Origin of the sequence: Streptomyces sp. 549 (genome assembly GCF_030124175.1) — a bacterium.
In the GTDB taxonomy this organism is placed as follows: Bacteria; Actinomycetota; Actinomycetes; order Streptomycetales; family Streptomycetaceae; genus Streptomyces.
In genome coordinates this window covers 105,017-161,191 of record NZ_JASKMT010000006.1, presented here as the reverse complement: position 1 = coordinate 161,191, position 56,175 = coordinate 105,017, and the positions used below count along the sequence as shown (strand labels likewise).

At 71.5% G+C, this 56,175-nt stretch carries 51 protein-coding genes, 3 tRNA genes, 1 pseudogene and 1 riboswitch (2 of these 56 only partly in view); of the genes and pseudogenes, 25 read left to right on the top strand and 30 right to left on the bottom strand.

Annotation, left to right across the window (positions count from 1 at the left end):
• Nucleotides 1-1,012, bottom strand: partial view of a transglycosylase domain-containing protein gene (locus QNO07_RS10110; protein WP_283991404.1) — the 5' portion only. 1,355 nt of this gene lie to the left of the window's left edge; only the first 1,012 of its 2,367 coding nucleotides appear in the window; it begins with the start codon at nucleotides 1,010-1,012; its stop codon lies off the left edge, out of view.
• A gap of 437 nt (nucleotides 1,013-1,449) precedes the next feature.
• Nucleotides 1,450-2,748 (bottom strand): SGNH/GDSL hydrolase family protein, encoded by a 1,299-nt coding sequence (locus tag QNO07_RS10105; protein WP_283991526.1) that lies wholly within the window; start codon nucleotides 2,746-2,748, stop codon nucleotides 1,450-1,452.
• Between the two features lie 229 nt (nucleotides 2,749-2,977).
• On the opposite strand from QNO07_RS10105, the gene QNO07_RS10100 reads away from it, so the two are divergent.
• Both QNO07_RS10100 and QNO07_RS10095 read left to right on the top strand, forming a co-directional pair.
• Entirely contained in the window at nucleotides 2,978-4,321 is a 1,344-nt protein-coding gene (locus QNO07_RS10100) for a DUF445 domain-containing protein (protein ID WP_283991402.1), read from the top strand.
• 126 nt (nucleotides 4,322-4,447) lie between these two features.
• Nucleotides 4,448-5,314, top strand: coding sequence for a fumarylacetoacetate hydrolase family protein (locus QNO07_RS10095; RefSeq protein ID WP_283991401.1), 867 nt, complete (start codon nucleotides 4,448-4,450; stop codon nucleotides 5,312-5,314).
• 56 nt (nucleotides 5,315-5,370) lie between these two features.
• Here the strand turns inward: QNO07_RS10095 and QNO07_RS10090 are convergent, their stop codons facing one another.
• The gene (locus QNO07_RS10090; protein ID WP_283991400.1) at nucleotides 5,371-6,495 is read right to left on the bottom strand and encodes a Gfo/Idh/MocA family protein; all 1,125 of its coding nucleotides are present in this window, start codon (nucleotides 6,493-6,495) and stop codon (nucleotides 5,371-5,373) included.
• A gap of 119 nt (nucleotides 6,496-6,614) precedes the next feature.
• On the opposite strand from QNO07_RS10090, the gene QNO07_RS10085 reads away from it, so the two are divergent.
• The 3 genes from QNO07_RS10085 to QNO07_RS10075 all read left to right on the top strand — a co-directional run bounded on the left by QNO07_RS10085 (nucleotide 6,615) and on the right by QNO07_RS10075 (nucleotide 9,355).
• On the top strand, nucleotides 6,615-7,376 hold the full coding sequence (locus QNO07_RS10085; protein ID WP_283991399.1) for a GntR family transcriptional regulator: 762 nt from the start codon (nucleotides 6,615-6,617) through the stop codon (nucleotides 7,374-7,376).
• Between the two features lie 139 nt (nucleotides 7,377-7,515).
• Nucleotides 7,516-8,634 (top strand): TIGR03364 family FAD-dependent oxidoreductase, encoded by a 1,119-nt coding sequence (locus QNO07_RS10080; protein ID WP_283991398.1) that lies wholly within the window; start codon nucleotides 7,516-7,518, stop codon nucleotides 8,632-8,634.
• Nucleotides 8,635-8,638: 4 nt separating this feature from the next.
• The gene (locus QNO07_RS10075) at nucleotides 8,639-9,355 is read left to right on the top strand and encodes a phosphonatase-like hydrolase (RefSeq protein ID WP_283991397.1); all 717 of its coding nucleotides are present in this window, start codon (nucleotides 8,639-8,641) and stop codon (nucleotides 9,353-9,355) included.
• Between the two features lie 83 nt (nucleotides 9,356-9,438).
• Here QNO07_RS10075 and QNO07_RS10070 read toward each other — a convergent pair whose 3' ends face one another.
• Nucleotides 9,439-10,218: an HAD-IIA family hydrolase gene (locus QNO07_RS10070; protein WP_283991396.1), complete on the bottom strand. Its 780-nt coding sequence runs from the start codon at nucleotides 10,216-10,218 to the stop codon at nucleotides 9,439-9,441.
• 186 nt (nucleotides 10,219-10,404) lie between these two features.
• Here QNO07_RS10070 and QNO07_RS10065 point away from each other — a divergent pair, with 186 nt between their 5' ends.
• Both QNO07_RS10065 and QNO07_RS10060 read left to right on the top strand, forming a co-directional pair.
• Entirely contained in the window at nucleotides 10,405-11,064 is a 660-nt protein-coding gene (locus tag QNO07_RS10065; protein WP_283991395.1) for a hypothetical protein, read from the top strand.
• 7 nt (nucleotides 11,065-11,071) lie between these two features.
• Nucleotides 11,072-11,767, top strand: coding sequence for a class F sortase (locus tag QNO07_RS10060; RefSeq protein WP_283991394.1), 696 nt, complete (start codon nucleotides 11,072-11,074; stop codon nucleotides 11,765-11,767).
• A gap of 128 nt (nucleotides 11,768-11,895) precedes the next feature.
• Here QNO07_RS10060 and QNO07_RS10055 read toward each other — a convergent pair whose 3' ends face one another.
• Nucleotides 11,896-12,711: a CbtA family protein gene (locus tag QNO07_RS10055; RefSeq protein WP_283991393.1), complete on the bottom strand. Its 816-nt coding sequence runs from the start codon at nucleotides 12,709-12,711 to the stop codon at nucleotides 11,896-11,898.
• 17 nt (nucleotides 12,712-12,728) lie between these two features.
• A complete protein-coding gene (locus QNO07_RS10050) occupies nucleotides 12,729-12,956 on the bottom strand; it encodes a CbtB-domain containing protein (protein WP_283991392.1) in 228 nt (75 codons plus the stop codon).
• Between the two features lie 6 nt (nucleotides 12,957-12,962).
• Nucleotides 12,963-13,109, bottom strand: a riboswitch (adenosylcobalamin (AdoCbl) riboswitch).
• A gap of 143 nt (nucleotides 13,110-13,252) precedes the next feature.
• Between QNO07_RS10050 and QNO07_RS10045 the strand changes: the two genes are divergently transcribed.
• Nucleotides 13,253-14,311 (top strand): glycoside hydrolase family 6 protein, encoded by a 1,059-nt coding sequence (locus QNO07_RS10045; RefSeq protein ID WP_283991391.1) that lies wholly within the window; start codon nucleotides 13,253-13,255, stop codon nucleotides 14,309-14,311.
• Between the two features lie 98 nt (nucleotides 14,312-14,409).
• Here the strand turns inward: QNO07_RS10045 and glxA are convergent, their stop codons facing one another.
• Nucleotides 14,410-16,365, bottom strand: a complete 1,956-nt coding sequence (gene glxA / locus QNO07_RS10040; protein WP_283991390.1) for a radical copper oxidase GlxA — start codon at nucleotides 16,363-16,365, stop codon at nucleotides 14,410-14,412.
• Between the two features lie 103 nt (nucleotides 16,366-16,468).
• Complete coding sequence (locus QNO07_RS10035; RefSeq protein WP_283991389.1) at nucleotides 16,469-18,466, bottom strand: glycosyltransferase family 2 protein; 1,998 nt, start codon at nucleotides 18,464-18,466, stop codon at nucleotides 16,469-16,471.
• A gap of 637 nt (nucleotides 18,467-19,103) precedes the next feature.
• Between QNO07_RS10035 and QNO07_RS10030 the strand changes: the two genes are divergently transcribed.
• On the top strand, nucleotides 19,104-19,409 hold the full coding sequence (locus QNO07_RS10030) for a nuclear transport factor 2 family protein (protein WP_283991388.1): 306 nt from the start codon (nucleotides 19,104-19,106) through the stop codon (nucleotides 19,407-19,409).
• Nucleotides 19,410-19,599: 190 nt separating this feature from the next.
• On the opposite strand, the gene QNO07_RS10025 is transcribed toward QNO07_RS10030, so the two are convergent.
• A complete protein-coding gene (locus QNO07_RS10025; RefSeq protein ID WP_283991387.1) occupies nucleotides 19,600-19,800 on the bottom strand; it encodes a hypothetical protein in 201 nt (66 codons plus the stop codon).
• A 3-nt stretch (nucleotides 19,801-19,803) separates the two neighbouring features.
• On the bottom strand, nucleotides 19,804-20,757 hold the full coding sequence (locus tag QNO07_RS10020) for an MBL fold metallo-hydrolase (RefSeq protein WP_349636821.1): 954 nt from the start codon (nucleotides 20,755-20,757) through the stop codon (nucleotides 19,804-19,806).
• A 605-nt stretch (nucleotides 20,758-21,362) separates the two neighbouring features.
• Here QNO07_RS10020 and QNO07_RS10015 point away from each other — a divergent pair.
• A pseudogene (locus QNO07_RS10015) lies at nucleotides 21,363-22,579 on the top strand (IS110 family RNA-guided transposase).
• A gap of 195 nt (nucleotides 22,580-22,774) precedes the next feature.
• On the opposite strand, the gene QNO07_RS10010 reads toward QNO07_RS10015, so the two are convergent.
• Entirely contained in the window at nucleotides 22,775-22,999 is a 225-nt protein-coding gene (locus QNO07_RS10010; RefSeq protein ID WP_283991386.1) for a hypothetical protein, read from the bottom strand.
• Nucleotides 22,996-23,190, bottom strand: coding sequence for a hypothetical protein (locus QNO07_RS10005; protein ID WP_283991385.1), 195 nt, complete (start codon nucleotides 23,188-23,190; stop codon nucleotides 22,996-22,998). The genes QNO07_RS10010 and QNO07_RS10005 overlap by 4 nt, the downstream gene beginning before the upstream one ends.
• Before the next feature lie 501 nt (nucleotides 23,191-23,691).
• Between QNO07_RS10005 and QNO07_RS10000 the strand changes: the two genes are divergently transcribed.
• Nucleotides 23,692-24,375: a helix-turn-helix domain-containing protein gene (locus tag QNO07_RS10000; protein WP_283991384.1), complete on the top strand. Its 684-nt coding sequence runs from the start codon at nucleotides 23,692-23,694 to the stop codon at nucleotides 24,373-24,375.
• Between the two features lie 416 nt (nucleotides 24,376-24,791).
• Here QNO07_RS10000 and QNO07_RS09995 read toward each other — a convergent pair whose 3' ends face one another.
• Both QNO07_RS09995 and QNO07_RS09990 read right to left on the bottom strand, forming a co-directional pair.
• Complete coding sequence (locus tag QNO07_RS09995) at nucleotides 24,792-25,049, bottom strand: hypothetical protein (RefSeq protein ID WP_283991383.1); 258 nt, start codon at nucleotides 25,047-25,049, stop codon at nucleotides 24,792-24,794.
• A gap of 333 nt (nucleotides 25,050-25,382) precedes the next feature.
• Nucleotides 25,383-25,811, bottom strand: coding sequence for a hypothetical protein (locus tag QNO07_RS09990; protein ID WP_283991382.1), 429 nt, complete (start codon nucleotides 25,809-25,811; stop codon nucleotides 25,383-25,385).
• Nucleotides 25,812-26,526: 715 nt separating this feature from the next.
• On the opposite strand from QNO07_RS09990, the gene QNO07_RS09985 reads away from it, so the two are divergent.
• From QNO07_RS09985 to QNO07_RS09975, 3 genes are read left to right on the top strand one after another with little or no spacing between them, the layout of a single operon-like run.
• Nucleotides 26,527-26,997 carry a hypothetical protein gene (locus tag QNO07_RS09985; protein ID WP_283991381.1) on the top strand — a complete coding sequence of 157 codons (471 nt, stop codon included), beginning with the start codon at nucleotides 26,527-26,529 and terminating at the stop codon, nucleotides 26,995-26,997.
• Complete coding sequence (locus tag QNO07_RS09980; protein WP_283991380.1) at nucleotides 26,994-27,524, top strand: hypothetical protein; 531 nt, start codon at nucleotides 26,994-26,996, stop codon at nucleotides 27,522-27,524. Before QNO07_RS09985 ends, QNO07_RS09980 begins: the two co-directional genes overlap by 4 nt.
• A complete protein-coding gene (locus QNO07_RS09975; RefSeq protein WP_283991379.1) occupies nucleotides 27,524-32,266 on the top strand; it encodes a putative T7SS-secreted protein in 4,743 nt (1,580 codons plus the stop codon). Before QNO07_RS09980 ends, QNO07_RS09975 begins: the two co-directional genes overlap by 1 nt.
• A 1,774-nt stretch (nucleotides 32,267-34,040) precedes the next feature.
• Here QNO07_RS09975 and QNO07_RS09970 read toward each other — a convergent pair.
• The 9 genes from QNO07_RS09970 to QNO07_RS09935 form a co-directional block, all read right to left on the bottom strand.
• Nucleotides 34,041-34,802: an SDR family NAD(P)-dependent oxidoreductase gene (locus QNO07_RS09970; protein ID WP_283991377.1), complete on the bottom strand. Its 762-nt coding sequence runs from the start codon at nucleotides 34,800-34,802 to the stop codon at nucleotides 34,041-34,043.
• Nucleotides 34,803-34,861: 59 nt separating this feature from the next.
• Entirely contained in the window at nucleotides 34,862-35,986 is a 1,125-nt protein-coding gene (locus tag QNO07_RS09965) for a winged helix DNA-binding domain-containing protein (RefSeq protein ID WP_283991375.1), read from the bottom strand.
• Nucleotides 35,987-35,988: 2 nt separating this feature from the next.
• Nucleotides 35,989-36,591, bottom strand: coding sequence for a cytochrome P450 (locus QNO07_RS09960; protein ID WP_283991372.1), 603 nt, complete (start codon nucleotides 36,589-36,591; stop codon nucleotides 35,989-35,991).
• A gap of 203 nt (nucleotides 36,592-36,794) precedes the next feature.
• Nucleotides 36,795-37,106 carry a hypothetical protein gene (locus tag QNO07_RS27545; RefSeq protein ID WP_349636820.1) on the bottom strand — a complete coding sequence of 104 codons (312 nt, stop codon included), beginning with the start codon at nucleotides 37,104-37,106 and terminating at the stop codon, nucleotides 36,795-36,797.
• Nucleotides 37,085-37,528, bottom strand: coding sequence for an epoxide hydrolase N-terminal domain-containing protein (locus QNO07_RS27540; protein WP_349636819.1), 444 nt, complete (start codon nucleotides 37,526-37,528; stop codon nucleotides 37,085-37,087). The genes QNO07_RS27545 and QNO07_RS27540 overlap by 22 nt, the downstream gene beginning before the upstream one ends.
• Before the next feature lie 372 nt (nucleotides 37,529-37,900).
• Nucleotides 37,901-37,974, bottom strand: a tRNA-Lys gene (locus QNO07_RS09950).
• Between the two features lie 29 nt (nucleotides 37,975-38,003).
• Entirely contained in the window at nucleotides 38,004-38,951 is a 948-nt protein-coding gene (locus tag QNO07_RS09945; protein WP_283991370.1) for a hypothetical protein, read from the bottom strand.
• A gap of 183 nt (nucleotides 38,952-39,134) precedes the next feature.
• Nucleotides 39,135-39,728, bottom strand: a complete 594-nt coding sequence (locus QNO07_RS09940; RefSeq protein WP_283991369.1) for a lytic polysaccharide monooxygenase auxiliary activity family 9 protein — start codon at nucleotides 39,726-39,728, stop codon at nucleotides 39,135-39,137.
• A 90-nt stretch (nucleotides 39,729-39,818) separates the two neighbouring features.
• Nucleotides 39,819-40,478, bottom strand: coding sequence for a nucleoside/nucleotide kinase family protein (locus QNO07_RS09935; RefSeq protein ID WP_283991368.1), 660 nt, complete (start codon nucleotides 40,476-40,478; stop codon nucleotides 39,819-39,821).
• A 118-nt stretch (nucleotides 40,479-40,596) separates the two neighbouring features.
• On the opposite strand from QNO07_RS09935, the gene ehuB reads away from it, so the two are divergent.
• The 7 genes from ehuB to QNO07_RS09900 all read left to right on the top strand — a co-directional run bounded on the left by ehuB (nucleotide 40,597) and on the right by QNO07_RS09900 (nucleotide 45,476).
• Entirely contained in the window at nucleotides 40,597-41,514 is a 918-nt protein-coding gene (ehuB, locus tag QNO07_RS09930) for an ectoine/hydroxyectoine ABC transporter substrate-binding protein EhuB (protein WP_283991367.1), read from the top strand.
• Nucleotides 41,511-42,254, top strand: a complete 744-nt coding sequence (gene ehuC, locus QNO07_RS09925; RefSeq protein WP_283991366.1) for an ectoine/hydroxyectoine ABC transporter permease subunit EhuC — start codon at nucleotides 41,511-41,513, stop codon at nucleotides 42,252-42,254. Before ehuB ends, ehuC begins: the two co-directional genes overlap by 4 nt.
• Nucleotides 42,251-42,898, top strand: coding sequence for an ectoine/hydroxyectoine ABC transporter permease subunit EhuD (gene ehuD, locus QNO07_RS09920; protein ID WP_283991364.1), 648 nt, complete (start codon nucleotides 42,251-42,253; stop codon nucleotides 42,896-42,898). The genes ehuC and ehuD overlap by 4 nt, the downstream gene beginning before the upstream one ends.
• Nucleotides 42,888-43,712, top strand: a complete 825-nt coding sequence (gene ehuA, locus QNO07_RS09915; protein ID WP_283991362.1) for an ectoine/hydroxyectoine ABC transporter ATP-binding protein EhuA — start codon at nucleotides 42,888-42,890, stop codon at nucleotides 43,710-43,712. Before ehuD ends, ehuA begins: the two co-directional genes overlap by 11 nt.
• Before the next feature lie 188 nt (nucleotides 43,713-43,900).
• On the top strand, nucleotides 43,901-44,659 hold the full coding sequence (locus QNO07_RS09910; RefSeq protein WP_283991361.1) for an IclR family transcriptional regulator: 759 nt from the start codon (nucleotides 43,901-43,903) through the stop codon (nucleotides 44,657-44,659).
• Between the two features lie 74 nt (nucleotides 44,660-44,733).
• A tRNA-Lys gene (locus tag QNO07_RS09905) sits at nucleotides 44,734-44,807 on the top strand.
• A 168-nt stretch (nucleotides 44,808-44,975) separates the two neighbouring features.
• Complete coding sequence (locus QNO07_RS09900) at nucleotides 44,976-45,476, top strand: DUF3830 family protein (RefSeq protein ID WP_283991359.1); 501 nt, start codon at nucleotides 44,976-44,978, stop codon at nucleotides 45,474-45,476.
• A gap of 102 nt (nucleotides 45,477-45,578) precedes the next feature.
• Here QNO07_RS09900 and QNO07_RS09895 read toward each other — a convergent pair whose 3' ends face one another.
• The gene (locus tag QNO07_RS09895) at nucleotides 45,579-47,000 is read right to left on the bottom strand and encodes an amidase (protein ID WP_283991358.1); all 1,422 of its coding nucleotides are present in this window, start codon (nucleotides 46,998-47,000) and stop codon (nucleotides 45,579-45,581) included.
• An 81-nt stretch (nucleotides 47,001-47,081) separates the two neighbouring features.
• The gene (locus QNO07_RS09890; RefSeq protein ID WP_283991357.1) at nucleotides 47,082-48,044 is read right to left on the bottom strand and encodes a D-2-hydroxyacid dehydrogenase; all 963 of its coding nucleotides are present in this window, start codon (nucleotides 48,042-48,044) and stop codon (nucleotides 47,082-47,084) included.
• Between the two features lie 205 nt (nucleotides 48,045-48,249).
• Here QNO07_RS09890 and QNO07_RS09885 point away from each other — a divergent pair, with 205 nt between their 5' ends.
• The 3 genes from QNO07_RS09885 (at nucleotide 48,250) to QNO07_RS09875 (ending at nucleotide 51,174) form a co-directional block, all read left to right on the top strand.
• Entirely contained in the window at nucleotides 48,250-49,152 is a 903-nt protein-coding gene (locus QNO07_RS09885; RefSeq protein ID WP_283991356.1) for a maleate cis-trans isomerase family protein, read from the top strand.
• A 47-nt stretch (nucleotides 49,153-49,199) separates the two neighbouring features.
• Entirely contained in the window at nucleotides 49,200-49,949 is a 750-nt protein-coding gene (locus QNO07_RS09880) for a maleate cis-trans isomerase family protein (RefSeq protein WP_283991355.1), read from the top strand.
• Nucleotides 49,950-50,076: 127 nt separating this feature from the next.
• Nucleotides 50,077-51,174 carry an LLM class flavin-dependent oxidoreductase gene (locus tag QNO07_RS09875; RefSeq protein ID WP_283991354.1) on the top strand — a complete coding sequence of 366 codons (1,098 nt, stop codon included), beginning with the start codon at nucleotides 50,077-50,079 and terminating at the stop codon, nucleotides 51,172-51,174.
• Nucleotides 51,175-51,202: 28 nt separating this feature from the next.
• On the opposite strand, the gene QNO07_RS09870 is transcribed toward QNO07_RS09875, so the two are convergent.
• The gene (locus tag QNO07_RS09870) at nucleotides 51,203-53,002 is read right to left on the bottom strand and encodes a putative bifunctional diguanylate cyclase/phosphodiesterase (protein WP_502961809.1); all 1,800 of its coding nucleotides are present in this window, start codon (nucleotides 53,000-53,002) and stop codon (nucleotides 51,203-51,205) included.
• A 307-nt stretch (nucleotides 53,003-53,309) separates the two neighbouring features.
• Here QNO07_RS09870 and QNO07_RS09865 point away from each other — a divergent pair, with 307 nt between their 5' ends.
• The gene (locus QNO07_RS09865; RefSeq protein WP_283991525.1) at nucleotides 53,310-54,503 is read left to right on the top strand and encodes a M6 family metalloprotease domain-containing protein; all 1,194 of its coding nucleotides are present in this window, start codon (nucleotides 53,310-53,312) and stop codon (nucleotides 54,501-54,503) included.
• Between the two features lie 116 nt (nucleotides 54,504-54,619).
• On the opposite strand, the gene QNO07_RS09860 is transcribed toward QNO07_RS09865, so the two are convergent.
• The 4 genes from QNO07_RS09860 to QNO07_RS09845 all read right to left on the bottom strand — a co-directional run.
• Nucleotides 54,620-54,693: transfer RNA gene (locus QNO07_RS09860), tRNA-Lys, on the bottom strand.
• Complete coding sequence (locus tag QNO07_RS09855; RefSeq protein ID WP_283991352.1) at nucleotides 54,684-55,271, bottom strand: hypothetical protein; 588 nt, start codon at nucleotides 55,269-55,271, stop codon at nucleotides 54,684-54,686. Before QNO07_RS09855 ends, QNO07_RS09860 begins: the two co-directional genes overlap by 10 nt.
• 154 nt (nucleotides 55,272-55,425) lie before the next feature.
• On the bottom strand, nucleotides 55,426-55,788 hold the full coding sequence (locus tag QNO07_RS09850) for a DUF8844 domain-containing protein (RefSeq protein ID WP_283991351.1): 363 nt from the start codon (nucleotides 55,786-55,788) through the stop codon (nucleotides 55,426-55,428).
• Nucleotides 55,789-55,869: 81 nt separating this feature from the next.
• A protein-coding gene (locus tag QNO07_RS09845; protein WP_283991524.1) for an AAA domain-containing protein crosses the window boundary here: on the bottom strand, nucleotides 55,870-56,175 show its 3' portion. It continues 1,053 nt past the right edge of the window; 306 of the gene's 1,359 nt are visible here — the last part of the coding sequence; its start codon lies off the right edge, out of view; the stop codon is at nucleotides 55,870-55,872.

Genomic DNA, 56,175 nt, shown 5'->3' with positions numbered 1-56,175 from the left:
GTTCGGACAGCAGTTGCTCCTGGACGGCCTTCTGCAGGGCCTTCTGCTTGTCGCGGTCGAGGGTGGTGGTGATGCGGAAGCCGCCGGCGGCGAGGCGCTGCTCGTTGACGATGTCCTGCGAGATGAGATGGTTGCGGACGGCTTCGACGAGGTAGCCGCGCTGGCCGGAGAGGCTGGTGGTGGGCTTGGCCTCGCCGGGTTCGGGGAACTCGGTGTCGCGGCGTTCGCCGCGGTCGAGCCAGCCCTCCTTGACCATGCCGTCGAGCACGTAGTTCCAGCGGCCGACGGCCTGGCCGCGGTTCTGCGGGTGGGCGGTGACGTCGTAGCTGCTGGGGGAGTTGACGAGGGCGGCCAGGTAGGCGCCCTCGGCGGTGGTGAGGTCCTCGGAGTTCTTGCCGTAGTAGGCCTGGGCGGCGGCCTGGATGCCGTAGGCGTTGCGGCCGAAGTAGCTGGTGTTGAGGTAGCCGGTGAGGATGTCGGCCTTGCTGACCTCGCGGTCCAGCTTGATCGCGATGAAGAACTCCTTGGCCTTGCGGGTGAGGGTCTGCTCCTGGCCGAGGTAGTAGTTCTTCACGTACTGCTGGGTGATGGTGGAGCCGGACTGCTTGCCCTCGCCGCGGAGCATGTTCCAGCCGGCGCGGGCCATGGCCTTGGGGTCGACGGCGGACTCGCTGTAGAAGTCGCGGTCCTCGGCGGCGAGCACGGCGCGCTGGACGGTCCTGGGGACCTGGCCGAGGGTGACGTTCTCGCGGTTGACGTCGCCGTCCTTGGCGAACTGCGTGCCGTCGGAGTAGAGGTAGACGTTGGTCTGGGCGGCGGCGGCCTTGTTGGGCTCGGGGATGTCGACGAGGAGGTAGCCGGCGACGAGGACGCCGGAGCCGGCGACGAGTGCCAGCAGCAGGCTGCCCAGCAGCATGCGCCAGGTCGGCAGCAGCCGGCGTGCGCCGGTGCGCTTGGGCCTGGCGGCGGGGTCGGGCGCCGGGCCGGCGCCGGTGTGCGGCTGGTCGCTCATCTCGTGCGGGACTCCTCGTCCATGGTCGGGCGATTCGTGGTGTACGCCCCTTAACGCATCAAACGTAAAGCACTGCCGTCGTGTGTCCCGCTCGCGGCGGGTCGTGCCGGGCCGCGCCGGAGCCGCGGGGGCCGGTGGGCGGGCCGACGGCAGGTACCCCTCCCACGGACGGGCTAACGCGGCCGGGCCGCTTGCGTTGCTGCTGTCCCTTGTGAGACGCGCGGGAGCGCGAAAAGGATGCGTCTGGCGGCGTACGGCGCGGTACGCCCGGTTCCGTAGGGCTTGGTGACGGTGCGACGGGCGGGTTCCGCGGTGCCCGCGCGGGGGCGTGGTGCCGCGGGCCGGGCCGCAGCTCGCATGGGGTGCGGGTGCGCTCGGCGGGTCCGTCGGCGGCTAGCGCGGTGGGCGCGGCGGCGGGGTGTGCGGCGTGCGGGAAGTCACAGCCGGCCGGCGGCCGGTCCGCGCAGCTCGTCGAGGTCGAGGGCTTCGGCCATGGCACGGAAGCCGTTGTCGCTGGGGTGCAGGTGGTCGCCGGAGTCGTAGGCGGCCCGCAGCCGGTCCGGGCGGGCGGGGTCGCGCAGCGCGGCGTCGAAGTCGACGACGCTGTCGAAGGCCCGGCTGCTGCGGATGCGGTCGTTGACCTCCTGGCGGACGGCTTCGCGCCGGGCGTTGTGCTTGGGGTAGCCGCCGAAGGGGGTGAGAGTGGAGCCGACGACGCGCAGGCCGCGGTGGTGGGCTTGCTGGGCGAGCTGCTCCAGGCCGCGCACGATCTGCTCGGGGTCCTCCTGGTGGGGGCGCTTGATGATGTCGTTGATGCCGAGCTGGATGACGACGGTGCGCACGCCGGTGCGGGAGAGCACGTCGCGGTCGAGGCGGGTGAGGCCGCTGGGCCCGTTGTTGGGGGAGTAGCGGCTGCCGTCGATGAGTACGCGGTTTCCGCTGATGCCCTGGTTGAGCACGCTGTAGCGGGGTGCGTCGCGTTCGGTGCGCAGGCGGGCGGCGAGGAAGTCCGTCCATCGGCGGTTGGCGCCGGTGCTGGAGGTGATGCCGTCGGTGATGGAGTCGCCGAGGGCGACGATCGCGCCCTCGGTCTCGTGGGACCACACGTCGACGCCGGTGAGGTAGCGCCAGTAGGGCGTCTGGCGGGTGTAGGCGGCGCCGTCGCTGTCGGCGGCGCGGTCGCCGGCGGCCAGGAAGCTGGTCTGCCGGGCGAAGGGGTGGTAGGTGACGGGCCCGGAGGCGGTGGGGGAGTAGGTGGTGACGAGCAGGTCGGCGGCGTGCGGCACGTTGAGGCGGACGGCGTCGCTGGTGACGGCCCCGCCGGGCGGGATGGTGACGCTGTTCTGGGTGCCGAAGGTGAGGCGGCGCATGGTGCCGGGTGTGGCGGTGGGGGTGCTGGGTGCCGCGGCCAGGGCGAGGGTGGCGTGCGAGACGGTCAGCGGGCGGGTGCCGTACAGGTTGGACAGCTGGATGCGGGCGGCGCTGCCGCCGACGGAGGTGTGCACGACGTTCCGCACGGACGTGTCGGGGTATCCGTCTGCGGTGTCCGGTTCGGCGGCGGCGGGGGAGGTGGCCCAGGTGCCGACCCAGTTGCCGGACGAGGCGGGGGCGGCGGAGGTCCGGCCGCCGGGGGTGGCGGTGGCGGCGGTGTCGCGGGCGCCGCCGAAGCCGACGAAGAGGGCGCCGGAGACGAGGACGACCAGGGATGCGAGTCCGGCCAGCAGGGCGAATCCCATGTTTCTGCTCACGGGCAGCTGCCAGTCGTCATGGTCGGGAGTCCCCCTCGGGCGGTCGTGCGGCGTCAGTCATGATCCCACGGTCGGTGCGGTGGGCTGTCTGCGGGCGGTCGGTGTGCGGGTGTTCCGGCGGTGAGGACGCGGGAATCGGCCGGGGCGTTCCGTTCCGGGCGCGGGGTGGTGGCGGGGGGACAATGCACGAGTTGACGGGCGACAACGGGCGGAGCGCATGCAACGTACGGAACAGGCTGGTCGGGCGGGTGGCGAGGGCGAGGGGCCGCTTGCCGCGGTGACGGATCTCACCCGCAATCTGGGGGCGTTCACCGCCGCTGACGAGGAGAAGCAGCGCGGTGTGCGGCAGATGAAGGCCATCGCCACCGGGGCACTGGTGCTCGCGGCGGTGGTGTACGTGCTGGCGGAGTGGGCGCAGAGCAGGGGCGCGGGCGCGTGGGCGGGTTACGTGGCGGCGGCCGCGGAGGCGGGCATGGTGGGCGCGCTGGCCGACTGGTTCGCGGTGACGGCGCTGTTCAAGCGGCCGATGGGCCTGCCGATCCCGCACACCGCGATCATCCGGACGAAGAAGGACCAGCTGGGGCGCAGCCTGGGGGACTTCGTCGGGGACAACTTCCTGTCCGAGGACGTGGTGCGGGGTCGGCTGCGCTCGGTGGGCATCGGTACCCGGCTGGGGGCGTGGCTGGCCCAGCCGGAGAACGCGGACCGGGTGACGGCGGAGCTGGCGACGGCGGTGCGCGGCGCGCTGGCGGTGCTGCGGGACTCCGACGTGCAGGCGGTGGTGGGGGAGGCCATCACCCGCCGGGCGGACGCGCAGGAGATCGCGCCGGGCCTGGGGTCGCTGCTGGAGCGGGTGGTGGACGACGGCGGTCACCGGCGGGTGGTGGACCTGGTGTGCGCGCAGGTGCACGACTGGCTGGTGGAGCACCGCGAGTCGGTGATGGAGGCGGTGGAGGGCGGCGCGCCGGGTTGGACGCCGCGGTTCGTCGACCACCGGATCGGGGACCGGGTGTACCGGGAGCTGCTGCGGTTCGTGACGGAGATGCGGGACATGCCGGCCCATCCGGCGCGGGGCGCGGTGGACCGCTTCCTGGGGGACTTCGCGAGCGACCTGCGTTCTGATCCGCAGACCCGGGAGCGGGTGGAGCGGCTGAAGTCGGAGGTGCTGGCGCGCGAGGAGGTGCAGGAGCTGATCGCCTCGGCGTGGGCGTCGGTGCGGGCGATGATCGTGTCGGCGGCCGAGGACGAGCAGAGCGAGCTGCGGATGCGGGTGCGGGCGTCGCTGCTGTCGCTGGGTGCGCGGCTGGCGTCGGACGGGCGGCTGCAGCACAAGGTGGACGACTGGATCGAGGGTGCGGCGACGCATGTGGTGACGACGTACCGGGCGGAGATCACCTCGCTGATCACAGAGACGGTGGCGAGCTGGGACGCGGATCAGACGTCGCGGAAGATCGAGGCGAACATCGGCCGCGACCTGCAGTTCATCCGGATCAACGGCACGGTGGTGGGGGCGCTGGCGGGTCTGGCCATCCACACCCTGACGCATGCGATCGGCGGTTGAGGCGCGTGGTGGGCGGGCCGTCCGAGGGGTGAACAGGGCCTTGTGCGCCCGCGCCCGCTCTTGGAGGATCGTCCGAAAGCGTCGGTGGCCGTCCCCATCGTGATCTTCGATGACGGGAGTGTGCCTGTGAAGCTGTTGCGAGTGGGACCTGCGGGGGCGGAGCGCCCGGCGGCGCTCGACGGGGCCGGTACGTATCGCGACCTGTCGGCCCTCGTGCCGGATGTCGACGGGCGGCTGCTCGGCGACGACGCGGCGCTGGCCCGTGTCCGCGACGCGCTGGAGGGCGGCCGGCTGCCGGTGCTGGACGCGGCGGACCTGCGGGTGGGGCCGCCGGTGGGCGGGATCGGCAAGGTGGTGTGCGTCGGCCTCAACTACCGCGACCACGCCGCCGAGTCGGGCGCCGAACTCCCCGTGGAGCCGCTGGTGTTCATGAAGGCCCCGGACACCGTGGTCGGGCCGTGCGACACCGTGCTGGTGCCGCGCGGCAGCCGGCGCACCGACTGGGAGGTGGAACTGGCGGTGGTCATCGGCCGGACCGCCCGCTACCTCGACGGCCACGACGCCGCGATGGCCTGCGTCGCCGGCTACACCGTCAGCCACGACGTCTCGGAGCGGGAGTTCATGTTCGAGCGCGGCGGCCAGTGGGACAAGGGCAAGAACTGCGAGACGTTCAACCCGCTCGGCCCGTGGCTGGTCACCGCCGACGAGGTGCCCGACCCGCAGGCGCTGGGCCTGCGGCTGTGGGTCAACGGCACGCTGCGGCAGGACGGCAGCACCGCCGACCAGATCTTCCCCGTGGCCGAGGTGGTCCGCTATCTCAGCCAGTTCATGGTGCTGCGCCCCGGCGACGTGATCAACACCGGCACCCCGGCCGGGGTCGCCAACGGGCGACCCGAGCCGAAGCCGTTCCTGCGCCCTGGGGACGTGGTGGAGCTGGCCGTGGACGGCCTGGGCCGGCAGCGGCAGCTGCTGGGCAGCGCCGCCGCCGGCTGACGGCCGGGCGCCGTCCGGGGGTCGGGTCCGTCAGGCGGTCGGGGTCCGGCTGGTGCTCAGGCCCCGGCCGCCGGGGTGTCCAGCCGCACGGTGCGCCCCTCGGCCGCCGACCGGCGGGCCGCCTCCAGCACCCGCAGCGCCGCGGCGGCCTCGCCGGCCGTCACCGGCGGGGCCGTGCCGTCGCGCAGCGCGGCGGCGACGCCCGCGTAGTAGGCGGGGTAGTCACCCGGCAGCGTGGGCACCGCACGCTCGGCGTCCGGGGTGCCGAGCGTGCCGGCCGCCGCCGCGGGCTCGGTACCCCACGCCGCGCCCGGCACCGGCCGCTCCCCGGCGCGCAGTGCGGCCTCCTGCGGGTCGAGGCCGTACTTCACGTAGGCGGCCTCGCTGCCCAGCACCCGGAAGCGCGGGCCCAGTTCGGCGGCGAGCGCGCTGACCCACAGGTGGGAGCGGACCCCGTCGGTGTGGGTGAGGGCGAGGAAGGTGTCGTCGTCTGCGGCGGCGCCCGCACGGCGCACGTCGGACTCGGCGTACACCGAGGTGACCGGCCCGAACAGGGTCAGGGCCTGGTCCACGACGTGGCTGCCGAGGTCGTAGAGCAGGCCGCCGATCTCCGCCGGGTCGCCCGACTCGCGCCAGCCGCCCTTCGGCTGGGGCCGCCAGCGCTCGAAGCGCGACTCGAACCGGTGCACCCGGCCCAGCGCGCCCTCGTCGAGCAGTCGGCGCAGGGTGAGGAAGTCGTTGTCCCAGCGGCGGTTCTGGAACACCGACAGCAGCAGTCCGCGGGCGTCGGCGAGCGCGGCGAGCTGGTCGGCCTCCGCGGCGGTACCGGCCAGCGGCTTGTCGACGACGACCGGCAGCCCGCTCTCCAACGCGCGCCGCGCCAGCGGCACGTGGGTGCGGTTGGGGGAGGCCAGGACCACCAGGTCGAGCTGGTCCGCGCGGGCGAACAGGCCGTCGGGCCCGTCGACGACGGTGAGCGGGTGGTCGCCGCCGCCGTGCTCGTCCACGGCCTGCTGCCGCCGGGCGGGGTCGGAGGTGACGACGGTGTCGAGCAGCAGGCCCTCGGTGGCGGCGATCAGCGGGGCGTGGAAGACCGACCCGGCCAGGCCGTAGCCGATCAGGCCCACCCGCAGGGGCCGGTCGGAGGTGGTGCTGTCGCCGTCGGGAACATGTGCGGTCACGGTGGGGCCGGCCTTCCGCCTGTTGCTGGTGGGGCGTGTGAGGGGTGCCCGCCATGCTACGTCCGGGGGCGGGCACGCCCCGGGGTCGGGCGCCGCGCCGCGGCTGGCAGGATGCGCGCATGGACGGCGACGGCATTCCGCAGGACAGCGGCGCACCCGTGCGTGCCGGGGTGCCCGAGCACGGCCGGGTGCCGAAGTACTACGCGGTCAAGGCGGAGATCGCCGGGCTGCTCGGCGAGTTGGGCGAGGGCGGGCCGCTGCCGACCGAACGTGACCTGGCGGCCCGGTTCGGCGCCGCCCGGGAGACCGTGCGGCAGGCGCTGCGCGAACTGCTGCTGGAGGGCCGTGTCCGCCGCCGCGGCCGGAGCACCGTGGTGGCCGGCCCCAAGCTGACGCAGCCGCTGTCCCTGGCCAGCTACACCGAGGGCGTGCGCAGCCGCGGCCACCGCCCCGGGCGCGCCATGGTCGGCCTGGACCGGCACCCCTGCCCGCCCGCGCTCGCCGCGGAGCTGGACGTCGCCACCGGGGAGCCGGTGTGGCACCTGGAACGTGTCCTGCTCGCGGACGACGAACGCGTCGGTCTGGAGAGCACCTACACGCCGGTGGCGCTGCTGCCCGGCCTGGCCGCCGACTTCGAGCCGTCCTCCTCGTTCTACCGCTACCTGGAGCAGCGGGCCGGCATCACGCTCGGCGGCGGCGAGGAACGCCTGGAGACGGTCCTCGCCACACCCCGGGAGGCGCTGCTCGTCGGCACGCCGCCCGCCCTGCCGATGCTGCTCATCCACCGCCTCTCCCGGGACGAGGGCGGGCGTCCGGTGGAGCGGGTGCGCTCGCTGTACCGGGGCGACCGGTTCAGTTTCACCGTGCAGCTGGGCACCTGAGAGCGAGCCCTGCCGGGAACGGTCCTCGGGCCGACGAGTCACGGTAGGGTAACGGGTCTGGTCCAAACGTGGCCGGGCGTTCACCGACCGGCTGCGCGGCAGGGCGGCAGCCGCCACCTGGGAAGGCGAGTCTCCCGACATGAGAGTCATCGTGGTAGGAGCCGGGGTGCTGGGCACCATGCACGCCTGGCAGGCAGTGGAACGCGGCCACCGGGTGGTCCACCTGGAACGTGAGGAACAGGCCCGCGGCGCGTCCGTCCGCAACTTCGGCCTGGTGTGGGTCGGCGGGCGGGCCGACGGCCCGGAACTGGAGACGGCGCTGCGGGCCCGGGAGCTGTGGGAGCAGATCGGCGCCCGCGTCCCGGAGGTGGGCTGGCGCCCGGCCGGCTCACTGACCGTGCTGCGCACGGAGGCCGAGCACGCCGTGGCGCGCGCCGCGGCGGCCCGACCGGACGCGGCCCGGCGCGGCTACGCGCTGCTCGACGCAGCCGCCACCCGCTCCCGCAACCCGGCGCTGCGCGGCGACCTGCTGGGTGCGCTGCACTGCGAACGGGACGCCGTACTCGAACCGCGCCCCGCGCAGCGGGCCCTCCAGGACGCCCTGCGCGCCAGCGGCCGCTACACCTTCCTCGGCGGCCGGGAGGCCCGCGAGGTGCACGGCACCGCGGTGCGCGACGACCACGGCGAGACGCACCGCGGCGACGCCGCCGTGCTGTGCACCGGCGCCTGGCTGGGCGGACTCGTCCGCGAACTCGCCCCCGAACTGCCTGTGCGCCGGGTGCGGTTGCAGATGATGCAGACGGCTCCGCTGGGCGAGCGGCTGCCCACCGCCGTCGCCGACGCCGACAGCTTCCGCTACTACCCCGCCTACCGCGGCCCCGCCCTGGACGCGCTGCGGGCAGGACAGCCGCAGCCCCCGGTCGCCGCCCGGCACCGCACCCAGCTCCTCATGGTCCAGCGCGCCGACGGCTCGCTGACCATCGGCGACACCCACGAGTACGACACCCCGTTCGGCTTCGACGTCACCGAGGACGCCTACGCCCACCTGGCCGCCACCGCCGCCGACCTGCTGGGCCGGCCGCTGCCCGGGGTGCGGCGCCGCTGGGCCGGTGTGTACGCGCAGTGCACCGAGCCGGACCGGGTCGTCGAACGCCGCCGCCTGGACGGCGGCGCGGTGCTCGTCACCGGACCCGGCGGGCGCGGCATGACCTGTGCCCCGGCGATCGCCGAGGCCACCGCGGACGAGATGGACTGGTGACGACATGAGCGGTACGCACACCCCGAACATCCGCCGGGACACCGGCGGCTCCGTACGCGGCACGGCCGTCCGGCTGGTGGTGCTCGACATGGCGGGCACCACCGTCACCGACGACGGCCTGGTGGAACGCGCCTTCGCCGCCGCCCTGCCCGGCCACGACGCGCAGCAACTCGACCTGGTCCGGCGGACCATGGGCGAGTCGAAGATCACCGTCTTCCGCCGGCTGCTGGACGGCGACGAGCAGGCTGCCCGGCAGGCCAACACCGCCTTCGAGCGGGCCTGCGCCGAACTTGTCGCGGACGGCGCCTGCACCGCCCTGCCCGGAGCGGAGGAGGCCGTCCGGCGGCTGCGCGGCCAGGGCCGGGCCGTGGTGCTCACCACCGGTTTCTCCCGCACCACGCAGGACGCCGTGCTCACCGCGCTGGGCTGGCACGACCTGGCGGACCTCACGTTGTGCCCGGCCGACGCCGGACGCGGCCGTCCCCACCCCGATCTGGTGCTCACCGCGCTGCTGCGCACCGCCGCCGCCGACGACGTGCGCCAGGTCGCGGTCAGCGGTGACACGGCCGCCGACATGCGCACCGGGGTGCGCGCGGGTGCCTCCGTGGTGGCCGGCGTGCTGACGGGCGCCCACCGCGCCCCCGCCCTGCGGGACGCCGGCGCCACCCACGTGCTCGGCTCCGTCGCCGAACTCCCCGACCTGCTCACCGCCCTGGACTGACCCCGCCCGTCCCCGCCCTTCCCGGTGTCTGCACGGCCCGAGCAGGGCGGGCGACCGAGCAGGGCGGGCGGACGGGTGACCGGTCAGATGAGGTCGACCAGGTCGGCGATGGAGTCGACCACCCGCGTCGGGCGGTACGGGTACCGGTCGATGTCCTCCTTGGCCGTCAGGCCGGTGAGGACGAGGAAGGTCTCCATGCCCGCCTCCAGGCCGGCCAGCACGTCGGTGTCCATCCGGTCGCCGATCATCGCGGAGGACTCCGAGTGCGCGCCGATCGTGTTGAGGCCGGTGCGCATCATCAGCGGGTTCGGCTTGCCCACGAAGTACGGCTCCTTGCCGGTGGCCTTGGTGATCAGGGCCGCGACGGAACCCGTCGCCGGCAGCGCCCCCTGCGGGGAGGGGCCGGTGTTGTCCGGGTTGGTGGCGATGAAGCGGGCCCCGTCGTTGATCAGCCGGATGGCCTTCGTCAGCGCCTCGAACGAGTAGGTGCGGGTCTCGCCCAGGATCACGAAGTCGGGGGCGTGGTCGGTCATCACGTAGCCGGCGTCGTGCAGCGCGGTGGTCAGCCCGGCCTCGCCGATGACGTAGGCGGTGCCGCCCGGGTGCTGGGTGTGCAGGAAGTTCGCCGTGGCCAGCGCCGAGGTCCAGATGTTCTCGGCCGGCACCTCCAGGCCGATCCGGTTCAGCCTGGCGTGCAGGTCCCGGGCGGTGTAGATCGAGTTGTTGGTGAGGACCAGGAAGGGGCGGCCGGACTCGCGCAGCTTCCGGATGAACGTGTCGGCTCCGGGCACGGGAACGCCCTCGTGCATCAGCACGCCGTCCATGTCGGTGAGCCAGGATGTGATGGGCTTACGTTCTGCCATGTTGCCGGTCTCCTGTACGCAAGTGCCTGCTCGGGCGCCGGGACGACTCCGTTCCGCGACGCCCCCAGCCTAAGGGCCGGTCACGGCCCGCCCGGCAGGGCCGCGGGTCGCCCGATCGGCCGTCCCCGCGATGCGGAGCCGCGGCGATGGGTGGATCTTCGGAAGGTACCGAGCCGGAGGTTCTTGATGACTACCGCACGCACCAACAGGGTCACGCTCAGCACGGCACTGGTCACGCTCGCCGTCTGCGCCGTCAGCGCCGTCCAGGCGGTGCCCGCCACGGCCGCCGTCCACGAACCGCGTTACGGGGAGGGGTCCGTGGTGGTCTACCCGTCCACCGTCCGGGCCGGCGGCGAGGTCAACCTGCGCGTCGACGCCTGCGACGGGGACAAGGGCATCGCCCGGTCCAAGGCGTTCGTCGCCTCGGTGGCGCTGAAGGCCGCAGCCGACCAGACGCTGACCGCCGATGCGAGCATCCTGCGGGCCATCGAACCCGGCTCGTACCAGATCACCGTCGACTGCTACGACAAGACGGGCAATCTGAAGCCCGCCATCGCCGAGGGCCGGGTCACCGTGGTCGGCCACCGCCCGACCCACAAGCCGACGTACCAGCCCACGCACCACCCGACGCACCACCCCACCCACCACCCCGTGCACCCGACCGCTCCCGTGCGGGCAGGCGGCGGCGGGACGGCCGTGAACACGGCCGCCGCGGACAGCTCGCGGGTGCCGCAGACCGCGCTGCTCGGGCTGGCCGGGGCCGCCGCGGCCGGGCTGGCCGGTGCGGCGCTGCTGAGGCGCCGCCGGGCGGCCGAGGCCGCCGCACGTCCCGGCGGCGACCGCTGATCCGGCCGTGTCCGAGGAGACCCGGTCGGCCGGCAGCGGGCGGCTGATGACCGGTGCGGCCTGGGCCGTACTGCTGCTGGCGCTGTGGCTGTGGGGCAAGGATCTCACCGACGGCGACTTCGGGGTGCCGGTCTTCGGCGACGTCTCTCGGTCGGCGCAGACGGCCGACGGCCGCCCGCTGCCGCCCGCGCACGCCCCGCTGCCGGACGCGGCGGGGCCGCGGGCCGCACCGGTCCTGATGGAGATCGAGCAACTGGGGGTGCGGGCGCAGGTCGTGCGGCGGGGCCTGGACGCCGACGGGGCGATCGACCCGCCGCCGCTGAGCCGGGCCGAGAACGTCGGCTGGTACGGCGCGGGCCCCGCGCCCGGCGCGGCCGGGGCGGCGCTGCTGGTGGGCCACGTCGACACCGAGAGCACCCGGGCGGTGTTCTACGGGCTCAGCACCGTCGAGCCCGGCACACAGGTCAGGGTCACCCGTGCCGACGGAACGACCGCGGAGTTCACGGTTGAGAGCGTCGACGTGCTGCAACGCCGGAACTTCGACGCCGCCAAGGCCTACCAGGCCCGCGACGACGGACGGGCCGAGCTGCGCATCATCACCTGCGGCGGCAGCTTCGACCGCGAGCAGCGGGCCTACACCGCCAACGTCGTCGTGTCCGCCTACCTCACCGGCACGGGCAGCGCGCCGGGCGGCGCCGCCTGAGCCGGCCGGAGGCGGCAGCTGGCAGCGACCGGCGCCGACAAGCAGCGACCGGCGGCAGGCAGCAGCGCGGGCCCGCTCGCCGCGGTCCTGGAGGACCGCGAGCAGCGGGCCCGCGCGTGCCGTGGCCGTCAGCCGGCGGGCGCGGGCCGGGGTTCCCGGTCCGAGGCGGGCCGTGCGGTGGCCGCCCGCATGCCGAGCACACCGAACACCGCGCCCAGCGTCGCCCACATCAGGCCGTGCGACAGCAGCGACAGCACTCGGAAGTCCCACAGCAGCTCCGGCGGCACCGGCACGGGGTCGGGATTGCCCGGCAGCAGGAACAGCACGGCGCCGGTGGCGGCCACCGCACCGGCCACGGCGAGGTGGCGGACCGGCTGCGCACGGTCGGCGAGCCGCAGGTGCAGCTGCCAGGCCAGCGCCATGCCCAGCACGCCGATCACCAGGGCGGCCAGCCACAGCAACTGCCGTTCGGCCACGGTGCCGCCGTCGCCGACGCCCGGCGGGGTGGCCGGGTAGCGCAGTGCGGGCAGCAGGGACAGCGCGAGGAAGGCGGCTCCGGCCAGCGTCATGGCGCGAGGCCACTCCCGGGCACCGGGCGCTTCGCCGGAGCGGGCACCGGCCCGCACCCCGCGGTGGACCAGGCTGTACACCAGGGCGAAGAACACCCCGACGGCCAGTCCGACCACCACCGCCGTCACCACGAGGCCGAAGTGCTGGGTGCCGCGGGAGAAGACCTCCTCGGCCTCCGCGGCATGGCCGGCTGCGTGGTCGTGCCCGGAGCCGGAAGCAGCCGAGCGCTCCTCCTCCAGGGCGATCGCCCGGTCCATGACCGGCTCGGCGAGCAGCAGCGCGAACAACCCCGTGACGAGGCCGGCCGCGCCGCCGGCGAGAAGACCGTGCCGCAACGCGGGCAGCACGGGGTAGGGACGTGTCGTGTCGTTCATGGCGGAAACGGCCCCGATCAGTGGCAGGGGGCGCCGAAGAGGTGCCGTCCGTCGTGGGAGAACTCGTGCAGGTACTCGCCTGTCGCGGCGATGACATGGCCGTTGTCCATGAAGACGGCGTAGAGCGCGATGAGGGAGATCACCACCGCCGCCGCCATGATCGCCCAGTCGCGGGCGCGGTGAGTGGCGTCGGCCGAGGGCAGTGCCGTGGTGCCGGAGTGAGTGGTGCCGGAGTGCAGGGACAACTCGTCAGCCTCCTTCTCGGGGTTTCCACGCCCCGATCAGCGCAAAGGCGACGCCCCAGTTCCTGACTCCCCCGCGAGGGCGGGGTCACAGTGGCGGGACCGTCCCGGGTTCGCACCGGGTTCCTGGGTGTCGTCGCCGCGATATGAACATGTGTGACGGCCTGTGCCCGGATAGGTGTCCGAAGCTGTCGCCGGGGGCCCGGAGGGCGTCGGAAGGAGGGTCCCAGCACCGCGCGGGGGCTGTCAATGTGCCACGATGGGGGCGACCGGTTAGCTCCGTATCCAAGGGGGAGTGGATGTACGGCACTGACGCCGGCCGCACGCACCGCACGCACCGCACCGTTCGACCCGGCGTCCTCGCCGGTGGGGCGGCAGCCGCCGCCATGGTGGTTCTCGCCGGCTGTTCGTCGTCCGAACCGGAGGGCGGCACGGGCGGCAACGGACCCAGCGACCGGCCCGAGCGGGCCGGGGCGCCGTTCTGGGTGAACCCCGAGAACAAGTCCGCCAAGGCCCTGGACGAGGTACGCGGGAACGGCAAGAAGCAGGAAGCGGCCCTCATCGAGAAGATCGCCGAGCAGCCCGTCGGCGAGTGGATCGGCACCGACGACCCGGAGGGCGACGCCCGCCGGGCGACCGAGGCCGCCGCGAAGCAGGGCGTGCCCGCCCTGATGGTGCTCTACAACATCCCGCACCGCGACTGCGGACAGTACTCGCAGGGCGGAGCGAAGGACGGCGCCGCCTACCGGGACTGGCTGGGCAAGGTGGTCAAGGGCATCGGGGACCGCGAGGCGTGGCTGGTGATCGAGCCGGACGCGCTGCCGCACATCCTGGAGCCGGGCTGCGTGCCGGAGGCCAAGCACGCCGAGCAGTACACGCTCATGAACGAGGCCGTCACGGAGCTGAAGAAGCTGCCCGCGACGAAGGTCTACCTCGACGCCGGCAACCCGCACTGGATCCGCGACGCCGGCCGCATGGTCGAGCCGCTCAAGCGCGCCGGGATCGACAAGGCCGATGGCTTCTCGCTCAACGTGTCCAACTACCAGACGACCGAGGAGAACGTCGAGTACGGCAACAGGCTGTCCTCGATGGTCGGCGGCAAGAACTACCTGGTCGACACCAGCCGCAACGGCAACGGCCCGATGGAGGGCGACGAGGACGCGGAGGCCTGGTGCAACCCGCCGGGGCGGGCGCTGGGCCAGGCACCGACGACGGACACCGGTGAGGAACGCGCCGACGCCTTCGCCTGGATCAAGCGCCCCGGTGAGTCCGACGGCACCTGCAAGAGCGGCCCGGAGGCCGGCGAGTGGTTCCACGACTACGCCCTGGAACTGGCCCGCAACGCCGAGGCGGGCTGAGCCCGCACGTCCGTCGCCGCTTCTCCCGTGAACGCCGGTGGGGGCCGGCAGCCCACCTCGGCTGCCGGCCCCCACCGGCGTTCTGTGCGTCCGCCAGGTCAGCCGAGGGACGCGTCCACGGGGACGTGGACCCACACCGCCTGTGACGGGGTGCCCTCGCCGTCGACGGCGTTCACCATGTAGTAGCCGGGCGGCACCAGCGTCGGGTCCTTCGGCAGGGTGACCTCGATGCCGTCGTCGGTGGTCTCGAACTCCAGCGCGACGGACCGCTGCTCGATGTTGGTGACGTGGGTGAAGGAGCTGGGCCGGATCAGCCGGACCTGCTTCACCTTCGCGGCGTCAGCGGTGCGGAACTCCGCGGTGCCGCCGAGCTCGACGACCTGCGGCTTCTCGCCGTCGTCGTGCAGTTCGGGGCGCTCGTCGCGGAACAGGTAGGGCGGCGACCAGATGTCGATCTGCTGCTCGAACTCACCCGGCTTGGTGTTGGCCTCGTCGTCGAACAGCGAGTCGGAGCCGAACGTCATCACCTTGCCGTCGGGCAGCAGCAGCGCGCCGGAGTGGTAGTTCCGGCCGATCAGGGGATCGGCGACCGGGCGCGAGGTGTTGCTGCGGGCGTCGTACAGCTCGGCCTTCAGTACGTTGCTGTCGCTCCAGCCGCGGTAGCCGCCGGAGCCGTTGGTGGTGAGCACCGAGTCGTCGGGCAGGATGACGCTGCTCGGGTAGCGGACCGGCGCGTACAGCTTCGGCCCGTCCTTGAAGCGCGGTGTGTTCTCGGTCAGGTCGACGATGCGGGTCTTGTCGGTCACCTTGCGGCTCTCGCCGATGCCGCCGCCTCCGAGCACCATGTAGCGCTGGTTCTGCGCGGGCGGCAGCAGCACGGCCATCGCCGTCTCCAGCGCGTCCGGGTCGCTGAGGCCCTTGATCTTCGTGAAGCGGTCCGTCTTCCAGTCCCACAGGCCGGGCGTGCGGCCCTCCTCGGCGGGGCCGTAGCCGGAGCTGGTCCCGGAGTAGAACAGCCGGTCCTTGCCGGCCAGGAACATCGCCGGGTAGGTGGGGAAGTAGCGCTGCTTGGGCAGCGTCTGCCACTTCTTGGTCTTCGGGTCGTAGATCTCGACCTTCTCGGACACCTCACCGATGTCGTCGAGTCCGGAGACGGTGAGGACCCGGCCGTCCTCCAGAGTGGTCAGCGTCGGGTACCAGCGGGCGTCCTCCATCGGGTCGACCGGCAGGTACTTCTCCGCCACGGGGTCGAACTCGTACGCCTCGTTGATGCCCTGGAAGTCCTTCTTGTCGAAGGACAGCTTGTTGGCGATGCCGTAGACGTTCTTGCTGTCCTGGCTGCTGAGCCCGACGACGCTGTACTGCTCGGTGTCGCCGGTGGCGTGCTTCTTGCCCTTGTGCTTCGCCTCGACGTAGATCCGGGACTGGCTGGCGGTGACCTCGGCCTCACCGGTCACCGGGTCGATGTCCTTCTTGGCACGCGGCAGCAGCAGCGACTTCTGGGTGACGAAGGACTTGCCGCTCTTGTTGCCCTTGAAGCGGGTCCCCTCGGGCAGGGTCATCGGCTTGTCGGGGTTCTCGTTGGAGACGATCATCAGGCCGCCGGCCTTCTCGACGTCGCCCTCCAGCGTCTCGTACCGCTGGGTGCCGCCGGCGATCAGCAGCTTGCCGTCGGGCAGCTGGGTGTGGCCGGAGCAGAACATGTCCTTGGGCGTCGGAATGTTCTTGTAGGTGTTCTTCTCCGGGTCCCACAGCACGCTGCGGAAGGTCTTCGCCTTGAACTGCTCGGCGTCGTTGCCCGACCCGGCGACCAGCAGCACCTTGCCGGTGTGCAGCAGCGCGGCGTGGATGGTGTTGACCCGGTACTTCGCCGGCACGTCCAGGACCTGCCACAGGCCGTTCTCGGCCTTGTAGCCGGCGCGGTTGATGTTGTACTGGTTGAACTGCTCGGTGCTGAAGCGGATCAGCCAGGGAGCGTTCATACCCGCCACCACGAGCAGCGCCGCGCTCGCGATGCCGATGCGTTTGGCGCGACGGCTGGGTCGGTAGTTCACCGGTTCACTCCTGTGCATCTCCCGGATGTCGTCCGGGGAGGTGGTTCTTCGACGGCCTGCGCACGCGGGGAGCGGCCGTCAGCGGCGCGCTCCCCGCGGCAGGTCACGGCTGGTGGGTGGGGCGCTGCCCGAGGTCCATGGGCATCGTCCGGTCCGGGGCGGTCGGCCAGCCGGTGTCCGCGGCTGCGGTGTGCGCCGGGGCGGACGGGTCCGGTTGCGGGGCGGGCTCGGCTGCGGGCTGCTCCGGCCTGGCCCGTGCGGACCGCCGCTGCTGCCTGCGGCGCTTCTTCTCGGCCCGCACGGTCACCTGCCAGCCGATGATCGGCGCCGCCGTGATCAGCAGGGCCAGCGAGGCCCAGGTGATCATCGCGGGGTGGTCGTGGCCGAGGAAGAACGAGCCGATCAGCGATCCGCCGAAGACGGCGATGAAGAACAGGTGGATGCGGAACGTGCCGAAGAGCGTGTCCGGGCTGGCCGAGTCGCCCTTGGGCGTGACCACGAACTTGCTCTTGCGGCGCAGCACGGCGTCCAGCAGCGACCGGGCGTAGATGGGCGCGGACAGCGCCGACATCAGCATGCCGGCGAGTCCGCCGGAGCCCTCCGGCTCGTGCGGCGAGACGTTGTGGCGGCGGTTCCAGATGTACAGGCCGACCTGGAGCGCCGAGGCGTTGCCGTAGAGCATCATCCAGATGACCGGGTCGATCTGCACACCCGAGGCCCCCAGGCCCAGGAAGAGGGCGCAGCTGAGCGCGGCCAGGATCCAGTTCAGCGCCGAGATCGGATAGAAGATGATCATCATGGTGTAGTTGAAGAGCTTGCCCACGGGGAGCGAGTACCAGCCCTTCCAGTACTGCCCGATGATCGTCTCGAAGGTGCCGCGGGACCAGCGGAGTTGCTGGGTGAAGAAGTCGGTCCAGGCGTTGGGGCCCTCACCGACGGCCAGCACGTCCGGCGTGTACACCGAGCGCCACTTCTTGCCGGTGGCGGGGTTGCGGGTGCGGTGGATCTCGAAGCCGGTGGCCATGTCCTCCGTGATGGAGTCGTACAGGCCGCCGATCTGCTTGATCGCGGAGATGCGGACGGCGTTGCTGGTACCGACGAACATCGGCGCGCCGTAGAAGTTGCCGGCGCGCTGGATCAGTGCGTGGAACAGGAACTGCTGGCTCTCGGCGGCCTTGGTGACGAAGTTGTCGTAGTTGCCGTAGACCTGCGGGCCGATCACGAAGCCGATGTTCGGGTCGCGGAAGTAGCCCAGCATGCGCTCGAGGTAGTTCGGCAGCGGGATGTGGTCGGTGTCGACACCGGCGAAGAAGTCGTAGTTGTCGCCGTGGGCGTCCAGCCACGCGTTGTAGTTGCCGTGCTTGGTCTTGGCCCGGAACGCACCCTTGGCGGTGTTCCACTTCGCGACGCCCTTGCGGCTGAAGTGGTGCACGCCCAGACGGCGGCAGACCTCCTTGACCTCCGGGTCGTCGCCCTCGTCGAGCAGCCACACGTGCATGGTGCCGCGGTGCCGGATCTTCACGGCCGCCTCGAGGGTCTTGGTGACCATCTCGATGGGTTCCTTGCCGGGCACGAAGGAGGTGAGGAAGGCGACGCGGGTGCCGGACTCGGGCACCACCGGGACCGGGTCGCGGGCGACCAGGGTGGCGTGCGAGTTGGACAGCACGTTCAGGGTGCGGAACAGCTCGATGAGGCCGATCGCGACCAGCATGACGATGTCGAGCTTGAGCACCAGGTCGGAGACGGAGCCCTCGTCGCGCTCGGTCCAGTGCTGGGGCTGCATCAGCCACAGGAACAGGCCCAGCGACACCAGGGGGGCGGCGGCCAGCAGCAGGGCCGCACGGATGCGGTGCGGCTCGTCGCCGATCAGGCTGCGGTACTTGACGCGGTAGGGCTTGTTCGGGTCGGGCTGGGTGAGCGGGCCGGCGAGCCGGCTGTAGTGCTCGTAGTCGTAGCGCGGCGGCGCCTTGCGCGGCCAGCGCACGCCCCGACCCAGGGTGTCCGAGCCACCGGTGCGGTGCTGCCGGGGTATGCGCAGCTTGGTGGTCATCGACGGGTCGTCGTTGTCACGCGGCCGATCCGGGCGTGGTGCCGACGTCATCTATCCATCCCCCCACACGCAGTGCTCTGCGTGCCCTCGTTCTGATCCCGCGTCCGTGGCCCCCGTATCAGCCTGATCGGGGTGAATCGGGCGCGGCGGGTGCGCCGCCGCTTCCTCTACAGACATGGGGCGGTGTCTTCCGGTTCCGGTGCCGCCGCTCTTGATCTCCCCTGTCAGGCGCGTGCCGGTCCGATGACTGCCGGTCAGCTTCTCGGACTACCTCACATGATCGCAAGAATGATACGTGGTGTTTTCTCCTGATGGTCGGAATTGTTGGGGCGAATGTGATCAAAGAGATGTGCGCGCAGCGGAGTGAACCGTTCCGCCACGAGCCGGTCCCGCCGCGAGCCGCACGCCCGTGGCGGCTGGAGCGCGGCTCCAGCGGGCCTGCGCCGGGCCCGGCGACGAGGGCCGCGTCACGTGCCGCCGGCCCGGCGAGGGGCCGGACGGTGAAGGGAGTCCGTGCCGCAGGCCCTCCAGGAAGTCTCCAGCACCCCCGTCACCGGTGGTGCGACCGTGCCGCCGCCCGTCTCGGGCGACCTCTGCGCGGAGGTGCGCACCTACTACGCGGTGCAGATGCGCCGGGTGGACGCGCTGGACATCGAGGGGTTCGCCGACACGTTCACCCCCGACGGGCGTGGTCGTCCACCCCAACGGCGTGCGCACCGAGGGGCGGGACGCCATGGTCGCGGGCATGCGGAAGGCACTGTCCCGCTACCGCGGCATCGCGGTGCGGCACTGGTTCGACCACCTGCTGATCGAGCCCGGCCCCGAGGGTGCGCCGGCGGTGTCGTCCTGCTCGCTGGTCAGCCGTACCGACCGGGAGGGCGACGTCACCTTCGAGCCGACGTTCGTCGTGGAGGACACCCTGGTCCGCGTCGACGGCCGACTGCTCACCCGGGAGCGGATCATCCACCGGGACACCCCAGGCGACGACAGCTGAACCGCACGGCGACCGCGGCGGGACCCCAGGGAGGTCCCGCCGCGGTACTGCGCCGTTCGGGTGGCGCGCCGTGTGCGGGTGGCGCGTTGTGTTCCGGGGTCCGGGGTCCGGGGTCCGCGGTCCGGGGGGTGGTTCGGGTGCCCCCTCCCCCCGGCGGACGGGCCGCCGGGGGGAGGGGGCACCCGACACGTCAGTCGATGCCCCGCCAGATGTGCGGCTCCAGGCCGTCGTCGTCCTCCCCGGCCAGCAGCAGGGCCGGGCCGCCGAGCGGCAGTGCTGGGGCAGCCGCGGACGGCGCGGCGAACAGCTCCCTGAGCCGGTCGGCGGGGATGTGCTCCGACGGGCTGGTCGCTTCGGGGGGCTCGCGGTGTTCCTTCACGGGGGTGCTCACAGGTCAACTCCCTTGTTCGTGTTCAGGCACAGCAGTCCGGAAGACCGCCGTGGAACTCGACCATCTCCTTGAACGATCCGAACACATCGATCCGCCCTCCTGGTGGCAAACCGCGCAGTTCGGCGAAAGCGCGATGCAGATTGCCCACCAGGCGCTCGGAGTCGAGCAGTTCGGCGAAGGCGCCCGGCTCGGCCCGCCGCGCCGTCTCCAACGGGTGAGGCCGGAACGGTGGCCCTCCTCGGCCAGCCGTTCGATCCATCGCAGGTAGGACTCAGTCTGATCCAGCAGCTCCGGCCCCGCGACCGGACCGTGCCCGGGCACGACCGTCTCGCAGCCCAGCTCCCGGGGCCGGTCCAGGGCCCGTAGCGAACCGGTCACCGAGCCCATCAGCAGGTACGGCGTGACACCGGGCCACACCAGGTCGCCGTTGAAGACGACCCGGCGGTCCGGCACCCACACCACGGTGTCGTTCGCGGTGTGCGCGGGCCCCAGGTCCAGCAGTTCCACCCGCAGCCCGCCGGTGTGCAGGGTGAGCCGGTCGCGGAACGTCACCGCGGGCAGCGTCAGCTGGGTGTCGCCCCCACGCGCCGCGTCGGGCCACAGCCCGCGCAGGCCGAGCCCGGCCTCGGCGGCCTCCGCCCGCCTCCCGGCGGCGGCGACCACCTGGGCGCGGGGCGTGAACTGGGCGTGGCCGAAGGTGTGGTCGCCGTGGAAGTGGGTGTTGACCACGAAGGCGGGCCCGCCGGGGCAGATCCGCTCCACCTCCTGCCGCAGCCGCCGCGCCCTGGCCTCGGTGGCCGCGGTGTCCACCAGCACGCCCGCAGGGCCGTTCGGGTGATCCCCGCCCACGGCGGCGCCGTCGCCCACGACCAGCCCCGCGTTGCTGACGCACCAGCCGCCGGGCGGCTGCTCGTACGCGTACACGCCGCCGGCGACCGTGCGACCGACCGCACCCATGGGCGAGTTCCGCGCCCGCTTCCCCTACGGCTACGGCGTGCTGCGCAGCCAGCCGTGGGTCGGCGCGTTCGGCACCTTCCAGCCGTTGGAGCAGCCGACGGTCGTGGAGCGCAAGGGCTACCCGGTGGGCCTCGTCGTCCAGGCCGACGACGACCCGCTCGACCACTACGCGGGCGGTGTCGCGATGGGCCGAACGCCTCGGCCACCACCTGCTGACCGTCGAGGACTCAGGCGACCACGAGGTCTACGCACTCGTCGGCAACCCGCACGTGGACGCGGCCGTCGACGCTACCTGGCGACGGGTGAACTGCCCCCGGCAACGTCACCGTCCCCGGCGCCACCCCCGTTATGTTTTTCGCGGTCCTGCAATGGGGCCGCTGGCCTCCGGGCCCGGCATGACTGTTGCCCCCTGTCGAAGTCGATGACCTGGGGGGTGGTGTCACCGGGTCCGGGAGGTGCCGTCGGAGACGCTGATCAGAGGTCCGGCCGCCACCCGGTCCGGCGCAATGCCGGACAGCTCGCGGATGGCAGGTCTGCATAACGTGGATGCGCGAGTACGACACCGACGCCGAGGCCGGCACCGTCAACACCCCTGGAAGGGCGGCATGTTCGACACCGAAGACGTGGGCGTGTTCCTCGGCCTGGACGTCGGCAAGAGTGCTCACCACGGGCACGGGCTGACCCCGGCCGGGAAGAAGGTCTTCGATAAGCAGCTGCCCAACAGCGAACCGAAGCTGCGGGCCGTCTTCGACAAGCTGACCGCGAAGTTCGGCACCGTGCTGGTGATCGTGGACCAGCCCGCTTCCATCGGCGCCCTGCCCCTGACCGTCGCCCGCGATGCGGGCTGCCAGGTCGCTTACCTGCCCGGACTGGCGATGCGCGGGATCGCCGACCCCTACCCGGGTGAGGCCAAGACCGACGCGAAGGACGCCGCGGTCATCGCGGACGCCGCCCGCACCATGCCCCACACCCTGCGCTCGCTGGAGCTCACCGACGAGATCACCGCCGAGCTCACCGTGCTCGTCGGCTTCGACCAGGACCTCGCCGCCGAGGCCACCCGCACCAGCAACCGGATACGCGGCCTGCTCACCCAGTTCCACCCCAGCCTGGAACGAGTCCTCGGCCCCCGCCTCGACCACCAGGCCGTCACCTGGCTGCTGGAGCGCTACGGCTCCCCGGCCGCCCTGCGCAAAGCCGGCCGCCGCAGACTCGTCGAACTGATCCGGCCCAAGGCCCCGCGCATGGCCACTCGGCTGATCGACGACGTCTTCGACGCGCTCGACGAACAGACCGTCGTCGTGCCCGGCACCGGCACCCTCGACATCGTCGTGCCCTCCCTGGCCGCCTCGCTCGCCGCCGTCCACACCCAGCGCCGGGCCATGGAAGCCCAGATCAATACCCTGCTGGAGGCCCACCCTCTTTCCCGGTCCTGACGTCAATGCCCGGCGTCGGCGTCAGGACCGCCGCCGTCCTGCTGGTCACCGTCGGCGACGGCACCAGCTTCCCCACCGCCGCCCACCTCGCCTCCTACGCCGGCCTCGCCCCGACCACCAAGTCGTCGGGCACCTCGATCCACGGCGAGCACGCACCCCGAGGCGGAAACCGGCAGCTCAAACGCGCCATGTTCCTCTCCGCCTTCGCCTGCATGAACGCCGACCCGGCCTCCCGCACCTACTACGACCGTCAGCGAGCCCGCGGCAAGACCCACACCCAGGCCCTCCTCCGCCTCGCCCGCCAACGCATCAGCGTCCTGTTCGCCATGCTCCGCGACGGCACCTTCTACGAATCCCGCACACCCAGAGCCGTCGAGCTCGCCGCATAACCCCAGCAACCCGAACCACCCAAAACCCGGCAAGGGTGCCTTGACGAAAGACATAGAGGCACCCCCCGCCCGGATGTCCCGGCGGACGCGCGGGGGACCCGGCTGCCTGACGGCCGTCCGGTGCTGCGGCTGTGAGGGCCCTGGCCGGGCCCCTCCACCCCGCCGACGTGTCCTCATCGTGCTTCCGGGCGTGGGCTACCCGCGCGCTTCCTCGGCCAGGTTGCGCAGCCGGTGGGCCGCGAGGTCCACCGCGAGGGCCTCCGCCAACTCGGTGGTGACGTACCAGGTGTGGCCGGTGAGGTCCTGGTGGCTGCCGTGATGCGCGCGCTGGAGAACGCACGCGAACCGCGCCGCGCACGCGGGCGGCAACTGCAACCAGGCGGGTCGGCACGCGCCGCAGACGTCGTCGCGAACGCTCACCGGACACCACCGGAGCGCACGTGTACGTGCTGCTGGGCGGAGCGCACGCGCTGCCGGGCGGAAGCCCCGTGCTGCTGGGCGAGGCGCAGCCAGGCCCCGGACAGCCCGCCCGTCACGGCGACGATGGTGAGTACGGGCAGACCCGTACTCACGAAGGCCGTCCAGGCGTGCCTCAGAACGTCACCGATCATCGAGTGCCCCCCACCCGCATGCCGTGGATGACCCACGGGCCCACGTCCACCCCGTCGAGCGCCAGCGCCGGAGCGGTACGACGCTCGGCCTGCTCATGCGCCAACACGTAGGGGCGCACCATCACGGTTGCATCGCCGTCGATCACGTTCCGGTGACGCCCGGAGTGCCGGCAGGCGGGCGCTGTCCGACGGGCCGGGCGCGGCGGGTGCGCCAGGCGAGTGGGGGTGGCAGGGCGTCGGGTGGGTGCTGGGCGGTAGGGGGCCGCCGCGCTGAACGGGCGGCGCGGCGATGAGCAGCACGAGGTCCCTCGACGGCACTGGTGGCCGCCTGGTACGCACGCTCGCCACCAGATGACGAGACGGAGGACAATGCCCACGTCGACCTGCTTTCCTCAGGTTGGCCACGCCCCCGGACGGCTCCACCCGTCGCGGGGGTACTTGCCGCCCAGCCTTCGCCTTCCGCGATCGTGCTCACCAGTTGACTGCTGTTGACTACGCTGGGTGTCAACAGTCAACGGCTGCCCGGAGATTCGCGTGAAGGACTTCGCTGCCAAAGCTCGCGCTGCGCTTGAGACCAACGGCATGACCATAAGAGGGGCCGCCCGTGCGCTCAGCTACGACGTCGCGTACCTCTCGCGCGTCCTGAACGGGAAGCAGGAACCGTCCCCTCAGTTGGTCGCGGCCCTGAACCGACTACTGGGTGCCGACGGCACTTTGGCGCTGCTCACCCCCGACGACCATGAGCGGATGGCCCACGGGGTGGCTCATCCCGCTCGCGTCGACGCTGAGACGGTGGAGGCCTTCGCAGCTGTGCTGGCCGCTCAACGCCGACTCGACGACGCCGTGTCCGCCGCCGCGATGCTGCCGGTCACCGCCGTCCAGTGGGAGACCGTGGAGCAGCTGGCCCGGGAGGTGCGAGGCCCGCACGCGCAAGGGCTGCACCGGGTGGCGGCGGAATGGGTCCAGTTCATGGGGTGGTTGCACGCAGAGGCGAGGAACGACGCGGAAGCCGCGCGATGGCTCACCGAGGCCGAGGACCGCGCCGATGATGTCAACGACGGCGTCCTCGCCGCGCAGGCCGCCAACTTCAAGGGCTATCTCGCCCGCCAGCAGGATCGTCCGCGTGCTGTCCTGCGCTGGTTCCTCACCGCCTACCACACCCCTGGCGCCGCACCGCGTCGGTGACGCAGTGCAGGCCGCGCACGGTTACGCGCTGCTGGGGGAACGTGAACACGCCAGGCGACTGCTGGGAGAGGCGGGCGACCTTGCGGGCTCCGCCGGGAACACAACACCGCCGGGGACGGCGTACTGGCTGACACCGACGTTCTCCCGCATGGGGATCGGCTTGGCCCACCTCGCCCTGGGCGACCACGCGGACGCCAAGGCGAATCTCCGAGCCGGGCTCGCAGGACTGCCTCCGGACCAGCATGTAGCCGAGTGGACACAGGAATACCGGCACGCCTTGGCACAGGCCGAGAGCGCCGGCTGAAACCGCTCGCCACGTCGGGTTGCTGGGAGCGGTTCGCTGCCGCGCGCCGCACGCGCGGTCCACGGTGGAGCCCATGGTCGCGTCGAATTGCAGAACATGCGACGGAATTGGGTCAATCATCGCTCCAGCACACCTCCCAGCGGCACTCCGCGAAGAACTCCTCGAGGGCCTCGTAACTCTCCACCCAGTAATCACCCAGTCCTGTTGCATGGTCGGGGTCAAGAAAGAGAAGTACGAGGAAGCTCGACGGCACGTCATTCATTCTCTTGATGATCACGTAGCGCCCGCGCTCCTCCCCGTCAGTTATTTCACCCAGCACGTTGACTCTGATGTCTCGGCACACTTGGGTTTCCTCCAGTCGTCTCGGCACGTCGGATAAGCTGGCCCGTCACGTCAGGAATAGCGAAGAAGTTCGCCTCGTAGCACGCGACACAAGGGACCGCAGTCACTCTGCTGAGGAGCGGTTGCGGTCCCTTGTGTGACTACGGATCAGTTCATTTCGACTGACTTCTTAGGCGGCGCGTCTTGCGTACCGAGATTACTCCTTGAGTCGCCCAGATCGCCGCAATACCTAGTAGTGCCGCTGTGTACGCGAGATTGTCGCTCGAAACCCAGACGGCGAGCAGAGTAAACAGCACCGCCATCAAGAAGCTGAACTTGGGGGTCGGACCCTTCTGCCCACTGGCCGGGCCCCTGAGATCCACTATGAGCACCCCCATGCAGAAACGACGACACCAAGAATAGTAACGCCAGTTGGCCCGGCGCCGATGAAGCCGAGGCCAGCGACGCCGAGCCCTGCCGCACACTTCTGTGCCTGCGTTTGTTGCTCCGGCGTCATCTTGGTGCCCCCGACGAATCTGTACTTCTTCCCTTTGTACGAGACGCATCCAACCGAAGAAGAGCAGTAAGTAGTCGCCGGTAGTTCCCGGTAAGCGCGCTTCCCGCACCCGTCTCCCGGGTAGCAGATCCTGGACTTCTTCACCTTTACGCACTTCTTGGGCGCACAGACCTTCTTCATCGCTGCCGCCTGCGCCGGGCTCGACTGCGCCGCGGTCAGAATTGTCGCAAGGAGAAATGCCAGTGCGGCAAATGATCGTCGGTCAAAATACCTGCCGGTTGCGAACGTTCGCATCTTCCCCCAACCTCTTGCATCTCCGCTGATAATCCGGCAGTGGCGCCGGGCTGGAGATCCCCGAAAAGTGACCTGGTCAGGGAGGACACTCCCACTCTCAAAGAGGTGTGTCAACTTGCCCTTGTTCGGCTTCTGAGGATGATTAGGTACTTCAATGTTACCGCTCGAGGGTGAGTGCGGCTTTGGTGCTTGACGCCATTCGAACCGGCCCACCGCGTAACTTGCAGAAGGTGCGCAGGGGTAGCGCGGTTATCCGCGCTCGACAGATTCGCGGGCTGTACGAGAGCCCAGTTGAGGGTGCACCGGTCGGGGTGAGTTCATTGTCAGGTCTGTCGTCTGAGCTCGATAGCGCCCAGCAACCGGCCCCTTGGCCGGCACGCTCGGCGAGGACGAGCACACTCTGGTGGTCTCAAACCCGGAGGGCGCTGTCCTTGCGGGGAGTGGCCTGGTCGCGGTACTGACGGACGGCGCATGTGTGTCGCGTAGAAGAGGGAGTGCGGTATCGCGACGCAGGTGCCAGCCGACGCCAGCAAGCTCCCACAAGCCTCGGCCCACCACCCGCGTGAACGCGCTCCCAACTCCCCGGCCCCGTGCCCCCGCACCCAACCACCCGGCATGGGCTTCGCCACAGTGCCGTTCGCTGCTGTGACGTGACCCCGCAGTTCGCGCTAGCGTTCTGCCCTGTCGGGGGGACCGAGGGGTGCGGGGGACAGCCGTGGAGTTGACGGAGCACATAGCAGGCGTGCGGGCCGGGACGACCGAACCGGCGGTGCTGCTGGGGGAGTTCCGGCGAACGCCGGTTTTTGCGCCCGTGATCGACGGCGGTTTCATGTCCGCCTCGATGGGCGGCATCCGGTGGGTGTACGCGTTCACCGACAGCGCGGCGTACGCCCGGTTCACGACCGCGCGCGGGGACGAACCCGGCGCGGAGCCGGAGTACCGCGAGATCCTGGGCGCCCGGCTGCTTGACGTGGTGGTGCCCGCGCTGGAGGGGCCCGCAGGGGTGGCCCTCAACGTGGCCGACGAGAACGGCTCGATGATGTTCCCGCCCGTGCAGGGCATCGTGCCCGACGCAGCCGCGGTGGATCTGCCCGACGTGGCAGCCGTGCAGACGTCCGGGGGGAGCGCCTCCGCGGACAACTCCGGGCACACCACCGGGGACAACGCGTCTGGCACGGTCCGATGAGCGGCGGCGAGGACGACCTCGACATCAGCCCTGAGGCGGTGGCCCTGATCACCAACGGGCTGCGCGGCGCGATGGACGAGCTGGCCGACATCGGAGGCGTCACAGGGTCGCGTACGGGCTCCGGCGTCGGTGGCCTGGCGCTGACGAAGATGGAGGCCGGCAGCAGCGAGGTCGCGGACGCCTTCGACGGGTTCTGCGACCGCTGGGAGTGGGGCGTGCGCGCCCTGGTCCAGGACGCGAACCAGCTCGCCCGGCGGCTCGGCCTGGCAGCGGGCATGACCTGGGAGGAGGACCGTTACCGGGAGGGCACCTTCAAGATCGTCGCCAACGCCGTCTCCCCCACGGGCAATCCCCACCTCACCGAGGAGGAGATCGAGAAGCAGGGCTGGAAGGAACTCCTGACCCCGGACGCCCCGGACTACAGCCAGGAGTCCAGGGACCAGGCCGTCGCTGACATCAAGCAGTCCTGGAAGGACACCGGCGATCCGGAGCTAGGCATCCGCAGCACGCAGGGGGAGCAGGACTGATGGGCGCGGGAGATCTGCTCGGACCGGTCGGTGGCTGGATCGACAAGGGCAAGGAGAAGGTCGGCGAGTTCGTTGACGACGCCGGCGAGTGGACGGCCGACCGGGCCGAGGACGTCGGCTGGGACGGCGGCGCGGACTGGATACGTGACAAGTCGAAGTCGACGGCCAACCGACTCGGCGCGGACGTCGCCGAGTTGCAGCTCGGCGAGACGGAGGAGCCGAACAAGCTCGTCCACGGCAGCTCGTCGAAGCTGCGCGCCACGGCCGGTCATCTCGACGACCTGAAGAAGTCGTTCAACAGCGTCGGCCAGGGACTGAAGGCGCTGGACTCCTCCCGGCTGAAGGGGCAGGCGGCCGACGCGTTCCGGGAGAAGGTGTCGGTCGAGCCGAAGAAGTGGTTCAAGGCGGCGGACGCCTGCGAGAAGGCGGCGAAGGCGCTGCGGGACTTCGCCGGAACGGTGGAGTGGGCCCAGGGCCAGGCCAAGGAGGCGCTGGCGAAGTACAACAAGGGCGTCAAGGCGTCCGAGGCCGCGCGCACCGCGCACAACGAGGCGGTGAACACCTACAACGACGCGGTGGAGAAGTACAACGGCACCGCCGCCGACAAGCGCGACCCGGCCGATCTGCCCAAGAAGCCGGGCGCGTTCAAGGATCCGGGCACGGCCGACATCGAGGCCGCGCAGGAGATGCTCGCCGAGGCGCGCACACAGCGCGACAGCGCCCAGCGCACCGCCGCCGCCAGCCTGCGCGCCGCCCGGGACGAGGCGCCGCCGATGCCCTCCTACGCCGAGCAGGCGGAACAGGGCATCACCGGGCTGAGGGTGGACGCCGACCATCTGGCGTTCGGGGCCCTGAAGGGGACCGCGGGAGTCCTCTCGTTCGCCCGCAGCATGAACATGGCCGACCCCTACAACCTCACCCACCCCGCCGAGTACGCCACGAACCTCAACAGCACCGCCACCGGGCTCGTGCAACTCGCCAAGGACCCCATGCCCGCGCTCCAGGGCGCATGGGACGCCTTCGAGCGGGACCGGGCAGAGGGCATCGGCCGTCTCGCGCCTGAGCTGATCGGCCCCAAGGGCGCCGGCCTGCCGCGCAAACTCGCGAAGACCCCGGCGGAGGTTCCGTCCGGCGCCGGACGCAAGAACCTCAACGGAGACGATCCCAAGTCGCACGCGAAGAAGGACGAGAACAAGGAGTCCGGAGGCACCGACCCGATCGACCTGGCCACCGGCAGGATGTTCCTGCCGCAGACGGACGTGGCGCTGCCGGGCGCACTGCCGCTGGCGTTCGTGCGGCGGGTGGAGTCCGGCTACCGGTCGGGGCGCTGGTTCGGCCCGTCCTGGTCGAGCACCGCCGACCAGCGGCTGGAGGTGGACGCCGAGGGCGTCGTCTTCGTCTCCGAGGACGGGCGGCTGCTGGCGTTCCCGCACCCGGCGCCCGGCGTGCCCACCGAGCCCACCCACGGCGACCGGCTGCTGCTGGAACGCGCCGAGAACGGCGACTACACCCTGACCGACCCGGAGACGGGCGTGGTGCGCCTGTTCGCAGGCCCGCAGGGCGGCGCGGACGGGGCCGCCCTGCTGGAGGGGCTGTACGACCGCAACGGCAACACCGTCACCTTCGAGTACGCCCCCGACGGCACCCCGCTGGCCGTCACGCACTCCGGTGGCTACCGGCTGCGCCTCACCACCGCTGACGGGCGCGTCACCGCCCTGCACCTGGCCGGTGCCGCCCCGGACGGCGGCGACCAGGAGATCGTCCGCTACGGCTACACCGACGGCAACCTCACCTCGGTCACCAACTCCTCCGGTCTGCCGCTGCGGTTCGACTACGACGACGAGCAGCGCGTCATCGCCTGGACCGACACCAACAACCGCCGCTACGACTACGTCTACGACAACAACGACCGCTGCATCGCCGAAGGCGGCACCGAGGGCCATCTCGCCATCCGGCTCGCCTACGACGAACGCGACGAACGCACCGGTCACCGCGTCACCACGCTCACCACCTCCGCGGGCCACACCACCCGGCACCTGATCGACGGCAACGGCAACGTCACCGCCGTCACCGATCCGCTGGGCCACACCACGTACACCCGTCAGGACCGGCGCGGCCGGCCGCTGGAACGCACCGACGCACTCGGCCGCACCACCACCTACGAGTGGGACACGCAGGGAAACCTCACCCGGGCCACCCGCCCCGACGGCCGCTCGGTGACGTTGGACGTCAACTCCCTCGGCCTGCCCGAAGCCGTCACCGACGTCGAGGGAAGCCGCTGGCAGTACGGGTACGACGAGCGCGGCAACCGTGTCACCGCCACCGACCCGACCGGCGCCGAAACCCGCTACACCTACGACGGGTCCGGCCACCTCACCTCCGTCACCGACCCGCTGGGCGCCGTCACCCGCGTGCGGTGCGACACGGCCGGACTACCGGTCGAGATCACCGACCCGGTCGGCGCCGTCACCGGCTACCAGCGCGACCGCTTCGGCCGCGTCACCACCGTCACCGACCCCACCGGGGCCGTGACCCACCTCGCCTGGAACGTCGAGGGCAAGCTGCTCGCGCGCACCGCCCCCGACGGCACGCACGAACGCTGGACCTACGACGGCGAGGGCAACTGCACCACCCACACCGACCCGCACGGCGGCACCACCACCTTCGAGTACACCCACTTCGACCAACTCGCCGCCCGCACCGGCCCCGACGGCGTGCGCCACACCTTCGAGCACGACGCCGAACTGCGCCTCACCCGCGTCACCAACCCGCAGGGCCTCACCTGGGACTACACCTACGACCCCAGCGGCCGGCTGACCTCCGAGACCGACTTCGACGACCGCACCCTCACCTACGAGCACGACCCCGTCGGCCGCCTCACCGCCCGCACCAACCCGCTCGGCCAGACCGTCACCCTCACCCACGGCCTGCTCGACGAGGTGCAGCGCACCGACGCGGACGGCGCCGTCACCACCTACACCTACGACGTCGCCGGACGCCTGCTCGGCGCGGCCAACGACGACGGCGAACTCGTCTACCACCGCGACCGGGCGGGCCGCGTCAAGGCCGAGACCAGCAACGGCCGGACCACGTCCTTCGGTTACGACGGGCTCGGCCGCCGCACCCGCCGCGTCACCCCGATGGGCGCCGTCACCACCTACACCCACGACGCGGCGGGCCGCCGCACGGGCATGACCGTCGCCGGTCGCCGGGTCGACTTCGCCCTGGACGCGATCGGCCGCCACACCGGCCGCCGCGTCGGGCCGGGCCTTGCCCTGGCCCAGCAGTGGGACCCCGCAGGCCGCCTCACCGAGCAGACCGCCCTCGGCGGCCCCGACGCGCACCTGCTGACCCGCCGCACGTACCACTGGCGCGCGGACGGCTACCTCACCGGCATCGACGACACCGGGGAGTCGGCGGGCACCGGCTCACGCCGCTTCACCCTCGACCCCGCAGGCCGCGTCACCGCCGTGCACGCCGACGGCTGGTCCGAGTCCTACGCCTACGACGAGGCCGGCAACCAGACCCACGCCACCTGGCCCCACACCCACCCCGGCACCGAGGCCACCGGCCCGCGCACCTACACCGGCACCCGCGTCACCGGCGCCGGCCGCGTCCGCTACACCTACGACGCCGCCGGCCGTCTCACCCAGCGCACCAAGACCCGCCTCTCCCGCAAGCCCGACACCTGGCACTACACCTACGACGCCCACGACCGCCTCACCCACCTCACCACCCCCGACGGCACCCGCTGGCGCTACCGCTACGACCCACTGGGCCGCCGCACCGCCAAGCAACGCCTGGGTGGGGATGTCGGCGGGACCGGCGGCGAGGCGGTTGTCGAGGAGGTGCAGTTCACCTGGGACGGTGCCACGCTGGTCGAACAGACCACCACCAGCCCCGACCTGCCGCACCCTGTCACCCTCACCTGGGACCACCACGGCCTCCACCCCCTCACCCAGACCGAGCGCCTGACCGACGCCACCACTCAGACCGAGATCGACTCCCGCTTCCTCGCCATCGTCACCGACCTCGTCGGCACCCCCACCCACCTCGTCGACGAGGCCGGCCACACCGCCTGGCACACCCGCACCACCCTGTGGGGCACCACCACCTGGAACCGCGACGCCACCGCCCACACCCCGCTGCGCTTCCCCGGCCAGTACCACGACCCCGAAACCGGCGGCCTCCACCACAACCACTTCCGCCACTACGACCCCGAAACCGCCCGCTACACCACCCCCGACCCCCTCGGCCTCGCCCCGGCCCCGAACCCGGCCGCTTACGTCCATAATCCGCTTACTTGGACGGACCCACTGGGGCTGGCGCCATGTAGTTCAGAGCCTTCGCGACCCGACTTGCTGGAGCGTCGAGAATCAAACACGGGGCCGTTTTCTGAACTCGAAGTAGCAATGCAGAAGCGCGTGGTCGTGCAGGCTGCTAACCAGGCTGGGGTGGGACTTGACGGAGTAACCGTCAAAATTGATCGAGACCCCGACCTCATAGGGAAGGGGCTGTACGGGCACACATCCCCCGATAGAGTCATCACTCTGTACCCTGACGCGTTTTCTACGATGGAGAATCTAGTGAAAACAATCGGACACGAGCGCATGCATGTAATGCAGATAGACCTACACGGACCAAGTAGAACGCACGCCCAGCAGATGCAATACGAAGATGCGGCCTATGCGTCAGAATATCAATTCTGGAATCACTACAAGGGTCGACTCGGTGATGAATAGCAAGAAGGATTGGGTTAGAATACTGGCTGGTCTCGAATCAACGCCTCTTCGTGATCAATTCTGCCCGTACTGTGGTAGGCGATGTCTAGATTCCAAGCATTTCGGAGACAGGGAAACGCGAATCAGTTACGCCATGCTTTGGTGCAACTGCTGCAATCACGGAATCACCTTTTCGCGAGCCAAGGCTCCGATTGGTGTCGTACTCTACGACTGGAATGACAAGGAGGCGATTGCATCTGTGCCCAAATTCATTGAAATCACCAAATGATTCAATGGTGAAGTTGATTTCCGCTTCCACGTCATCGTCACCGACCTCGTCGCGTGGGCAGCCTCACTCCTGGTAGGTGGATTCGCCCGCCCTGAAATTGCCCCGCGTTCTCACGCCGCCAGCTCCCGGCTGGCTAAGTGTCTTGGGTGGACTCTTTGCCTCTTATCGATCATAATGTCGGGTCGTGGTGCCAGTCCAGGTTATGAGGTTGTCCCGCGACGGCGCAATGCATCTCTTCCTATCCTCAGGGCAGTCGACCAAGAGAATCTCCATCGACTTGTACACGGGCGAGTGCACCGGTGCTATGGAGACTGAGGTGGCGCCCCACCTCCCGGTGCGCGACCAAGCTCCTCTTCCGAGGAGGAGAGCTAACGAATGCCCTCTCGGCAACCCTGTTGTCGACCAGTATCGCCAGACGGTCATCAGAAGCCTGGAAAGCCGGATACCAACATGCTGGTGCGCCTATCCGATGGGAAGCGCAACAGATAGCAGATGCCATGAAGGTGCTCAACCGTACCCCTGAAGAGTTCGCCTCCTCGTTTCGGAATTGGCAGAGCCTGGAGCGGGCGGACATGCTGGAGTTGAGGACGATCAAGAACCTCATCAGTGCACTCGAAATCCTTCTCCCCTACCTTCCGGTGAACGGGGAAGAGGCGTCTACTTTGAGGGAATGGCTTTCTGTGCGTCCGTTACTTCCATGAGCCGATCTGTCTGGCGAGTCATTCGCCGAGAGATCCGGCAACGCCCTGGCAAGGAGTTTTGGTGGGCACTTTCCATGCAGGCCCCCGCGCTCCGAAGACAGAGAGGCTTCTGGGCGGGCTCACGCGGCGCGAGCGGGTGTGGGTCGAGGAAGAGGATGGCAGGAGGTTGGCCGTTGAGCGGGCGGGGTTGAGTCCTGCGGTTGCTGACAGTATGGCGCATCCTGTGCATTCTGTGGGAACATGTTGCGAGAATGGGAATGCATGGTTTGCGACATGTCGTCGGGGTGGACAAACGGGCATACCCTTTTCGACGACTACCTGTTCGTTCTCGACGTGAGGAGTAACCTCGAGTCTCGGGTGATGCGGTCAGCTCCACGGCCCTCACCGGCGCCTCAGCTGTTGGTGAAGCTTGTGCGAGCACTCGACGGCGACTTTCTGCACAACACCGTGCCCATTCAGCCGGGGGGAAGTTCCTCGTTGGAGTTTTCGCTGTGCTCGATGAGCGGCAGCGAGCCAGCATGGCTCTGGAATCGTGTTCCTCGGCTCGCACCCTGGTGATCAATCACCTACTTCTGCACCGCCGAGGTCGGCCAGAAGCGGGCGTCCACTGCCAGCCCCGTTCGGCAGTGCTGAATTGCCGGCCATCCGCAGTTGCGGGATCTGCGGCGGCCAAGTCGGGGGCGGCCCGCAGGGATGCACGCATGCGGCCCGTGGCGCGGGGGCGGCGGACCCGGCCGCCGATGGCGGCGCTACGGTCGCCGGCCCGCACCACAGGCCGCATGCCGGGATAGGACGAGCCGAGGCCTCAGGCCAGGCCCATGCCGCCGTCCAGGGTGAGGATCTGGCCGGTGACGAGGGCGCCCGCCGGTTCGGCGAGGCGGGTGATCCGGGGGGTGATGTCGTCGACCTCGCCGACGGCGCCGAGGGGGATGTCGGCCTTGGCGTGCTCGAAGAGGCCGTTGACCTGGTCCTCGGTGAGACCGTTCGCCGCGTACGCCTCGGTCTTGACGAAGCCGGGGGCGACGGCGTTGACGCGGATGCCGTGGGACGCCAGCTCGGCCGGCCAGGTGCGGGTCAGGCTGTGCATGCCGGCCTTGCTCGCCGCGTAGGCGGAGCGGACCGGGGTCGGGTTGTGGCCGGCCCGGCTGGAGACGACAGCACGATGCTGCCGCCGGGGGCGCGCAGCGCCGGGAGCAGGCGGGCGGGTGAGCAGCATCGGGCCGATGAGGTTGATGTCCATGACCTCGCGTACGGTCGCCGCGTCCATCGCGCCCAGGGGGCTGAAGCGGAACACGCCCGCGTTGTGGACGAACATGTCGAGCGTCCCGCCGCACTGCTCGACGGCGGCGGCCACGGCTTCGGTGCCTTCGGCGGTGGTGTCGTCGGCAATGACAGCACGGACCGCCGGGTGCAGGGCGGCGACCTCGGCGAGGCGTTCGGGGCGGCGGCCGGTGATGACGACGTGGGCGGCGCCCTGGTCGGCGAAGGCGAGTGCGGCGGCGCGGCCTATGCCGGTGCCACCTCCGGTGACGACCACGGTCTGTTCCGCGAAGGGCTTGTCCGCCATGGCGGTTCTCCTCGGGTAAGGGGCCGGAGGGCCGGCGGGGTGTCCCGCCGGCCCTCCGGTCAGGGGTCGATGCGGAAGTGGTGGGTGGCGGCGTCGGCGGCGGTGAACGCGAGCAGCGCCTCGCCTTCCGCCTGAAGCGCTGAGCGCGCGGCGCGGTCGAGGGGGGCGAAGGGTTCGACGACGAGGGTGGCTTCGTCGCGCTTGCGGTCGAGGTGCCAGGTGCCGTGCACGAAGCCGTCGACGAGGATGGTGGCGCGGATCAGGCCGTTGCGGGTGAAGACGCGTCGCTGCTGCTCCTTGGTGAGGATGCGGCTGCGGTCGGCGTGGGAGAGCAGGATGTTGTCGAAGTCGGGCAGGTAGCGCACGGGGGCCGGGGTGTCCGGGTCGGGCAGCGGGCCGTCGGGGACGTCGAAGAGTTCGTTGCCGTTGCTGTCCCGGTAGACGCGCAGCTCGGGGCGCAGACGTTTCACGCAGGCGGCGAGGCGGGTCATGCCTGACCAGGCCTGCATGTCCTTGACGGTGGCCGGGCCGAAGGCCGCGAGGTAGCGCAGCACCAGGTCGTCGGGCTCGGTGTCCGCTTCCAGCGGTCGGCCGAGCCAGGCTTCGGCGCTGGTGTGCACGGCCTGGCCGACGCCGCCCCACAGCCCGCGCGGCGGAGTCTGGACGAGGGGGACCAGGGCACGGACGGCGTTGGCCATGGCGAACTCGTCGTGGTCGGGCCAGCGTTCGGCGAGGCGGGTGCCGATGCCGCCGAGGGTGAGCGGTTCGCTCTCGACGAGTTGCCGTCCGGCGGCAGCCACCTCGTGGACGTCCAGACCGGTGAGCTTCTTGCCGAAGGTGCTGGTCAGCGAGCGTTCCAGGGCGCTCTGCAGGACGGGACGCAGGCGCAGGCAGTCCTCGGCGGTGACCAGGTGCAGCGTGCCGCGCATCATCACCAGCCGGACGGCCTGCCGGTTGCTGATCAGCTCGGACAGGTCCTCGGGCCGGAAGCCTTCCAGCCGTGTCCACAGGCCGGTGTAGGGGGGTGCGGGCGCCTGGGCCTGCATGCCGACCAAGTGGGCGACGGCGTCCGAGGCGGACATCTCGGACCGGTTGAGCAGCAACTGGCGTTCCAACAGCGCCCGGTTGAGCGCGCGTTGGTTCAGGACGCCGCCCTGCGGCACGGTGGGGGACGAGTGGTTCACGATCAGGTGGTCCTTCGCAGGTGGACGGGCAGAGCGAGCAGGTTGTGGTTGACGTCGCCGGCCCGCCGGCGCAGCTCGTGTTCCGGTACGGCTAGCTGCGTGTGCGGGAATCGGTTGGTCAACTCCTCCAGTACCACGGCCAGTTCCAGCCGTGCCAGCCCGGCGTCCAGGTAGCGGTGGATGCCGTGGCCGAACGCCAGGTGCGGTTCGGGGGAGCGGTGGAAGTCGGCCTGCTCGGGCGCGTCGAAGACGGCCTCGTCGCGGTTGGCGGAGGCGAAGGAGAGGAACACCGCGTCCCCGGCCGGTATGCGCACTCCCGCGACCGTGACGTCCTCGGTGGCGATGCGCGGCAGTCCGGAGGTGTCGTCGGCGTTGAGGTTGACCACCCGCAGCGGCTCCCTCACGGCCTGTGGGACCTCGCCGGGGTGCGTGCCGAGGCGGTGCCACAGGGCGGGGTGGTTGGTGAGCAGGGTCAGTGCGACGTTGCCGATCTGGCCCGCGGTGGGGTCGTAGCCGGTGCCCAGCAGGGTGTAGCCGAGGCCGATCAGCTCGCCCGGGTCGAGGCGGTCCTCGCCCGCCCGGGCGGTGGTGAGTGCGGACAGCACGTCGCGCTCGGCGGAGAAGCCCTGTTCGGCGAAGACCGGGCGACAGGCCGCGGCGGCTGGAACCGGGGAACGGGTGGACGCGGACGTCCTCGGCGGTGGTCACTGAACCTCCAACGGGCGGAACGGCGGCGGGGCACGGTGGTTGGGCGGGCGGTCGTGGCGGCGGCCCGGTCACAACGCGCCGGGCGTTGGCGCCGAACGGCTCAGCGCAGGTCGGCGAAGAACGAGCGCAGCTCGGACACCAGCACTTCGGGCTGCTTCAGGGCGGGGAAGTGGCCGCCGTGCTCGTGGTCGGTCCACCGGCGCAGGTCGGTGAACCGCTGCTCGCACCAGGCGCGGGGCCTGCGGGCGTCCTCGGGGAACTCGTTCAGCGCGGCCAGCCCCGCCAGGTCGCGTTCGTCGAGCGCGACCTGCTCGGCGGGCGGGCCGGCGAACGGCATGGTCAGGTGCAGTCCGATCAGCCCCTCCGGCACGGTCTCGCCGAGCACGCCGGTCAGGAACGATCCCCAGTCCACGCCGTGCGCGCCGTAGCGGGTGTGGCCGAGCCGGCATCAGCTTCGCCCAGCGACGGGATCACCAGGTGGAAGGCGTCGGCCGGGTCGCCGCCGTGCGCTGCCGGGTCGGTGAGCGGGCCGATCACGTCGAGGAACTCCACTACCGACATCGGCCAGCCGTGGGTGAGGACCAGCGGCATCGCGTCCGGCTCGGCGGAACGCACGTGCAGGAAGTGGATGTTCCAACCGTCGATCGTGGTGGTGAACTGCGGGTGGGCGTTGAGCCGCGCCTCCCAGTGCCGCCAGACGAAGCCGTCCCGCCAGTAGGCGGTGAGGTCGCGCACCCGGTCCAGCGGCACGCCGTAGGCGTCGCCCACACCGGGCAGCTCACCGGTCCACCGGGTCCTGGCCAGACGGTCCGCCAGGTCGTCCAGGTCGGACATACCCCCCTGAATGCTCCCCTGTGGGAGTCGAGCCTCACCGGAGCGCGGCTCAAGCGCCGGTCGACCGGGATGCCATCCGGGCGGCGGAAGCGCCGCCTTCGGAGTGGGGTTCATCGAAGGCGGCTGGCCCGGCGCGGTGCCCAAGGACACCGGCGGGCCTGCGGTGGGTGTGCGTGCCGCCGCTGCCGCCGGCGGCCGAGGGCCTCGGCACGCTGCCAGGCCGCCCCGGGCGGCTGCGCCCCGGACAGCCGCTCGGCCCGGCGGAGCGCCGGATGTGCGGCAGCTCGCGGCGGAGCTGTCCGACGGCAGGTGACACACCGAACGGCTGAGGCCCCTCCCGCGAAGGGAGGGGCCTCAGCCGTTGTGCTGCGGTGCGCCGCCAGGGACTCGAACCCCGGACCCGCTGATTAAGAGTCAGCTGCTCTAACCAACTGAGCTAGCGGCGCGGGCGCCGGTCGTGACCGGCAGAAAAAGCTTACCCGATGCCGGGGGGTGCCCCGGACCACCCGCCAGGGGGCCACCCGTCCACCGGCCGCGGTGGCTGCTCCGGGCGCGGTGGCTGCTCCGGGCGCGGCGGAGCCCCGGGCGGCGGCGGAGCCCCGGCGGCTCCGGTCGGGTCCTCGGGGCCGGTCGGGTCGTCGGGGCCGTCGAAGAAGAAAGGCGCGGCAGGTGCGGCAGGTGCGGTGGGAGCGGCGGGTGCGAGCGGTTCGGGCGGGCTCACGGGTGCCGGGTGCCCACTGCCCTCGCGCGCGTCCTCGGGCGGGGCCTCCTCGAACGGGGCCTCCTCGGACGGGACGGCGTCGAACGGGACGGCGTCGAACGGGTCCGCAGCGGGCGGGTCGGCTTCCGGCGGCTGGGCCCCGTCCGGCTCGGGCCCGGCGGAGTCGGGGGGCTGGGCGGGCGGCCGGGTGGTGCGCAGCTCGGTGAGTACGCGCCGCAGGTACGGGCGTGGCACCGCCGGCAGCAGCAGTGCGAACGCCTGCACCAGGCCGCCCAGCAGGTAGGTGGTGTCCGGGGTGGCCCGCAGCAGCGCGCGCACCCGCTCCACGTCGTCCTGCGTCACGGCCGTCAGCAGGTCCGCGACGTCCGGCGCGGCCTCCTCGTGCGTCTCGGTCCAGCGCTCGCCGTAGGCGGCCAGGCTCGCCAGGCGGTGCAGTTCGCGGTCGGCGGCCTCGTCGGTGCGGTGGCACTGCCGCACGCCCTCGCCGGCGATCCAGCACAGGGCGGCGACCAGGTCCCGGGTGGGTTCGTCGCAGAACAGCCCGTCCAGTGCGCCGTCGAAGGCGACCTGGTTGCCGTGCCGGTGGGCCAGCAGCAGCCGGGCGGCGCGGGCACGGGGGAGCGCCGAGGCGTGCTCGTCGAGGAGGTCCTCGCGGCCTTCTCCCTGGGGTGCTCCGGCGGTGCCGGACATGGGCCTGCGCATGCGGCAAATATGGCATAGGTGTGAATTGCCCGATGCGCGGCGCGCAGGGGTGACACGTTTGGCTGCGGTGGGCCCGACGCCCCCGGTCAGGGGCACCGGGCCCACCGCCTGGTGGTGCCCGACGTGTGGCGGCCGGGGATCACCAGAGAGTGCGGCGTCCGGGCGGGCCGGCGCCCGGTCGGCTCAGAGCTCCACGTCGGAGCATGCGTAGAAGGCGTTCGCGGTGTCCGCGATCGTCCACACGCCCAGGATCAGGTGCTTGCCGGACTTGCCGGTGGGCACGGTGCCCTGGTGGCTCCAGTCGAAGGCGGGTCGCTGGCCGCCCATGGAGACGGTCATGAAGGGCTGGCTCTCCAGGTCGGCCCGGGTGAGCGGCTTGTTCGGGTCCCAGCCGTCCTTGGTGATGTAGTACTTGAAGTCGCTCGTCGCGTGAGCGGCGGTCAGCTTCCACTTGAAGGTGTAGCCCTGGCCGCCGGTGAGCTTGTTGGTCGGCCAGTTCCCGCCGCGCGGGTCGTCGAGCTGGGCGAACTGCTGGTTGCCGCCCGAGCAGATGGCGCCGTCCCGCGGGCCGGCCTGGGGGAAGCCCTTGGGGCCTTCGACGCTCTGCGGCTCCCACTGGATGGAACCGCAGTTGTTGACGGTGCCGTTGGCGCAGAACGCCTGCCGGCTAGTCGGGGCCTCGCTCCAGCCGTGGCCCTGGGCCGAACCTCCCATCGCGAACATGGCGGCTCCGGCGATGCCGAGTCCGGTCAGGGCGGCTGTGATCCTGGTGCGCATGCTTCTCTCTCTCCGTGGGGTGGAGGGGCCTGTGAGGCTTGCGGCAAGCGGTGTTGCGGTCTAGACCAAAGCCGAACCTAGTGGCGGTGCTCAGACATGTCCAGACCAATGAACGATCTGGTTGATCCACCGCGCGTTCCGCGACGTCCGCACCAGCTCCGCGTTGGGTAGGTCGTTGGCCCGCACCCGAGCCGCCGCCGCAGGCCGGGCCAGACCACCTGTCACATGCCGTGCCACCAGGCGTTCTTCCAGCTCGCCCGACGGGCCGTCGAGGTACCACAGGGCGTCCAGTGAGGCCCGTGCCCGCGCCCAGCCGGGCAGGTCCACGGCCAGGTAGTTGCCCTCGGTCACCACCAGGGCGGTGGCGGCGGGTACCAGGTGCCGCGCCGCGACGGGTTCGTCCAGTGAACGGTCGAAATCCGGACAGTAGACGTCCTCCGGCTCAGGGGTGGCGAGCCGGGCCAGCAGGGCCGCGTAGCCGGCCACGTCGAAGGTCGCCGGTGCGCCCTTGCGGGCCCGCAGTCCGAGGCGGTCCAACTGCGTGTTGGAGAGGTGGAATCCGTCCATCGGCGCGTACCCGGCCGCCGTCGGTCCGTGCTGTTCCCGCAACTCGGCCACCAGTGCCCGCGCCAGGGTCGACTTTCCCGCCCCCGGTGGTCCGGCGAGGCCCAGCAGTCCCCTCGGGCGCCCCTCGATCCGTGCCGTCTCCGCTACCTGCCACGCCAGTTCGGCGATCTCGTCGGTACGCATGTGTCAAGCCTGCCCGACACCCACCGTCACGTGATATACGCACTGCGTGACGACACAACCAGATCACCGGCCGGAAACGACCCGCATAGACCTCGCCAACCTGGGTAGTGGCGCGCCCATGGCTCCACCACCGAGAAGGATTCAGGCATTCGCCGCATCGAACGAAGCCGGTATCAGTCGCCGCTCGCTGCTCACCGGCGTGGCGGCGCTGGGCGTACTCGGGGCGGCAGGTTGCAGCCGAGCACCGAACGAGGGCCGCGTGGAGGGCGGCGATCTGCTGGAGCGACTGCGGGACAAGGGGACGGTGCGCATCGGTATCGCCAGCGAACCCCCGTTCGGTTACATCAACGACGAGGGCGAACCCACGGGTGAGGCCCCGGAGATCGCCAAGGTCATCTTCAAGCGGCTGGGCATCGACAACGTCGTGCCCGTACCCACGGAGTTCAGCGCACTCATCCCCGGGCTCAAGGCGCAGCAGTTCGACGTGGTGTCCGCGGGCATGTACATCAACCCGACCCGGTGCGCGCAGGTCCTGTTCTCCGATCCCGACTACCTGATGCTCGACTCGTTCATCGTGCGCAAGGGCAACCCGGAGGGCATCCGCACCTACGAGGACATCGTGGAGAAGGGCCTGCGGCTCGCCAGCGGCGAGGCGTACGCCGAGATCGAGTACGCCAGGGCCGCCGGGGTGAAGGACATCCTCATCCTGCCCGACCAGGTCGCCGGGCTCGACGCGGTGGTGCAGGGCCGGGTGGACGCGTTCGCCGGCACCAACATCACGGTCGCCGGCGTGGTGAAGAACTCGCCCCGGGCCGAGTCGACCGAGCCCTTCCAGCCCGAGGTGGACGGTGAGCCCGCCTACGGTGCCGGCGGGTTCGCGTTCCGGCTGTCGGAGAAGAACTTCCGCGACGCCTTCAACGAGGAGCTGCACAAGCTCAAGGAGGACGACTACCGGGAGCTGCTGGAGATCGTCAGCCCCTTCGGCTTCACCGAGGACGAGATGACGGACCTCACCGCCGAGGAGCTGTGCTCATGACCTCAGGCATCTTCACCAACTGGTTCCTGCCCGGCATCTGGATCACCATCCAGGTCACCCTGTACAGCGCGGCCCTGGCCGCGCTCGTCGCTTTCGGCATCGGCATCGCCCGCTCCTCGAAGTGGTGGATCGTGCGGTTCCTGGCCGGCATCTACTTCGAGATCTTCCGCGGCACCTCCGCGCTGGTCTTCATGCTGTGGATGGCGTTCGCCTTCCCGCTGATGTTCGGCTGGCAGTTCGTGCCGATGGGCGCCGGCGTGGTGGCGCTCGGCCTCACCTACGGCGCCTACGGTTCCGAGGTCGTGCGCGGCGCGCTCCAGTCGGTGGCCACCGAGCAGCGCGAGGCGGGCATCGCACTGAGCTTCACCCGGCTCCAGCGGCTGCGGCGCATCGAACTGCCGCAGGCCTGGCCGGAGATGATCCCGTCGTTCAACAACCTGCTGATCGAACTGCTCAAGGGGACCGCGCTGGTCTCGGTCATCTCGGTGGCCGACATGACCTTCGCCGGCAACCTGGCCAGGCTCGCCAGCAACGAGAGCGCGCCCGCCTACACGCTGCTGCTGTTCTCGTACTTCGTGATCGCGTTCGTCCTGACCCGCGGCATGCGGGCACTCGAACGCCACGCCAAGGCCGGCATCGGCCAGGGCAAGCCGCGGCAGCGCGGCTTCCTGAGCCGCAAGCTCGACGCCCGCGGTGAGTCCTCGCAGGCCTCGTCGCAGTCCGCAGGAGGCATCGGATGAACTGGGACTGGGACGTCGTCGGCGACTTCATGCCGCGATTCTGGGACGGACTGCTGGTCACCCTGCAGGCCCTGGTGGTGGGCAGCCTCATCGCCTTCGCACTGGGCCTGGTCTGGGCGCTGGCGCAGCGGTCGCCCCGCAAGTGGGTGAGCTGGCCGGTGACCGCGGTCACCGAGTTCATCCGCAACACCCCGCTGCTGGTGCAGCTCTTCTTCCTCTTCTACGTGGTGCCCGAGTGGGGCCCCTCGATGTCGCCGCTCGCGACCGGCATCATCGGCCTGGGCCTGCACTACTCCACCTACACCGCCGAGGTCTACCGGGCGGGGATCGAGGGGGTGCCGGCCGGCCAGTGGGAGGCGGCCACCGCGCTCAGCCTGCCGCGCCGCCGCACCTGGACCTCGGTGATCCTGCCGCAGGCCATCCGCCGCGTGGTGCCCGCACTGGGCAACTACGTGGTCGCGATGCTCAAGGACTCGCCGATGATCGCGGTCATCGGCGCGTTCGAGATGCTCGGCGAGGCCCGCTCGTTCAGCAACGAGACCTTCACCTTCGAGGCCTACACGGTCGTCGGCATCGCCTTCATCCTCATCGCCTACCCGGCCTCACTTCTCATCCGAGCCCTGGAGCGTCGTCTTGTCCAGTGAAACCCCCAGCACCCCGCCGACGGACGCCGCCGGCAACCCCAAGGTCGACGGCAGCGAGCTGATCCGGTTCGACGGCGTCACCAAGCGCTTCGGTGACAACACCGTGCTCGACAACCTGGAGTTCAGCGTCGCCTCCGGCAAGCACGTGACGCTCATCGGACCGTCCGGATCGGGCAAGACCACGATCCTGCGCCTGCTGATGACGCTGCTCACCCCCGACGAGGGCACCATCATGGTGGACGGCGAGTACCTCACCCACGAGGAACGCGGCGGCAAGCTCGTACGGGCCGGGGAGAAGCACACCCGGGAGGTCCGCAAGAAGATCGGCATGGTCTTCCAGCAGTTCAACCTCTTCCCCAACATGAAGGTGCTGCGGAACATCACCGAGGCGCCGGTGCACGTGCTGGGCATGTCCAAGGACGAGGCCGACGAGCGGGCCCGCGGCCTGCTGGAACTGGTCGGCCTGACCGAGCACGTGGACAAGTACCCCTCCCAGCTGTCCGGCGGCCAGCAGCAGCGGGTGGCGATCGCCCGCGCGCTCGCCATGCGCCCGCAGGTGCTGCTGCTGGACGAGGTCACCTCCGCGCTCGACCCGGAGCTGGTCGCGGGGGTGCTGGACGTGCTGCGCGACATCGCCCACAGCACGGACATCACCATGCTCTGCGTCACCCACGAGATGAGCTTCGCCCGGGACATCTCCGACGAGGTCCTGATGTTCAACGAGGGCCGCGTCATCGAGTCGGGCAGCCCGGAGAAGATGTTCAACAACCCCGACCACGAGCGGACGCGCGAGTTCCTCAGCGCGGTGCTCTGAGCGGACGATCCGGGTCCGGTAGCCCCGCCGCCGGACCCGGATCGGCAACACCCCTGGCCACGGGCATATGCCGATAGGTGCAACGACTAGCCAGGAACGGGGTCTTGGGCGTTATCGTGATAACGCACGTACGTGACCGGCAGCGACGGTCGCGACGCAAGCGGTCACTACCTTCCGAGGGGGACACCGTGGCACCTGAGCCCTTGCCGACTGTGCCGTTCCATTCGGTGCAGTACGCACTGCGGGTGCTGGAGGCAGTAGCCGGGCAGGGCGACGGCGCCACCGAGGACCGGCTCGCCCGCGAGGCGGGCCTGCCGCCCGGCCATCTGGCGCATCTGCTGATCATGCTCCGCCGGGAGGGCTACCTCGAACAGCTCCCCGACGGCGGCTACGTCGCCGGTGAGGCGCTGAGCCGGCTCTCCGGAGGAGCCGACCGCAGGGCGCTGCTCCAGGACAAGCTGCAACGCACCCTCACCGAGCTGCGCGACGACATCGGCGCCGCGGTCTACATCAGCCGCTACGTCGACGGCGAGGTCAAGATCACCCAGTTCGCGGCCGGCCCCGGGACGCCCGCGGTGAACGAGTGGGTGGACTTCAAGGCCGCCGCCCACGCCAGCGCCGTCGGGAAGTGCCTGCTCACGCAGCTCGACCACGACGGCCGCCGCGACCACCTCTCGCGCCACCGCACCATCCGGCTGACGTCCCGCACCACGACCAACGAGCGGGTGCTGTTCAGCCAGCTCGACAGCCAGCCGCCGACCGTGCCGGTGCTGGACCTCCAGGAGTACGCCGTCGGCACGGTCTGCGCGGCGGTCCCGGTGACGGCCGGGTCCTCGGTCGGCTGCCTGGCGCTGTCGCTCCCGCTGGAGCACGCGCACCGGCTGCGGGCCGCCGCCCGCAAGCTCAACGAGCAGGCCGCGCCCGTCCTGCTCTCACTGTCCCTCTGAGCCCCGCGGCGCGGGCGGCAAATCCGGTTGCCGGGCACTGCCCGGCACCGGGTAGGATCATCACACGTCAGCAGGCGCCGCTAGCTCAGTTGGTTAGAGCAGCTGACTCTTAATCAGCGGGTCCGGGGTTCGAGTCCCTGGCGGCGCACAGACGACCGAAGGCCCTCCGCACCAGCGGGGGGCCTTCTGCTGTGTCCCGGCGCCAGCCCCCGCGCACCGGTCGCGATTCCGGTGGGCGGCCGGGGGATCGAATGTCGTCCGCGTGGGCAGAACCGCTCGTATGCCACCATCGCCGGGAACACTGACTGGAGGCACGATGGCCGACCGCTTCATCACCGTCTCGCTCGAGAAGCGCGGCGTCAGCTGCACCGCCAAGCTGCTCGACGACCGCGCGCCGATCACCTGCGCCGCGGTGTGGAACGCACTGCCGCTGGGCGGGGACGTCTACCACGCCAAGTACGCCCGCAACGAGATCTACGCCCTGCTGCCGCCCTTCGCGCCCGAGGAGCCGCCGCTGGAGAACCCGACCGTCACCCCCATCCCGGGTGACCTGTGCTACTTCACCTTCACCCAGACCCAGCTGGGCACCGCGTCCTACGGCTACGAGTCGGACGCCGACCACCAGGGCCGCACCACCGTCGTCGACCTCGCCCTCTTCTACGAACGCAACAACCTGCTGATCAACGGCGACGCGGGCTGGGTGCCCGGCATCGTCTGGGGCAGCGTCGTCGACGGCCTGGACCGGATGGCGGACGCCTGCCAGGACCTGTGGCGCGCCGGAGCGCTGGGGGAGTCCCTCAGCTTCCGCCGCGCCTGACCCCGCAGCCCGCAATCCGCAGCCCGCAACCGCAAACGCACCCCGGTGACCGGCTGAGCGGAGGCCGGTGCCGCGCGCAGCCCGCCCGGCACCGGCCTCCGCTCAGCCCGGCAGCGACTCGCCGAGCAGCCGGGGCGCCGCCAGCCGGCCCAGGCCCGCGCCGTACAGCGCGTGGCAGGCGCGCAGCACCAGGGCGTCACCGTGCCGGGCGGCGACCAGCTGCACCCCGATCGGCAGCCCGTCGCCGTCCACCCCGCACGGCACGCTCGCCGCGGGCTGCTGCGTGAGGTTGAACGGGTACGAGAACGGCGTCCACCCCGTCCACCGGGTGTGAGTCGAACTCTCGGGGACCTCGCGGCCGGCGCCGAACGCGGTGATCGGCATGGTCGGCGTCACCAGCAGGTCGTACCGCTCGTGGAAGGCGCCCATGGCCGCGCCGAGTGCCATCCGCACGTCCACCGCCTCCAGGTAGTCCAGCGCCGAGCGCGCCGCCCCCTGCTCGCAGATGTCCCGCAGGCCCGGGTCCATGCGTTCGCGCTGCTCGGGGCCGAAGCCCTGCGTGACCCGGGCCGCGCCCGCGAACCACAGCGTGTGGAACGCCTCCACCGGGTCGGCGAACCCCGGGTCGGCCTGCTCCACGTGCGCCCCCAGCCCGGCCAGCGTGTCGACCGCCGCCCGCACCGAGGCGGCCACCTCCGGGTCCACCGGCACCCGGCCGCCGAAGTCGGGGGAGAAGGCGACGCGCAGACCGCGCACGCCACCGGCCAGCTGGTCGCGGAAGCTCCCCGGCACCGGGCCCAGATGCGACCAGTCCCGCGGGTCGGGACCGCTGACGACGTCCATCAGCAGCGCGGCGTCGGCGGCGTCCCGGGTCATCGGGCCCACGTGCGCCAGCGTGCCGAAGGCGCTCGCCGGATAGAGCGGCACCCGCCCGTAGGTCGGCTTCAGCGCGAAGACCCCGCTGAACGACGCCGGGATGCGCACCGACCCGCCGCCGTCGGTGCCCAGCGACAGCGGGCCCGCTCCCAGCGCCACCGCCGCGGCACTGCCGCCGCTGGAACCGCCGGCGGTGCGGGACGGGTCGTACGGGTTGCCGGTGGCGCCGTGCCGGGGGCTGTCGGTGACACCCTTCCAGCCGAACTCCGGGGTGGTGGTCTTGCCGAGGAACACCGCGCCGTGCCGCCGCAGACCGGCCACCGAGGGCGCGTCCTCCTCCCAGGGGCCGTCGGTGGACAGCGCCCAGGAGCCGCGCAGCGTCGGACCGCCGCGCTGCAGCAGGATGTCCTTCACGGTGACGGGCACCCCGTCGACCAGCCCCGCCGGCTCACCGGCACGCCAGCGCTCCTCGGACGCCCGCGCCTGCCGCAGCGCGGGCTCCGCGTCGATCCGCACGAACGCGTTCACCCGCGGCTGGACGGCCTCGGCACGGGCGAGCACCGCCCCGGTCACCTCGACGGGTGAGAAGTCACCTGCGGCGTAGCCCGCGACGAGTTCCGTCGCGGTCATGGAGGTCAGATCGGTCAACGCGGTCCTCCGGAAGGGGAGGCCGCCCGGCGGCGCGCCGGGCGGCGGTGGGGCGCCCCGGTGGCCCGGGGCGCCGCGGCGTCAGGTGGCGGGGACGTACCCCAGCTCCTTGTCCACCACGTTGAGCAGCGGTTCACCCGCGGCCCAGCGGTCGAAGTTGTCGCAGAACTGCACCGCGAGGTCGTCGCGCCAGCCCAGCGTGTCGCCGCTCATGTGCGGCGACACCAGCAGCCCCGGTACGTCCCACAGCGGGCTGCCGGGCGGCAGCGGCTCCTCGTCCAGCACGTCCACGGCCGCCCCCCGGATCACACCGCGCCGCAGCGCGTCGACGAGGTCGGCCGTCACCACGTGCCGCCCCCGGCCGATGTTGACGAAGTGCGCCGCGGGGTTCATCCTGGCGAACGCGTCGGCGTCGAAGAGGCCGACCGTCGCCGCGGTGAGGGGAGCGGCGCACACCACCCAGTCGGCCTCCGGCAGCAGGCCGTGCAGCGCGTCGGCGGCCCGCACCGTGCCGAATTCCGGATCGCCGCCACGTTCCCGCCGCCCCACGAGTTCCACCGTGACACCCAGTGCCTGCAAAGTGCGGCCGATAGCGCGGCCAATGGGGCCGGAACCCACCACCACTGCCCGTGTTCCGGCGACGCGTTTTGTCTCCCGGTGCCGCCACCGGTGTTCGCGCTGCAATTCCCATGTGCCGGCAAAATCCTTGGCCATGGCCACCACCAAACCGGCCACGTATTCGGCGATGGGCTGGTCGAAGACGCCCCGGGCATTGGTGATCACGGTGTTCGAGCCGGCCAGCTCCGGCAGCAGCCGGTCCACTCCGGCGCTCGCGGTGTGCACCCACGCCGGGCGCGGGCCGCCGCCCGGCCAGGCCGACTTGACCGCGTCCGAGGTGAAGTGCCAAACCAGCAGGACATCGGCGTGCGGCAGCCGTGCGGCGAGGGTGTGCTCGTCGGCGTGCAGGACCTCCGCCCGGCCGGCGAGCCTGCTGAGGTCGGGCAGCGGATCGGCGTCGAGGACGAGGACACGGGGTTCGGACATGGAGGAGAAACCATTTCGAAACGAGGGCGGGTTTCACTGGGCAGCGAGACGGGACGTCCATGCGGATGCAAGGATTGACCACGGTAGGGAGAAGAAACTACCTTCGTCAATGAAGGCATCTGTCCCGGCGTTCCGGCACTCGTCCGGCTTCTTTTTTCTCCCCGGCCTCATTGGCCGGTCCCTGCGCATGATGAGGGGCTCGAAAATGGATGTCTCGTTTCTAGGCGGCCCGGAGCCGCAGCGCGGCGTGGGAATCGTCGCGCCGTTCGACTTCGCGCTGGACCGGGAGCTGTGGCGCTGGGTACCTGACGACGTGTCACTCCACCTGACGCGCACCCCGTTCGTGCCGGTCGAGGTGAGCCTGGACCTCGCCCGGCTGGTGAGCGAGCACGAGACACTCCGCGAGGCCGTACAGGCCCTCATCGCCGTCGCCCCCGAGGTCGTCGCCTACGCCTGCACGTCCGGGTCCTTCGTCGGAGGCGACGCCGGAGAGCGGGGCATCACCGCGGCCATGGTCCAGGCGGGCGAGGTCCCGGCCCTCACGACCTCCGGCGCGCTGCTCGCCGCGCTGCGGGAGATCGGCGCCCGCCGGGTCGCCGTCGTCACGCCCTACACCAAGTCGGTGACCGACTCGCTGGAGGACTACCTCGGCGAGGCCGGCGTCGAGGTGACCGGGCGCAGCTACCTCGGCCTCACCCGGCACATCTGGAAGGTGCCCTACCGGGACGTCGTGGGCATGGCCAGGGAAGCCGTCGCCGACAACCCGGACGCGCTCTTCATCAGCTGCACCAACCTGCCGACCTACGACGTCATCCCGCAGCTCGAGGCCGAGCTGCGCATGCCGGTGCTGTCGGCGAACCAGGTGACGGTGTGGGCCGCGCTGCGTGCCATCGGCAAGCAGGCCGTGGGACCGTACCAGGCACTGCTCGACCCGGTGGCCAGGCGCGGCCCCGCTTCCATGGCGGCGCTGCCGGAGCCGGCAGGCGAGCCACTGCCGCCGCCTGAGGCCGCCTATGCCGAGACGGCCCTGCCGGCGGAGGCCGAGCCGATCGACATCCTGGCGGAGCCGCCGCTCGGGGAGGACCCGGGCGGCCTTCCGCCGGTATGACCCCTGCGGGGCGCAGGGGGAAGCACCACCGCTCAAGGGAGTTGCAGATGGCCCAGGCGTCCGGGCAGTCGGTCGGGTTCCTCTACCCCGGCCACTCGGCGGAGGACGACTACCCCAGGCTGGAGGGGATGCTGCGGGAAGCGGGAGCCGACGTCCGCCTCCCGCTGGTGCACACCGACATCGGCGAGGACGCGCACCGTGTCGACGCCCTCCTGGAGATGGGCTCCACCGACCGGTTGGCGGCCGGTGTGGACGCGCTCAAGCAGCAGGGCGCGCAGGCCGTCGTCTGGGCCTGCACCAGCGCCAGCTTCGTCTTCGGCTGGGAGGGCGCGCACCGCCAGGTGCGGGAGCTTTCCGCAGCCGCGGCGCTGCCGGCCTCCAGCACCTCCTTCGCGTTCGCCCACGCCGCGCGGGCACTCGGCCTGGAGCGGGTCGCCGTCGCCGCCACCTACCCGGACGACGTCGCCGAGCACTTCGCGGCGTTCCTGAAGGCGGCCGGCGTCGAGGTGGTCTCGCTGCGCGGCAGCGGCATCATCACCGCCGCCGAGGTGGGCACCTGGGGACGGGCGGAGACGCTCACCATGGCCGGTGCCGGGGACCACCCGGACGCGCAGGCCGTGCTGCTGCCCGACACGGCCCTGCACAGCGCCGCCCACATCACCGACCTGGAGTACACGCTGGGCAAGCCGGTGCTGACCGCCAACCAGGTCACCGTCTGGGAGGGGCTGCGGCTGCTCGACGGCACGCACGGCGAAGTGCGTTGCCCGTCGCTCGGCCGCCTCTTCGGCGCCTCCTGACCCGGGCGGCGCACCCGCGCCGCCCGCCCGGATGTGCCGCCCGTCACCGCCGTGCCGCCGCGGGGAATAGCCCGCGGCGGCCCCCGGTTGGCCGGGAGGCACGCACGGCGAGGAGAGGCAGGACACGGTGGCGGAACAGCGCGGGACGCAGATACGCGGGCAGGTGCGCGGCGAGGCATCCGTCCCGCTGTCGGTGCTCGACCTGGCGACGGTCGGCTCCGGCAGCACCGCCGCCGACGCGCTGCGCACCTCCACGGAACTGGCCGGCCTCGCCGAGCGCCGCGGCTACCACCGCTACTGGGTCGCCGAGCACCACTCCATCCCCGGCGTCGCCAGCTCCTCGCCCGCGGTGATCCTCGCCCACCTGGCCGCCGGCACCCGCCGCATCCGGCTGGGGTCGGGCGGAGTGATGCTGCCCAACCACGCCCCGCTGGTCATCGCCGAGCAGTTCGGCACGCTGGAGGCGCTCGCCCCCGGCCGCATCGACCTGGGCCTGGGCCGGGCGCCCGGCACGGACGGCGCCACGGCCGCCGCGCTGCGCCGCACCGACCGGCTGCGCGAGGGCGCCGACGACTTCCCGCAGCAACTGGACGAGCTGGTGCGCTTCCTGGACGCGGGTTTCCCCGACGGCCACCGCTACTCCCGCATCCACGCCGTGCCCGGCCCCGTGCAGGGCGCGACCGGACGGCCCCCGGTGTGGCTGCTGGGCTCCTCCGGGTTCAGCGCCCGCCTGGCCGGCACCCTGGGCCTGCCGTTCGCGTTCGCCCACCACTTCTCCGCCGCCAACACCCTGCCCGCGCTCGACCTCTACCGGGACTCCTTCCGGCCCTCGCAGGTCCTGTCCGAGCCCTACGCCCTGATCGGCGTGTCGGCGCTCGCGGCCGACGAGGAGAAGGAGGCGCGCCGCCAGGTGCTGACGGGGGCGCTGTCCATGGTCCGGCTGCGGGCCGGCCGCCCCGGCCTGGTGCCCAGCCCGGAGGAGGCCGAGTCCTACGACTTCAGTCCCATGGAACGTGAGGTCGCCGACGGCTGGCTGGCCAACGTGGTGCACGGCACCGCCGACGAGGTGCGGCGGGGCCTGGACGGCCTGGTGAAGCGCACGGGCGCCGACGAGCTGATGATCACCGCCAACGCGCACGGCGCGGCGGCCCGGTTGCGCAGCTACGCCCTGATCGCCGACAGCTACGGCCTGCCCGGCACGGACCTTCACGACGAAGCGACCTGACCCGGGCCCGTCCCGACGGGGACGGCGGTCAGCCGCTGCCGAGCAGCTGGGAGATGCGTTCCGCCGCCACCGGCTTGGAGTAGTGCCAGCCCTGGCCGGTGTCGCAGCCGATGCGCCGCAGCCGTTCCGCCTGGGCGGGCCCCTCGACGCACTCGGCGGTGACGGTCAGGCCGAGCTTGTGCGCGAGGTCCACCAGCGAGGTGACGATGGTCTCGTCGGCCGGGTTGAGGTGCCGGGCGGTGCGGAAGGCACGCACGAAGGTGCCGTCCAGCTTCAGCGCCCGCACCGGCAGCCGGCTGAGGTAGGCCAGGTTGGAGTAGCCGGTGCCGAAGTCGTCGATGGCGATGCGCACCCCCATGTCCGACAGCGCCTGCAGTGCCTGCAGCGGGCGGCCGGAGGACCCCATCACCGCCGACTCGGTCAGCTCCAGTTGCAGCAGTCCCGCGGGCAGCCCGGTCTCGGCCAGGATGCCGGCCACGTCCGCCACCAGGTCGGAGTCCCACACCTGCCGCACCGCCACGTTGACGGAGACGAACAGCGGCGGCCCCGAGGTCTGCTGCTGCCAGCGGCGGGCCTGGCGGCAGGACTCGGCGAGCACCCAGCGGCCGAGCGGCACGATCGCGCCGTTCTCCTCGGCGAGGCCGATGAAGCGGTCGGGGCCCAGCGTGCCGAACTGCGGGTGCCGCCAGCGCACCAGCGCCTCGACCCCGCGCAGCGCCTCGTCGGCCAGTCCGACGATCGGCTGGAACTCCAGGATGAACTCACCGCGTTCGACGGCCGGGCGCAGCGTGCTCGACAGCGACTGCCGGGTGATGCGGTGGGCGTTGCGTTCGGGGTCGAACAGCGTCCAGCGGTCCTTGCCGTCGGCCTTTGCCCAGTAGAGCGTGGTGTCGGCGGCCTGCATCAGCTCGGTGGCGGTGGTGCCGTCCGCGATCCGTTCGACGACGCCGATGCTGGCCGAGACGGTGATCCGCCGGCCGCTCACGTCGAAGGGCCGCCGCAGCTCGGCTCCCAGCTCGGTGGCGAGCGCGCTGAGCTGGTCGGTGCCGGTGGACGCCTCCACCAGCAGCGCGAACTCGTCGCCCCCGAGCCGCGCCACCAGGTGGCCGCCGGGGGAGGGGGAGCCGGCCGCGCAGCGCACCAGGCGGCGGGCCACCGCGTCCAGGAGCAGGTCGCCGATGCGGTGCCCGAGTGTGTCGTTGACGGCCTTGAAGCCGTCGAGGTCGAGGTAGCACAGGCCGACGCGGCCGGTGGCGCTGTCGTTGAGCGCGCCGGCCAGCCGCTCGAAGAACAGGGCGCGGTTCGGCAGGCGGGTGACCGGGTCGTGCATCTGCAGGTGGCGCAGCCGGTCCTGGAGGTCGCGGCGCTCGCTGACGTCGGCGACGGTCAGCAGGGCGGCACCGTGCGGCCGGTCGGCGGGCACCAGGGTGATCTCCACCCACAGCGGGTGGCCGTCCGCGTGCTTGAGCCGGCGGGTGCAGCACATCCGGTCCCGTTCACCGCGCAGCACCGCTCGGCAGGCGGTGCGTGCGTGGTCGTCCAGGGAGAGGCCCGGCAGTTCGGCTGCGGGCAGCCCTTCGAGCCGTTCCGGCACGGTGCTCAGCAGGGCGGCGAGCGCCGCGTTGGCGGCGACGACGCGGCCCTCCTCGTCGACGACGGCCATCGCCTGCCGTGCGGTGTTGAATGCCGCGGCAAAAACCCCTGGTTCAACAGCGGTCCCAGGGGAGCGAAGCGCCGCATGACTACCGTCCGTAACGCGTTGAGCAGCCTTTCCGGCGGTGTCGGGGCGATCGGGGGCGCTGCCCTGACTGTCGAGAATTCCGTTCACCGATCGCTCCCGGAGGGGATTCGTGGCTGGAAAGTCTGCCGATCATAAGGGCTTTGGCCAAGAAGGGGCCAGCAGCCGGGAGGGTGCCGCCACTCCTGGGGTGGCCCCTGCGCACGTCCGTACGAGCGCCCCCAAAAAGATACGGTCACTTACCCTGGGTAATCATACTGGGCTGACCCACTCGGCTTAATCAAACAGGTAAAAACCGTAAGTATCACCGCAAGGTGGACGTGGTGTTCCACGTCAGCTACGGGAGGTACCTGTGAGCCCTGTGCGCCTACCGCAGGAGGAGTCGCTCCTGTGGCGGATGCGCCGTCCGGCCTCGGTGCTCACCGCGCTCGTGGCGGTGATCGGCACCACCTCGATGGCAGGGCCGGTCCTCGCCGAGCCCGCGCCACCGTGCGCCCTCCCGCGCACGGACGCCCATCACTCCCTCGGCCTCGACACCTGGAACGACGCGTACGTGCGTCCGCGGAAGACGGTCGACGCCGTCATGGTCTTCCTGTCCTTCCCCGACTCGCGCCCCCTGACCACGCCCGCGCAACTCGCCGACGACCACTTCCCGGCCACCGCGGACTTCTTCCGCAGTGCCTCCTACGGGCGGCTCGACCTGCGGGCGCACCCGCTGGACGAGTGGATCGAGATGCCCTCCGCGTCGCGTTCCTACGACATAGCGCGGGACTGGAACGCCGGCATGCGCTCCGCGTTCGTCGACGACGCGCTGGCCGCCGCCGACCCGGAGGTGGACTTCAGCCGCTACGACGTCGTCTACCTCGTCGCCGACCCGCACGCGCCCGGCGTGGACTCCGACGCGACGAAGGTCGTCAACTTCCACCAGCCGGTGAAGAAGGACGGCACCGAGCTGCGGCGGGTCGTCACCGTCTTCGAGCAGTACCCCGCAGACCGCAACGTGCTCGCGCACGAGACCGGGCACGTCTTCGACCTGCCCGACCTGTACAACCGCCCCGAGGACGGCAAGGGCGACTGGGACACCCACGTCGGCGACTGGGACCTGATGGGCAGCCAGTTCGGCCTCGCGCCGGACCCGTTCGGCTGGCACAAGTGGAAGATGGGCTGGCTGGACGACGCCCGCGTGGACTGCGTGCAGGCACCGGGCACCACCAGGCACACGCTTCAGCCGCTCGCCGAGCCGGCCGCCCGGCCCGGGGCCGACACCCGGCTGCTCGCCGTACGCACCGGGCCGCACGAGGTGATCGCGGTCGAGGCGCGGGAGCCGGTCGGCAACGACATCGCGCTGTGCACCGCCGGGCTGCTCGTCTACCGGGTCCGCAGCGACACCGCCTCGGCCGGCGGTCCGGTCGAGGTGCTCGACGCGCACCCCGGCAGCGGTGCCTGCCACGGCAGCTCGGTGCACCCGGAGCTGGCGGACGCGCCCCTGGGTGAGGGGGAGACCCTGCTGGCCGCTGACGGGGCCGTCGCGGTGACCGCGGTCCGGCGGGCGGAGTCCGGCGCCTGGACGGTACGCGTCACCCGGCGGTGACGGCGGCCGCGCGCACGAGCCGGCGCTCACGCGCACGTGCCCGGACGCGGGCGGCGGTCACGCGGCTGCCGGGCACGACGAAGGCCCTCCGCGGACGGAGGGCCTTCGACTGTCTGTGCGCCGCCAGGGACTCGAACCCCGGACCCGCTGATTAAGAGTCAGCTGCTCTAACCAACTGAGCTAGCGGCGCCTGCTGACGTCGTAGACCTTAGCACCCGGCTCACCGGACGCAAAAACCGACAGCGGGCGGCCATGGCTCCGACCAGCGCGTACCGCGCGCAGGCAGGCCCAGAGCAACGTCTCGGCGTCCGGCAGCCACGGGTGCCGCACGTCGGGCGCCACCAGCCACCGGGACGCCCGCGGCGGCTCGGCGGTGAGACGCACGGCCGGCACGGTGACCGCGTCGCCCAGCCCGTGGCACAGCAGCGGGGGGATCGTTTCTGCACCCCTGTGGGACGGCCCCCACTCCTCCCAGCCGAGCAGCGCGGGCAGCCGGTCGGCCGTGCCGGGGGCGGCGAACACCCAGATGCGGCCGTGGTGCAGGGCCACCGGCCCGCTGCCCGGACCCGCCGACCATAAGCGGTCCAGCATGCGGCGTCCGAAGAGCACCGGTGTGCTCACCGCGTCGAAGGCCGTTCCGCAGGGCAGCACGCTCGGGGCACCGGGGCGCGCCGCCCACAGGGCGTGCACGCTGCGCGGGAAGCGGCACGCGGAGGCCAGCCAGTCCGCGCCGGCCGGGGTGACACAGGTGGAGGGATCACTGCTCATGGAGAACAGGTCTACCGCTGCGACCGACGGTCTTCTTGCGGATCGGCAAAAACCGGGACGGGCACCGGTCGCGGCCCGTACAGTACGCGCCGCACATGTCGGATCACGCTTGCCCGCGGCGTACCCCGCGGTCCCGCCCCTCCCGCCGTGCGGATCACTCCGGGGTGCGTTCGCGCAGCAGCTCCTCGCCGAACTCCACCATCTTGCGGACGTAGTCCTCCGTCCACTGGGCCCGGTCGGCGATCGCCGCGTCCGGCAGCCGGTCGAACCGGCGGGGGTCCGCCAGCTGCGCGGCGGCCATCGCCTGGAACTCCATCGCCCGGTCGGCTGCGGCGCGGAACGCCAGCGCCAGCTCCGTCGAGCGGGCCAGCAGCTCCCGCGGATCGCTGATCGACTCAAGGTCGAAGAAGTGCTCGGGGTCGGCCGTGGACTCGGCAGGCTCGAAGGTCAACGGCACGGGCCGCGAGAAGCGCGGGACGCCGCCGCGCTCGTCCGAAGCCGGATGCGGCTCGGGCATGGAGATACCTCCGTCGTCGTTGGGGCCACTCACCATTGTCCCCCGGCCGGTCCGGACGCATTCGAAAAGCGTCCGGACCGCTCAGGTGACCCGGTGCCGCGCCAGCTCGGCCAGGACCGCCTGATGGGCCTCCCACCCGTCGGGGAAGCGCACCGACACCCCCAGCTGCACCGGTTCCGTCGAGGGGTGCTCGTCCAGCAGCTCGGGCACCCCCGCCCGGCAGACCACCACGCAGGCGTGCCGGTGCCGGGAGGTCAGCACGCACAGCCGGCCCGTCTCCAGGTGGAACGCGGTGGCGTCCGGCCGGCCCGACAGCGGGTGCAGCACCACCGTCAGGTCGTACTCACGGCCCTGGAGGCGGTTCGCGGTGTCCACCGTCACGCCCGT

Excerpts from the sequence above, each read along its gene's own strand:
- QNO07_RS10105 (WP_283991526.1), bottom strand. The coding sequence starts at position 2,748 with ATGGGATTCGCCCTGCTGGCCGGACTCGCATCCCTGGTCGTCCTCGTC.
- QNO07_RS10100 (WP_283991402.1), top strand. The coding sequence starts at position 2,978 with ATGCAACGTACGGAACAGGCTGGTCGGGCGGGTGGCGAGGGCGAGGGG.
- QNO07_RS10085 (WP_283991399.1), top strand. The coding sequence starts at position 6,615 with ATGGACGGCGACGGCATTCCGCAGGACAGCGGCGCACCCGTGCGTGCC.
- QNO07_RS10080 (WP_283991398.1), top strand. The coding sequence starts at position 7,516 with ATGAGAGTCATCGTGGTAGGAGCCGGGGTGCTGGGCACCATGCACGCC.
- QNO07_RS10075 (WP_283991397.1), top strand. The coding sequence starts at position 8,639 with ATGAGCGGTACGCACACCCCGAACATCCGCCGGGACACCGGCGGCTCC.
- QNO07_RS10070 (WP_283991396.1), bottom strand. The coding sequence starts at position 10,218 with ATGGCAGAACGTAAGCCCATCACATCCTGGCTCACCGACATGGACGGC.
- QNO07_RS10065 (WP_283991395.1), top strand. The coding sequence starts at position 10,405 with ATGACTACCGCACGCACCAACAGGGTCACGCTCAGCACGGCACTGGTC.
- QNO07_RS10055 (WP_283991393.1), bottom strand. The coding sequence starts at position 12,711 with ATGAACGACACGACACGTCCCTACCCCGTGCTGCCCGCGTTGCGGCAC.
- QNO07_RS10045 (WP_283991391.1), top strand. The coding sequence starts at position 13,253 with ATGTACGGCACTGACGCCGGCCGCACGCACCGCACGCACCGCACCGTT.
- QNO07_RS10035 (WP_283991389.1), bottom strand. The coding sequence starts at position 18,466 with ATGACGTCGGCACCACGCCCGGATCGGCCGCGTGACAACGACGACCCG.
- QNO07_RS10020 (WP_349636821.1), bottom strand. The coding sequence starts at position 20,757 with ATGGGTGCGGTCGGTCGCACGGTCGCCGGCGGCGTGTACGCGTACGAG.
- QNO07_RS10005 (WP_283991385.1), bottom strand. The coding sequence starts at position 23,190 with ATGATCGGTGACGTTCTGAGGCACGCCTGGACGGCCTTCGTGAGTACG.
- QNO07_RS09990 (WP_283991382.1), bottom strand. The coding sequence starts at position 25,811 with ATGCGAACGTTCGCAACCGGCAGGTATTTTGACCGACGATCATTTGCC.
- QNO07_RS09980 (WP_283991380.1), top strand. The coding sequence starts at position 26,994 with ATGAGCGGCGGCGAGGACGACCTCGACATCAGCCCTGAGGCGGTGGCC.
- QNO07_RS09975 (WP_283991379.1), top strand. The coding sequence starts at position 27,524 with ATGGGCGCGGGAGATCTGCTCGGACCGGTCGGTGGCTGGATCGACAAG.
- QNO07_RS09970 (WP_283991377.1), bottom strand. The coding sequence starts at position 34,802 with ATGGCGGACAAGCCCTTCGCGGAACAGACCGTGGTCGTCACCGGAGGT.
- QNO07_RS27540 (WP_349636819.1), bottom strand. The coding sequence starts at position 37,528 with ATGTCCGACCTGGACGACCTGGCGGACCGTCTGGCCAGGACCCGGTGG.
- QNO07_RS09945 (WP_283991370.1), bottom strand. The coding sequence starts at position 38,951 with ATGCGCAGGCCCATGTCCGGCACCGCCGGAGCACCCCAGGGAGAAGGC.
- QNO07_RS09940 (WP_283991369.1), bottom strand. The coding sequence starts at position 39,728 with ATGCGCACCAGGATCACAGCCGCCCTGACCGGACTCGGCATCGCCGGA.
- QNO07_RS09935 (WP_283991368.1), bottom strand. The coding sequence starts at position 40,478 with ATGCGTACCGACGAGATCGCCGAACTGGCGTGGCAGGTAGCGGAGACG.
- ehuB (WP_283991367.1), top strand. The coding sequence starts at position 40,597 with ATGGCTCCACCACCGAGAAGGATTCAGGCATTCGCCGCATCGAACGAA.
- ehuC (WP_283991366.1), top strand. The coding sequence starts at position 41,511 with ATGACCTCAGGCATCTTCACCAACTGGTTCCTGCCCGGCATCTGGATC.
- ehuD (WP_283991364.1), top strand. The coding sequence starts at position 42,251 with ATGAACTGGGACTGGGACGTCGTCGGCGACTTCATGCCGCGATTCTGG.
- QNO07_RS09900 (WP_283991359.1), top strand. The coding sequence starts at position 44,976 with ATGGCCGACCGCTTCATCACCGTCTCGCTCGAGAAGCGCGGCGTCAGC.
- QNO07_RS09890 (WP_283991357.1), bottom strand. The coding sequence starts at position 48,044 with ATGTCCGAACCCCGTGTCCTCGTCCTCGACGCCGATCCGCTGCCCGAC.
- QNO07_RS09885 (WP_283991356.1), top strand. The coding sequence starts at position 48,250 with ATGGATGTCTCGTTTCTAGGCGGCCCGGAGCCGCAGCGCGGCGTGGGA.
- QNO07_RS09880 (WP_283991355.1), top strand. The coding sequence starts at position 49,200 with ATGGCCCAGGCGTCCGGGCAGTCGGTCGGGTTCCTCTACCCCGGCCAC.
- QNO07_RS09865 (WP_283991525.1), top strand. The coding sequence starts at position 53,310 with ATGCGCCGTCCGGCCTCGGTGCTCACCGCGCTCGTGGCGGTGATCGGC.
- QNO07_RS09855 (WP_283991352.1), bottom strand. The coding sequence starts at position 55,271 with ATGAGCAGTGATCCCTCCACCTGTGTCACCCCGGCCGGCGCGGACTGG.
- QNO07_RS09850 (WP_283991351.1), bottom strand. The coding sequence starts at position 55,788 with ATGCCCGAGCCGCATCCGGCTTCGGACGAGCGCGGCGGCGTCCCGCGC.